Genomic DNA, 57,671 nt, shown 5'->3' with positions numbered 1-57,671 from the left:
AGCTGTATGATTCTGGTTCCAGTCCAAACTGAGGTTTTTCTTTGTGCTGTCATAAGAAACCTCTCCCTTTTTATCCACCCGGTTGATCAGCAGATACAATGCCGTTGCCACATCCATTCCCATCGGAAGCGGAGCGATTTCTGTAAAAAAAGGATGTTCCTTATCATCCCAGTTATCTATACCACCCACAGGAATGGTCGATTGTTTGGAACCTGTTCCACCCGAAAGTGGTTTTACCCAGTTTCTTCCGGTCATGAAATTACCGTTATTTCCCCAGTTTTTTCCAACCTGTTCGTGAATAGGAAAACCATGGACTGCGTTAGAATGTAGCAGCAGTTTTAAAGTTCCCATTGTTCCGGCAGCCAGAATCAACTTTCTGCAATTGAATACTTTATCAGAAATTACAGTTCCTGAAGTATCGGTTTGCAGAACTTCTAAAGTATAGGTTTTATCATCATTAAGCTTAATATTTTCAACACAGTGAAGGTCCAGGATCTCAAGATTTCCGGTTTCCAGGGCTTTTTTAAGATACGTTTTATCCAGACTGTTCTTTCCGTGATTATTTCCGTAGATTACTTCCGTGTTAAAAGCAGAACGGGGAACTTCATTTCTGTACTCTTTTTCCATATACTGAAAGTCATAGACATTCGGAACCCGCACGGTTTTAAAGCCTGCTTTATGGGCTTCTGCTTCACCCACTCTCGTAAATTTATAATAAGGACAATCCTTTAAAAACTGCTCACCGATAACATTTACCTTCAGTTCTTTGTGTACCAAAGGAAAATAGTGATTATAGAACTTTTCAGCATCCAGATCAGGAAATACTTCTTTAAAATAAATTTCCTTCGGAGTTACTGCCATTCCGCCATTGACAAGAGAGCCGCCACCAACGCCTCTGCCAACCCAGATATTGATATTTTCAAAATCCATCCTGTCCAGGATTCCCGTAAAAGGAGTCAGAGAAAAAATATTCATGAATGGGGCGATGGTCTTTTTTTTCAGCCATGCAGCACTTTTCCCCGGTTTCAGCATATTTGAAAAAGGAATCCCTGATTTTTCCCAGTTGAGGCCCATTTCCAGCATAATGACCTTTTTTCCGGCTTCACAGAGCCGAAGGGCAGAAACAGCACCTCCGTACCCGCTGCCAATAATAAGTATGGGGGCGTTTATAGTTTCCTTTTCCAGTTTTCCTGTTCTGGGCTCTACGGCCTGAAACAGATTAGAATTAAGGAAATAAAAACCTGATACCGCGAGAATGCCTGTCTTAATGAATTTCTTTCTGTCCATGTGCTCTGTAGGGGGCAAAAAATATGCTAAAGAAATTGGAGGACGGATTATTTAAAACAGATTGTATGTTTTTATTATAATTTTAACTTTTCATGCCATGGAAAATTCATAGTTTTACTCATAGTTTTTGAAAAAATCATGAAAAAATATATTTTACTGTTCCTGCTGTTTCCGCTTTTTATCTTTTCTCAAAAAATGGTCTCAAAAGAGATCATGGAAATCAGGAAGTTTCAGGAAGATCTCAATGCAGAATACCTTAACCCAAAGGAAACGCCTTTGCGTGGAGATAACTTTACCAATTTTAAAGGGCATCCGTTCTTTCCGGTAGATTTAAAATATATGGTCACCGCTAAATTTAGTAAAACAAAAAATGCCAGACCTTTTGAGCTTCCAACTTCTTCCGGTAAAACGAAATCTTATAAGGAATATGGAAAAGCAACATTTCAGCTGGACGGAAAGTCCTATACACTGACCTTGTATCAAAGCCTTGATCTGATTAAGCAGAAAAAATATAAAGACTATTTATTTCTACCTTTCCGGGACGCTACCAACGAAAAAGAAACCTACGGTGGCGGAAAATATATGGATCTGAAGATTCCAAAGGGAAATACCATTATCCTGGATTTCAATCAATCCTATCAGCCTTACTGTGCGTACAATGCCTACGATTACAACTGTCCGATCGTTCCTGAGGAAAATAAGCTTCCGGTTGAGATCAGAGCCGGTGTAATGTATCAGGATATTTATCATCATTAAGAATATGGTCAGATTAGAGTTTTTTAAAGAATCCGATTTCACGGAACTTGATTATGCTCTGGATGAAAATCAGGAGCAGTATACTTCAACGGTAAAAAAAGCTTTGGATAGGATAAAAGAGAGGAATGATGGTAAAGCATTCGCCGTTACCATTTTTGAAAATGAAAAACCTGCAGGTTTTTTTGTCCTGGATTTCGGGGAAGATAAGCTGGATCTTACAGACAACGAAAAATCTGTTTTACTAAGATCTTTGTCTATAAATCCTGGCTTACAGGGAAAAGGAATCGGGAAAGAAGCCATGCAGAAAGTGGATGGATTTGTCAAAGAAAATTTTCCGGATTGTGATGAAATTGTTCTTGCGGTTAATCAGAAAAATGTTTCAGCATATCATATCTACCTAAAAGCAGGTTATCTGTACGACGGTAAAACCAGAATGGGAAGAAGCGGTCCCCAGTACCTAATGTATAAAAAATTTTAAGAAAATTTTAAATTCAAAAATTCCATCCTGCTGAATTGTTTCCATAACTTTGAGTAACATCAAATTATAAAATATGGAAATATCACTTCGTAATCAGGTAGCTGTCGTTACAGGAGCCTCCAGCGGAATAGGTTCAGGAATTGCAAAATCTCTGGCTTCTGCGGGCGCGACGGTTATTGTCAATCATTCTTCAGAAAGATCAACAGATGAGGCACAGGCTGTCTTAAAAGAAATTACAGATGCAGGCGGAAACGGAATCACTTACCAATGTGATGTCTCCAAAGAAGATCAGGTCATCAAAATGTTTCAGGATACCGTATCACAATTCGGAACGGTAGACATTCTGATCAATAATGCCGGAATTCAAAAAGACTCGAAATTTACTGAAATGACCCTCGACCAGTGGAATGCAGTGATAGGAGTGAATCTTACCGGACAGTTTCTCTGCGCACGCGAAGCCATAAAAGAATTTCTGCGTCGTGGTATAGATCCGTCCCGTTCCATTGCCTGCGGAAAAATCATTCATATAAGTTCGGTACATGAAATTATTCCTTGGGCAGGCCATGCCAATTACGCGGCGAGTAAAGGAGCCATAAGAATGCTGATGCAAACCCTTGCACAGGAATATGGAGCAGATAAGATCCGTGTCAATTCTATCTGTCCCGGTGCTATCCAAACACCGATCAATAAAGATGCTTGGAGTACTCCTCAGGCTTTGAACTCACTCTTGAATCTTATTCCTTACAACAGAATCGGGCAGCCACAGGATATTGGAAACTTAGCTGCCTTTTTAGCAAGTGACCTGGCTGATTATATCACAGGAACCAGCATTTTTGTAGACGGAGCGATGACCACTTTCGAGAGCTTTTCTACAGGAGGGTAGACGCGGTGCGGCTTCGGGGTTTGAGAGCATGAGAGTTTTAGGGTTTGAGAGTGAAATGGTTGCTAGTTTGCTTGTTGTTAGTAATTAAAGTTTTTATTTTAATAGTTTGAAAATCTGACGTCTCACGTCTTAAGTCTTTCCTCTTTATTCTTATCTCTATTCATCAATAAATTTTACAAAAAAACTACACATGTCCGAAAAACAACGACTTTCAGAAATATTATGGAAGAAATGGGGTCCTTATGTCAGCAACCGTGAGTGGGGACTAGTCCGTGAAGACTACAGCGAAACTGGGGATGCATGGAATTATACCACTCATGATACTGCAGAAGCCAAAAACTATCGTTGGGGTGAAGAGGGTATTTGCGGGATCTGTGACGACCTTCAGCAGTTGGTTTTTTCTATAGGATTCTGGAATAAAAAAGATAAAATGGTGAAAGAGCGTTTCTTTGGTCTTACCAACGGACAGGGAAACCATGGGGAAGATGTAAAAGAATATTTTTACTATCTGGATTCCACACCTACTCATTCTTATATGAAGATGCTGTACAAATATCCTCAGAATGCTTTCCCTTATGAAGATCTTTTAAAAGTCAATGCAGAAAGAAATAAGAATGAACCGGAATATGAACTGATTGATACAGGAATCTTTGATCAGAATGAATATTTTGATCTCTTTATTGAATATGCTAAAGAAAGTGAGCATGATATTTTGATCAGGCTTACAATAATCAACAAATCTCAGAATGAAGCTCCCATTGTCATACTGCCAACAATATGGTTCAGGAATACCTGGAAATGGGGTTATGATAGCTATAAGCCACAACTGGGCAGCGAAGATGCGCGGCATATTTCGGTTAACCACAAAAATATTGAAATCAAAAATGTATATGCCAGGCAGTCTCTGAAGACCCTGTTTTGTGATAATGAAACCAATACCGAAAAACTTTATCAGTCGGCCAACGAATCAAAATACTGTAAGGATGGAATCAATGATTTTGTTATTAATGGAAATTCCCAGTCCGTAAATCCCCAGAGTACCGGAACTAAGGCTTCTTTTCTTCTTGATGAAATCCTGCAAGCCAGAGAAACAAGAACTTTTGAATTCAGAATGACGGATAAGGACTTAAAAGATCCATTTGCTGATTTTGAAGATATTTTTGATGTGAGGAAAAAAGAAGCGGATGAGTTTTATGCTGAAATTCAGAAAGGTATAGAATCAGAAGATGAAAAATTGGTCCAACGGCAGGCTTTTGCCGGAATGCTCTGGAACAAAATGTTTTATCACTATAATGTAGAAAAGTGGCTGAAAGGAGATCCTGCAGAAATGCCGCCTCCAAAATCCCGAGAAAAGATCAGAAATTTTGAATGGAAGCACCTTAATAATGAACATATCATTTCTATGCCCGATAAGTGGGAATATCCGTGGTATGCGACATGGGATCTGGCATTTCATACGATCAGTTTTTCGTTAATTGACCCGGATTTTGCAAAGTACCAGTTGAAACTTTTCCTGTTTGAATGGTATATGCATCCTAACGGACAGCTTCCTGCCTATGAATGGAATTTCAGCGATGTGAATCCTCCGGTTCATGCCTGGGCGGTTTTTAGGGTTTTTAAAATTGATGAATATATCAAAGGGAAACCTGATATTGAATTCCTGGAAAGTGCATTTCAGAAGCTGCTCATGAATTTTACATGGTGGGTCAACAAAAAAGATAATAATGGTAATAATATTTTTGAAGGAGGCTTTTTAGGTCTTGATAATATCGGAGTTTTTGACCGAAACACGACGCTGCCGAATGGTGAACAGCTGGAACAATCGGACGGAACAAGCTGGATGGCCATGTTTGCCCTGAATATGATGAGAATTGCCCTTGAGCTGGCACTGTATAACAATGTGTATGAAGAAATGGCGATGAAGTTTTTTGAGCACTTCCTTTCCATTGCCAATTCACTGGATAATATGGGGGATGAGGATTTCAGTCTTTGGGATCAGGAAGATGAATTTTTCTATGATGCTATTTCTTCCAGCGATAGCAATCATATGTATTTAAGATTGAGAACTATCGTGGGACTGATACCTATGTTTGCCGTAGAGGTAATTGATGATGAAATGATCGAAAATCTGCCCAATTTTAAAAAGAGAATGAAATGGGTTCTTGAAAACAAACCGGAACTGGCTTCCCTGGTATCAAGATGGGAAGTGAAGGGACAGGATTCCAAACATCTTCTGTCGCTGTTGCGTGGCCATCGGTTAAAAAGGCTGCTCAAAAGAATGCTGAATCCTGAAGAGTTTTTAAGCGAGTATGGAGTGCGGGCATTGTCGAAAGAATATGAACAGAATCCCTATACCTTGAATTTGAACGGAGCAGATTATTGTGTAAAATATACTCCTGCGGAAAGTGACAGCAGTCTTTTTGGGGGAAACAGCAATTGGCGCGGACCAATCTGGTTTCCAATCAATTTTCTGATTATTGAGAGTCTTCAGCGGTTTTTCTTCTATTACAGCCCCGATTTTCTGGTGGAATATCCTACCGGAAGCGGAAGCTATTCCAACCTGGACCAGATTGCAGATGCTTTAAGTAAAAGGCTATCTAAAATTTTTTTAATGGATGAAAACGGAAAACGTCCGGTCAACGGCCAGTATGAAAGATTTCAGACTGATCCGGATTTTAAAGACTATATTTTATTCTACGAATATTTTCATGGGGATAATGGAAGAGGAGTAGGAGCTTCCCATCAAACAGGATGGACGGGCCTTATTGCAAAGATTCTGCAGCCAAGATTCTCCAAAAAAGAAATAGCAGAATCTGAAACGGAAATGCCTGAAGAGGCAAAGGGATAATGGCTGGGAGTTCAACATTCCTTACCTTCAGACTATTCAAAAATCTGTTGGATAACCTCCAGCGATGTCGGTATTTTAAAGTCTGTAATATGATAATGGTAATAGACCAGAAGACTATCCAAAAAATCTTTTCTTAATGAGGGGTGTATCTTTGTTGCATAAAGATTTTCTGAGCAGATGGCTGTTTTCCAGATGGCTGATATTTCTTCGGTAAACAACTGATGAGAAGGAGTTACAGAGAATGTTCCTGTCTCGGGATCTAAATATTGGCCGTCATTGATCAAAGGAGCTACTCCCTGAATTTTCAATACCGTAATTAAAAAAAGAAGATGGCACTGATAATTTTTGCCGGCCAGTTCATTGACAAATTCATCGATACTGAAAAATAGATTTGGATTTTTATTTTCGTGTCTTAAAACCTGATTCAGAAAGTCTGAGATGAAGAATATGACTGTATTGGCTTTGATATCCATATACATATCATAGTTCTTTACCAACTCAAATCTTGAGACTGAAGGAATTCCGTTACCTCTTGCAGGATTAATGGTAAAGCTGAGCATAGTCAAAGGCTGAAGCAGAGCTTTCTTTTTATTTCTTTTGGAATAAATCCCCTTTACGAAATAGGTCTGAAAGCCTTCGTCTTCTGTAAAACAATGCAGAACTGCATCATTTTCACCGTATTTTATGAATGATAATAAAAATCCGTTTTGTGAATTCATTAATTAACCACAGCTATTTTTGCAGTAGCTTTATCTGAACCGTCTTCATTGGTCATCAATACAAAATAAATACCTGAAGCTACCCTGTTCCCTTTCATGTTGTTAAGATCCCATTCATAATAACCTCCTCTGGCTACTGCAGAATGTATTACATTTCCTGCCGCATCAGCAATTCTGATATTTGTTTTTTCTGCAAGCCCTTTAATAGTAACTTTTCCTTTAAAGTTTGAATAGACTACAGGATTAGGATAGACTACCACATTCCCGAAGTTGGCAGTCACATCTGCTACATCCCCCTGATAAGCTACAATACCGTTAAACGTTACAAAATATACTTTTCCTGTTTTTCTGTCTACCTTTATATCGGTAACGGAATTGGTTGGAAGAGGGGAGTTTTCTTTTGTAAAATGTTTTATAGTCTGCTGTCCGTCGGAAGAAAGGTAATATACACCACCACCGTCTATAGAAATCCATTTATAATCTCCGGCGTCTACTTCTATCTGCTGTATTTGGGCATCTCTGAAAAGTTCTTCTCCAAGTCCGCCCTGTTCTATGATGATAGGTTCCACCTTCGGATCCGGATTTTTTATTCCTGTAGCAGCATTGGGCAATATTCTTAAGCCGCTGTCGGTGCCGATCCAGGCATCCCCTGATTTACTAAAAGCTACTGATAAGCTTCCTCTTGCATTTCCTGCGAATCCGTTGGTATCTTGTAATATGTAATCAGTGTCATCAGAAAGATTGGTCGCGTTTTTATAATCGTAAACTATAAAATTATTGCTTCTCGGGGTTGGGATCCACAGCATATTTTCATAGTAGACAGGAGTTTGTATACCATCACTTGTTATTCCGAATTTTTTTATCACAAAATCATCAGTTCCCCTATCATAGATTCCAATGGACGGACTTCCATCGTTGAAGCCAAAAGAAACAAAAAGATTATTTTGATTATCATGTGCAAATCCTACAGGACGACGGTAATACATACTTGGTGCTCCTAAATCATAATACTTTACTAAATCAAAATCTTTATTGCCAGTATTGTATTTCATTTTATATACACCTTGTGAACCTACTGTATAATTGGTGAAAAAGACTTCACTGTTGTCAGAAGGATTCATTACAGCATCCAGTACATTGATTGGAGCGGAAGTTGTTGAAAAAAAAGATGATCGAAGCCACTCTGATCCGTTAAAATAATAAAATCCGGGTTTTTTAGGATTATCTCCTGGCTGATTGTATCTGTTCAGTCTTGATCCGGAAGACACCAGCATTTGATTATTGTCATACAGATTGATCTTGTATGAAGAATTTGAATATGGTCCTGATGGTTTATAAGTAGTACCACTTTCTTCCTTTATTCCCGAAAGTATTGTTCCGCCGTATACCTTTCCGTTAGCTGTTATGGCTGTGTTGCAATCTTCCCCCATACTTACAGCGCCTAAAGATACTCCGTTTAGTCCGAATGTATATATTCTGCTGTCTGTTACTATAATGTTGCTTGAATTGATAACAATATCCTGGATGTTTCCGAAACTTGCCGGAAGCGGAGTGCCCGTACCGTTATTGTAGATAAATGCTGAGGTGGCGGATGAAAATATAAGAGAGGATTCAGCGTCAATATGTTTATAAGATCCGGGAATTTCTGTCGACCAGGTAGAGAATACCGGAAATGTAGTGTTCATTTCGTGGCTTTTAAGGCCGGTATTGGTTACAGAATATACTTTGTTTCCAAATAGGGTTGCTTCGTTGCTGGCTTCATATACACCACCGGTTACAAAGAATGCAGAATCTCCGAATTCTTTTTTGTTAATGTTAAATATAGAAACTCCATAGCCTACAGATACTACAGCCTGATCCCCTGTAATTGAAATATGATTGATCCTTTTGCTTCCGTTATAGCCGGTTGCGATAGGAATATCAACAATATATTTGATCTCCTGCGGGGTAATCACATCCATAGAACCGTTTGCATATCCTATTACACCTATTTTAGTTTGTGGGTTATAGTCGAAGGCGGATATATTAACGTCATGGAGTCCGTTAGCTTTTGACAGCTTGGTCATCTCTCCGGTTGAAATGGTATAGTAAAATATCCCGTTTTCAGTAGCGGCAATTATTTTCCCATTGTCTTCTTTCATAGCCAAGACATTGTTATAAGAAAAAAGATCCGTCCATTTTTTTGACGAAATCACCTGCGCATTCACGAACTGCAGGGATGCTAAAATACCAAGAGAGATTAAAGAGAGTTTTTTCATATTATACGGTTATGCTGCTGTCTATGATCTGGTTGTTCCAGGAAATATGCTTTACATTTTTATTTGCATCAAAGTAAAAGTCTATTCTGCCAAGAAGAAGACCTGCCCATCCTACCTGATTTACCAGAACATTTTTACCCTGTCTGTTGGTAAACGTCTGCGGTTCAGGTAAAAAAGTATGGGTATGCCCACCCAGGATAATATCAATATTTTCTGTTTTGGCAGCCAGAATTTTGTCGCTTACTTTATTGGGTTCATCTTTATAATCATAGCCGATATGAGAAAGGCAGATCACAAGATCACATTTTTGTTCGTTTTTCAGGAAATTGGAATAATGTTGTGCTACATCTACAGGATCTGAATATACGGTTTCACCATACTGCTTCTTGCCCACAAGGCCGTCCAGCTGAATACCTACTCCGAAAATTCCGACTTTTATTCCATTTTTATTAAAAATCTTATACTGTGAAGTTTTCCCATCCAAAACTGTATTTTTAAAATCATAGTTTGAACAGATAAATGGAAATTTTGCATTAGGAAGAACTTTCAGGAAACCGTCCAGGCTATTGTCAAAATCATGATTTCCCATTGTTGAAGCATCGTACTTCATCATAGACATCAGCTTAAATTCCAGTTCGCCCCCAAAGAAATTAAAATAAGGAGTTCCCTGAAAAATATCACCGGAATCCAGAAGAAGAACATTGCTTTCCTGGCTTCTGATCTGCTGTATCAAGCTTGCCCTTCTTGCAAATCCTCCCTGATTGGGATTTTTGGTATAGCTTGCGTCAAAAGGCTCTATTCTGCTATGTTGATCGTTGGTATGAAGAATGGTGAGTTTATTTTCAGATTGAAAAGGATTGAATTTCAATTCTTCTGCCATCATCATATTGGGAGCTAAAGCTGCTGCTAAAGATCCGCTACCTATTACTTTTAAAAAACTTTTTCTATCCATTATTTCTTACCGATAAAATTTAAACGAACATCTGTATTCGGAACTACCTCAGACGTTTTTCTGAAATATTCAATGAAAAGATCCCTTAATCTGATTCCTGTAGAAATAGATTCCCCTTTGGAAAAGAATTTCATATTGTCTCCGCCAAGCGCCAGATAATCTGAAGTAGCGATATAATAATCTTGATCAGGATTTACTGGCTTCCCATTAATCTGGGATTTGGTAAGCTGCCCGTTATTGGTTTCAATATATAAATGAGAAACAGGATTATTGACCTGAGTTTTTGCATAATAATCAAAAAGTCCCTGCAGATCCGATCCTTTCATTTTTACAATGATCACTTCATTTTCGAAAGGCATTACTTCAAAAACACTTTTCAGAAGAATATCTCCTTTTCCAATTGTAGTACGTATTCCGCCGATATTGATCAGGGCAGCATCTACACTTTTATTAAGATTCTTTTTCGTCCATGCATCGGCACCTTCAAAGGTATAGTCGGCCAAAAGATTGCCCAGATTACTGTTATCACCCTGTTTTGTAAGATCTATACTGGTGTGGGAGATCTTTTGATTCATCTCTTTGTCCAGTTTTTGCTTATAGGGTTCAATAACTTTTACAAACTCCTCATCATTCTTTAGCTCATTATTAATAGAAATGTTTTTCTGAGGCTGAACTTGTGCCAACTGCAGTGTAGATGCTGTTTTGCAGGCAGTAAGTGTGGCCAGAGCAATTCCTAATAACAAGAATTTATTTTTCATATGTTGCAAATTATTTTTTTAAAGATCATATGTAATCACCATTAATTATAGTGTTTTTGTAAACAACTTCGATCATAGCGATGTCATAATATCTTTTAGTATATGCAAATATAATTATATGTATAATAAAACATTATTATTTATTATAAATTCTTATCGTAAATTATTAAATTTGAAAAAAATAATTCTAACAGATGAGCATTTTAAAAGGAGTAGGTGTTGCGTTGGTAACACCCTTTAATGAAGATTTATCCGTTGATTTCGATAGTTTAACAAAACTTGTTGAGTATAATATCGAAAACGGAACCAATTATTTGGTTGTTTTGGGAACTACAGCAGAAGCTGCAACACTTTCTGAAGAGGAGAAGAAACAGGTAATTGAGCATATCATTAAGGTTAATAATAAACGCCTCCCCCTGGTTTTGGGAATTGGCGGAAATAATACTCTTGAAGTAAAGAAACAGATTGAAGGAGCAGATCTTTCTGCATTTGATGCCGTACTTTCGGTATCTCCATATTACAATAAACCTAATCAGGAAGGCCTTTACCAGCACTATAAAATGCTGGCATCTACCGGAAAAGATATTATTATTTACAATGTTCCGTCAAGAACAGGTCAGAATGTTGAGGCTGATACCACTATTCGTTTGGCCAATGAATTCCCGAATCTATTCATGATCAAAGAAGCGGCACCCAATATTCTTCAGTATTTTGATATTTTGAGAAAGAAACCTGAAGGATTTTCATTGGTTTCCGGAGATGATGAATATACCCTTCCTGTGACTTTAGCGGGAGGAGACGGAGTAATCTCTGTAATAGGGCAGGGGTATCCGAAAGAATTTTCTACCATGGTCCAGCTGGCCTTTGATGGAAAAGTGAAGGAAGCTTATGATATTCATAATAAGCTGGTAGAAATTACAAGACTGATTTTTGCAGAAGGAAATCCTTGTGGAATCAAAGTAATCCTTACAGAAAAAGGAATTATTAAAAACTATCTGAGACTTCCTTTAGTTCCTGCTTCAGAAGGTCTTTACGCGAAAATTAAAGCTGAAATGGCGAAAATTTAAAAGATGTGAATAGTGAATAGTCAATGGTGAATTTTTAAATGTAAAAATTGCCCATTCACTTGCGAAGCAAAATTCACCATTGGCTATTAACAATAAAATAACAGGTGAAAAGTTCCGGCTTTTCACTTTTTTTAATCAAAAAATATGAAATTAACAGCAGCAACAGAAAAGGATATTCCGTTGATACGGAATTTGGCCAAAAGATCATGGGAAAGCGCTTATACGGGAATTATTTCTCAGGACCAAATAGATTATATGTTGGAGAAAATGTATTCAGAAGAAGAAATTCTCAGTCAGCTTCAGAATCCGGATTATCATTATTACCTGATTTTTGATGAAGGTAATAGTTCTTTTGAAGGCTTTATCGGTTATGAGAATAATTATGAAGTGGGAACTACAAAACTTCACCGTATTTATCTGGTGCCGGAAAGCAAAGGAAAAGGATTTGGAAAAGAGACATTGAATTTTTTGAAAGATAGAGTTTCTGAAAGCGGAGATGAAAGGATTATTTTAAATGTTAATAAAGAAAATTCTGCTAAAAAATTCTATGAATCTCAAGGGTATAGAGTATATGATGAGGTGGTTTTGGATATAGGCGATAATTATTTTATGGATGATTATTTAATGGAATATGTATTTCACAAATAATTGACTTAAAATTCTGTAACATTTAATTTTAATTCTATAACAAGTGATGTTTTTTTTTATTCCATCTTTGTAACAGAACCAAATCACTTTCAATAATACATTCATATGCTTGGTTTTGAGCTTTTGCAGCTTTTTATCAGTATATTTTTTTCATCCTTAGTGTTTAATTCCTGTATTCAATATGCAGGAGTTTTTCTTTTTTTATATATTATGTTAAAAATTAATAACCTATTTCACTTTTAAATGAAATAAATTATTATATTTACTTCGAAATTTGACACACTTATATCAGGATGAAAATGTATGTAAAATTTGATTTCAATGCTCTCTGCAAGAAAGTGTTGGATGAGAAGCTAAAAGAGCACGGGCTAAAATACCGCCTGCTGAACTTTGGTGAAGTGGAGTTCTATGAACCCATTACCCAGGAGCAGCATAATCTTTTTAAGAAAAATCTTAAAGATTACGGCATAGAGATTATTGAAAGCCAGAAAACGGCTTTAGTACAGAAAATAAAAGATGCGATTGTAGAGCTTGTTTTCTCTGAAAACGCTGTTCCTGTTAAAGCATCTATTTATATTGCTGAAAAGCTGAACCATAGTTATGGATATCTTTCCAATCTTTTTTCTGAGGTTGCCTACACCTCAATAGAAAACTTCATCATCCTTCAGAAAATAGAGTATGCCAAGGAGCTGATTCTGGATAATAAGCAGAGCCTGACAGAGATTGCCCATAAACTGAATTATTCAAGTGTGGCTCATTTAAGCACCCAATTCAAAAATACAACCGGCATCACACCTTCTCAGTTTCATAAAACCATTATAAAAAGAAGGGAAAACCAAAATATTAATATAAATTCAAAAACGCTGTATGAATAAAGAATATCTGAATGTAATCACAGTAGATGATGATAAGGGTAATATTATATTCTTTAAAAATATTTTCAGAGATTTAAAGATAGGGGTGAAATTACAGTGTTTCTCGGACGGAGATGATCTTATGAAATATTTGAGCAGCAATGGTGCAATTATTCCTGAAGTAATATTCATTAAGTATGATATTTCAGGGAAAAGCTGTATGGAATGCCTGAGAGAAATTAAAATAAATCATGGATTCAGCAACATCATAATTGCAGTATACGCCGGCCAGATTTCCGAAAACGAAACAGAAGAAATTTTCGTTAACGGAGGCAATATTTTTATGAGAAAACCTGAGACTTATGATGGTCTTAAAAAATCACTTACAGAAATTATTACTGTAAACTGGCAGTATCATTCTTCAGGCCTGAACAAAGATAATTTTATTATGAAAGTATGATGGATAAAGGTTTTATGATGTTTATTTTTTAAATAAGTGATAATATTCAGCGCATACTATTCACATAAAAGTGAAAATTGTATAATTAATAATTAAAATAATATAATAAGAATTCCACGCAATATCATCAATTTTGTAAATGTAAACTTTGGAACACAAATTAGCTATATAAAAAAGCAATGGATGGTAGAAAATAGATTATTTCATTTAGAAAGTAAGATATAAGTCACAATGTTAGTTTAACAAAATGAATTATGTTTATTTCCAGCTATAAAGCATAGAAGATCTTTAAACAAAACGGTACAATCATGAAAACTTAAGAGAGTTGAAGGGTATTTATTCGTTTCATTCCCACTCCTTCAACTTGAAACAGTTAGTTTTTATAATAAGCAAGTTGGAAAAATAATTCATTTTGTTTTTTTAATTTATTTTAATAGTCAGGGCTGAGAATTTAAATACCTATAAATATTTTCAAACCAAATCAGATATTAGTTCCTACTATTAAAATAAATTTTTTAAGCAGACTAAAAGTAATTTCTTCTAAATAACAGTTTTATAAGGGGGCCGCGGAGAGATTTTCTTTTCGCGGTTTTTTTATGAAATTTTGCTCCACTTATTCTTTCCCCTGTAGTGTTTCAGGTAATAATTTTTGATGATCAGATTGTCTGGATTTATCAGATGTGGATCTGCCTCCAGGATTTTATCAACTGTATTTTTTGTGGTTTTTATAATGGCGGAATCATTCACAAGATCAAGTTTTTTAAAATCTACAACGCCGCTCTGCTGTGTTCCCAGAATATCTCCGGGACCTCTGAGCTGCATATCCACTTCAGAAATCTTGAATCCATCATTAGTTTCCGTCATCGTTTTGATGCGGGTTCTGCTTTCCTTCGATAATTTATCAGAAGTCATAAGTATGCAGTAGCTCTGCTCTGCTCCTCTCCCAACACGCCCCCGAAGCTGGTGAAGCTGCGAAAGCCCGAATCTTTCTGAGCTTTCTATCACCATTACAGAAGCATTAGGAACGTTAACCCCTACCTCAATCACGGTGGTAGCTACCATAATCTCAGCTTTACCCGAGGCAAAATAATTCATGGCGATATCTTTTTCAGCAGGTTTCATTTTACCGTGCAGCATTGTGGTATTGTAATCGGAGAACGCATTCATCACATGATCGAGCCCTTCCATCAGATTTTTATAATCCAAAGTTTCTGATTCCTCAATTAACGGATATACAAAATAAACTTGTCTTCCTTTTTTTATTTCGTCTCTGCAGAAATTATACACATACGTTCTGTCTTTCTCACGTCGGTGGGCAGTAATGATAGGCTTTCTTCCCATAGGCATTTCATCGATCACAGAGACATCCAGGTCAGAGTAAAAGCTCATTGCCAGGGTTCTTGGGATAGGAGTTGCCGTCATCACCAGAATATGCGGAGGAATTCTATTTTTTGCCCATAATTTTGCCCTTTGCGCCACACCAAACCTGTGCTGCTCATCAATGATAGCCAGCCCAAGGTTTTTAAATCTCACTTTATCTTCCAGAACGGCGTGCGTTCCTACCAATATCGATAATGTTCCGTTTTCCAGCTCTTCGTGGATGACCTTTCTCTCTGAAGTTTTGGTGGAACCCGTCAGAAGACGGATATTGATCCCTGTTTCTGTTAAAAGGTCTTTAATTCCATTATAATGCTGCTGTGCAAGGATTTCAGTAGGAGCCATTATGCAACTCTGAAAACCATTATCCATAGCAATCAGCATGGTAAGCAATGCAACCATGGTTTTTCCGGATCCCACATCACCTTGGAGAAGCCTGTTCATCTGAATAGGCCTTTTCATGTCCAGCCGGATTTCCTTTAAAACTCTTTTCTGTGCATTGGTAAGATCAAAAGGGATATGATGATTATAAAAACCATTAAAATGGTCACCCACAACAGGAAATGGATTTCCCGGTGAATGGGTTTTATGATGAAGCTTTTTGAGGGCATAACCTAATTGAAAAAAGAAAGACTCTTCAAACTTCAGTCTGTTATCAGCTTTTTCAAAATGTTTCATATCCTTTGGAAAATGAATATTTAAAAAAGTATGCTGCTTTGATAAAAACTTAAATGCTTTTATCATATAATCAGGGAAATTTTCTTCAATAAGGTTGGGGATCTCTTTGCAGATATTCCTTAAGACAACCTGGAAAAACCTTTGATTCAAACCTCTTTTAGTGAGCTTTTCAGAACTTGGATAAATAGGTTTCAGGCGGGTGTCACTTTCTTTATTTTCCACGGCTTCAATTTCCGGATGAGGCATGGAGAACTGACGATTAAAAACATTGATCTTCCCGAAAATATAAACTTCACGGTTGATCGGAATCTGTTCTTTCAGCCATTTTGAATACTGAAACCATACCAGATCCATCGTTCCGGTATCATCATTGAATTTTGCAGAAAGTCTTTTTACCTTCCCGGTCTGAATTTCCTGTACCTGTGTGATTCTTCCTTTAAGCTGTAACTCAATACTACTTTCCTCGAGTTGAGAAATTTTAAATACTTTACTTTTATCCAGATAACGGATAGGGTAGAAGTTCAGAAGGTCGTCAACGGTTGACAGGCCCAACACATTCTTGATGAGTTTGGCTCTTTCGGGACCTATGCCTTTTACATATTCTATAGAAGTATCTAAAGTCATTTTAAAAATGAGCCCTAATTTCGGGAAAATAGGCTTAAGATTAAAATTTTTTACCGAAAATATTGAGCTTAAAATCAAAAAAAGCGGCTCTCAATTTTTGAAAGCCGCTGTATAGTTTAATCTTTGATTTTGGATTTAAATTTTTTCTGGTAATCTTCCCACTGTTCCCTGGTACGGATCTTTTTGAAGAGATCTTTCGAAATAAATTCCAAATAAGGTTCAAGTTCTTTGGCCGACAATTCTCCCTGAAGGATTGTGATAGGTCCGCCTTTCTCGTCCAGAAATACAGTACTTGGAACAGCGCCGACGTTCATATATTGGGTGAATTCGTGCAAAGAATTCCTTCCTTTTTTATGTTCAGTATTATCATTGGAAAATGTTCTTCCGAAAACATCAATAGATTGTTTTTCTTCAGCATTAAATTTTACCGGATAGTAATTTTCATTTAAGATTTTGGCGATAATTTCGTGACCGTATGTTTTTTTATCCATGATTTTGCATGGCCCGCACCAGTCGGCATAAAAATCAATCAGGATTTTTTTTGGATTTTCTTTCTGAGCCTTTAAAGCTTCTTCAATAGTCATCCATTTTATCTGGGCAAAGCTAAAGCTTACTAAAAATAAGAGTATTATGCTTATAATTTTTTTCATAATTTGATATTTACGTAAAAATAAGCATAATATAGCTTATTCTATTTTACATCCTGCATTAATTTTTTTACGAACGGAGATATCAAAATTAATACCACACCGGCAATTACCGCGTATAATCCCAATTGTTTATATCCATCAGTATAAGTGATCAAAGCATCATAGTTAGTAGATCCCTCTTTTGCTGTAGCAAGTCCGGCACCGATAATCCCGGCAACATACTGTCCGTAAGCTGAGGCCAGGAACCACATTCCCATCATCATTCCCTGAAGGTTTTTGGTGGAAAGTTTAGTCATAATAGACAATCCTATTGGTGACAGGCATAATTCTCCAAGAGTGATGATCAATAATGCCAACGTGAAAAAATTCAGCGATGTTATTCCCTGAAGGTCCGCAAAAAGTCTTGTTGCAAATAAAACATAATACCCGATTCCCAGAAAAATAAATCCTAATCCAAATTTAACGATAGTATTGGGTTCAATTTTTCTTTTATTCAGCCATATCCATAGAAGCCCGATAAGCGGCGCAAGGAAAATAATAAAAAAGGCTCCTCCTGAGTTATTTACACCGTTCGGATCTAATCCAAGAAGGTCTTTATTCAGATTTTTAGCTGCAAAAATACTTAATGACCCACCACTTTGCTCGTAGATTCCCCAGAATAGGATCGAGAAAATAATGAAAACTAAAGCTGCCCAAAGTTTTTTACGCTCTGATGCGGTTACTTTTGACATTTCATAGAATAGGTAGATCAGTGTCAAAGGCCCTATGGTCCACATAAAATAATCTGTATATTCCGTTTTGGCAACCATCTTCATGATAATTGGTACGAAAATAAGAGATAAAATATAAACTCCATATTCTTTCCATTTTGGGATTGGAGCAGCTTTTACTTCTGCCAAAGGATGCCCTGGCTGAAGACCTATTGTTCCCATTCTTTTCTGAGTGAAAATGAAATTGATAAGGCTTATTACCATTACCACGGAGGCCAGACCGAAAGCGACGTTCCATCTCATGACTTCTGAAATAATACCGCTTAGAATTTCTCCTTTACCGATAGCGATGCATAAATAACCGCCCAATAAAGCTCCCAGATTGATTCCCGCGTAAAAAAGAGAAAAACCTGCATCTGCTCTTGAATCATTAGGTTTGTAAAGCTGTCCAACCATAGATGAAATATTCGGTTTGAAGAAACCTGTTCCTACCACAGTGAATGCAATTCCTAAGAAAAAGAATTTATGTGGATCAGTTGCCAGAATCAAGCTTCCAACGATCATCAGTAGCCCGCCCCAAAAGAGAGATTTCCTGAATCCGAGGATTTTATCTGCAAAAAGGCCGCCCACGAAAGTAAAGGCATATACGAATGCCTGGGTAGCGCCGTATTGAAGGTTAGCTTCTTTTTCATGGAAATTAAGCTGGGAGATCATAAAGAAAACCAGCATTCCGCGCATTCCGTAAAAACAGAAACGCTCCCACATTTCAGAGAAAAACAGGCTCCAGATCTGTCTGGGGTATTTTCCTTTGAAATTTTGTATTTCATCTAGAGTTAAGCTCATAATTGTATATGATTGTTTTAATTAGGGTTGTTTATTGTTGTTTTGGTCCAGTTCAAAACGGATTCTGTCCTGGTCTATGATTTCTTTTAATTCTTCTTCTTTTGGAAGGTAGAGGAGGTATTTGCTCGCAAAGAGATTGTTTTTGTCATTCAGAACGGAATATTTTACAATGGTTTCGTCTTTTTCTGAACACAGTAAAATTCCTATCGTCGGATTATCACCTTCTCCGCGTTTCAGATCATCATACATTCGTACATACATATCAATCTGTCCGATGTCCTGATGGGAGAGTTCTCCGGTTTTAAGGTCAATAATGACAAAGCATTTCAGAATATAATTGTAAAAAACAAGGTCGATATAAAAATCGGATGTATCTGTAGAAATATGCTGTTGTCTTGCTACAAAAGCAAATCCTTTCCCGAATTCCAGAAGAAACTTCTGAATATGATCAATGATGGCGGTTTCAATTTCTTTTTCAGAAAATTTTTGATCCGGTGTTAAACCTAAGAATTCAAAAATGTAAGGGTCTTTTAAAACACTGTGGATATTTTCTGTCGGGGATTTTTTATGTTCCAGAACTCTTTCGTAGGCAAGTGAATTGATTTGTCTTTTCAAATCCCGTACGTTCCAGTTATTTTGTACAGCTTCATTAAGATAATAGCTTCTTTTTGATTTATCATCCTGTCCGAAAAGTAATCTGTAATGAGACCAGCTCAATTGTAGAGACAATGTGTCAACAATTGGGAAAGCTGTGTAAAATTTGCGCATATTGGAAAGGTTTGTATAGTCGAAACCCTTTCCAAACTCCAGAGAAAGTTTTTTAGAAAGATTTTTTAAGGTTTTCTTTCCGTATTCGGCGCGTTCTTTTCCCTGCTGTTCATTTTCTACGATCAGTTTTCCGATCTGCCAGTAAGTGAGCAGTAAAGTAGAATTCGCGATCCGAAACACTTTTTCGCGCGACTGCCTAATAATTTCCTTTACGGATTGAAATAAAGAATCTTCGGAAATTTCCATCATACGAAAATAAAAAAAACCTCTGACTTTGCAGAGGTTTTGTTGTATTTTATTGATGCGGTTATTTTACACCGTGCATCATTTTCTTTAAGATTGGAGAGATCAAACCCAAAATAACAGCTGCGATACCACAAAGTACTACGAATACCATAAAGAATTCGAATAGGTTGTGGATCTCAAATCCTGCAAATGTAGGATTGTGCAATGGTAACTGAGCTTTCTCAAATGCTGCTGTCTGTTCAGCAGTCAACGTTACTTTTTTATCTAAAACGTCCTGAAGGTTTACGCCTATTTCCTGTGCTTTTGTGAATTTATCACCTGTAGCAGGGATAAGAGCTCCCAATGAACCTGCCAATGCATACCCTGCAGCATTGGAAATAAAGAATACTCCATATAATAATGATGCAAATCTTTTTGGAGCTAGTTTTCCTACCAATGAAAGACCGATTGGAGATAAGCAAAGCTCACCACAAGTCTGGATGAAATAAAGAAGCATTAGCCATTTGATTGCTAATAATCCTGAATTTCCAAGATCTTTTACGTTGTGTGCAATAATGAAGTAAGAAAGAGCAATTAATGCAAGACCCATTGCCTGCTTGAACGGAGATACGGGTTCTCTTCCTTTTGTTCTTAATTTATCCCATGTCAAACTGAATGGAACGGCTAACAGAACTACGAAGATACCGTTGAAGATCTGAACCATTGAAGGAGGCATATTCCATCCAAAAATGTTTCTGTCTGTCTGGTTGTCAGCAATAAATGTTAATGAAGATCCTGCCTGCTCGAAAGCTGCCCAGAAGAAAATGATAAAGAAGGATACAATATAAATTACCCAGATTCTCTGTCTTTCAATCTTGTTTTCTGCAGAACTCATGATCAGGAAAGCCAGGGAAATACCGGCCGCATAGATGAAAGGATAAATAATTCCTTTGATCAATTGCCCCATCTCTACGGCTTTAAATCCGAATTCTCCTACCAGTAAATATCGGAAAGCGAAGAATAAAACCACAAATATAACTCCGGTGATCCCTAAAGATAAACCTGAGAATTTAGCGGTCTGAGTTTCACCTTCTTCAAAGTCTGCACTTGTATTGTTCTTTGGCAATCCACCGATAGGTCTCCCTTCCGGATTTACCACATATTTATTTTTAAGGATAAAGAATGTTACGGTTCCAATAATCATTGCAATTGAAGCGGCTAAGAATCCCCATTTGAAAGCAAAAATATCTCTTACTCCTGTAGCTGCATCTTTCACATCTCCTACGTATGGGCAGATAAATTGTCCCAGGAATGCTCCGATGTTAATCCCCATATAGAAAATGGTAAATGCAGAGTCCAATTTGGATTTCTCCTGCTTAGGGTAAAGACTTCCCACCATTGAGGAAATATTCGGCTTGAAGAATCCATTACCGAAAATGATAATGAATAACGCCAGCCACATAATCATTTTGGAACTGCCCAGATCGGCAGAGAAAGTAGAGGCACTGATAAATAATAGAAACTGACCGATAGCCATTAGAGATCCACCGATTAAGATGGCATTTCTGTTTCCTATATATTTATCTGCAATAAATCCTCCCAAAAGAGGTGTTAAATAACATAAAGCTAAAAATCCACCGTAGATAATTGCTGCATCTGCTTCTTTTATTAATAAGGAATTTACCATGAAGAGCGTCAAAAGGGCTCTCATCCCATAAAAGTTGAAACGCTCCCACATTTCTGTTCCGAAAAGAACCCACAATCCTTTTGGATGCCTTGAATTCTTATTCTCTACAAACTCATCCGGTTTCGGACTTAATGCTTCAATATTATCCATTCTATTGTTAATTTTTGTTAAGACTGACAAATATAGTTTTTTTTGAGTTTTTGGCAAGGTTTTAATTTTATATTTAAATAAAAAAGCTGCAGAACGATGCTGCAGCTTGATATTCTTTATGATAAATGAGGATTAATGTCCTTTTTCCCTCATGATCTTATTCAATCTTTTTAACATTGACAGACCTAAAAGTGTCGCAAATATTAGCAAAGCAAAGTTAACCAGGAAATAATTCATCTTATTGTCGTAGCTGTACCACGTACTTGCCAGGATTCCTGAAAGCTTATTACCAACTGAGTTGGCTAAGAAGAAACCTCCCATCATTAATGCAGTAATTCTTGCCGGTGAAAGTTTTGAAACGAATGAGAGTCCCATTGGAGAAAGGCAGAGCTCCCCAACAGTAATTACTCCATAACCGGCAACCAGCCATAACGGTGAAACTTTTTCAGCCCCATTATCTCCTGTCATAACAGCGAGAACCATTACCAGGCATGATAATCCTGAGATAAATAATCCTAAAACAATTTTTGTAGGAGTAAGCGGTTCTTTTCCTTTTCTTCTTAATAAAGCCCAGAACCCTACAATGACAGGCGTTAAAGCAATTACCCAGAATGGATTGATAGACTGGAATAATTCCGTATTGTATAGATAGACTTTCGATTCCGGATTTCTTTCCAAGGCGGCACGCTGTTCAGCAGAGATATTTTTAAAATAGATATCCTTCCCGGTTTCTTTAATGGCTTTTCCGTCCTTGTCCTTTTGAGACTGGAATTGATTGTCATAAACCGGAACCTCTTTGTCTTCATAGCTTTTCCCCTCCACCATATAAATATCCTCGAGAGGTTTTTCCAGTGACGCAGGAACACTTCTGTCCGTATAATAATTGGCCCATCTTGTTAAAGCCGTACCATTCTGCTTAAAAACTGCCCAGAAGAACATACTGATTAGAAACACTGAAAGTAGAGCTCCGATTGATGGTTTCTCCTCTGGCTTAGCTTTAAAGTATAGTGAAGCATAAAAGTAGATCACAGGAATGCAGGCAAAAATAAAGGCGTCTGTACTGTCGCTTCCGAAGATATTTCCGGGAATGAACCATCCAATAGCTCCCACTGCAATGGCAGGGACAAAAACCTTAATTAAAATTTCAGAAAGCTTGGTATCTCCTTCTTCTACAGGCTTCATCTGTGCAGCATGGATATAGTGTTTTCTACCGATGGTAAAGATCACAAGACCAACAAGCATTCCTACTCCCGCAGTGATGAAAGCTTCGCCCCATCCGAATTTATTACGCATAAAAGCTGCAATAATATTACAGATAAATGCCCCGATATTGATCCCCATATAGAAAATATTATATCCGGAGTCTTTATTGGCTTTATAAGGTTCCTCAGAATAAAGGTTTCCTAACAGTGTGGAAATAGTGGGTTTAAAGAAGCCATTCCCAATGATGATTAATGCCAGAGAGCCATAAAAAAGAGGCAGCTCTTTGAAGACCCCCATTCCTATATATCCTGCAGCCATCAAAATTCCGCCCAGATAAATAGATTTAATATATCCTAAAACCCTGTCAGCCAAAAAACCTCCAAGGAACGGTGTTAAATAGGTCAAGGCGATGTATGTTCCGAAAATATCATCAGCCGTTTTGTCCGGAAGTCCAAGTCCTCCTGTTAGCCCGGTTGGCTCAATGACATAAAGAACAAAGATTCCAAGAATCAAATAATACCCGAAACGTTCCCACATTTCTGTGAAAAAGAGGAAGGGTAAGCCTTTAGGATGTTTAGTCTTCATATAATCAATTTTCAAATTTCCCAAAAATAAGTTTTTAATTTCAATTGATAAAATAAATAATCCAGGCAAAAATGATTAATGAAATAAATATAAAAACCTCTCAAAATACATTGAGAGGTTTGAAAAGTTTTATTTAAAAGGAATTATAAATTATTCAAAATAAAATCCGTCATTTTCTGATACAGCTGCGGTCTTGTCTGGCCCCCGTAAATTCCGTGGTTTTTATCAGGGTAAGCCATAAATTCAAACTGTTTTTTATTTTGAATTAAAGCTTCAGAGAATTCCATAGAGTTCTGGAAATGTACGTTATCATCAGCAGTTCCGTGGATCAGTAAGAATTTACCCTTTAATAGATTGGCATACTCTGTTGGAGAATTTTTGTCGTATCCGTCAGCGTTTTCCTGAGGGGTTCTCATGAATCTTTCCGTGTATACGGAATCATAATACCTCCAGTTGGTTACCGGTGCTACAGCGATTCCGGCTTTGAAAACATCTGCTCCTTTCGTCATTGCCAGACTGGTCATATAACCTCCGTAGCTCCATCCGAACATTCCGATTCTTGTCTTGTCAATATAAGACTGATTTCCGAACCATTTTGCCGCAGTAATCTGATCTTCAATTTCATATTTACCCATATTCATGTAGGTAACCTTCTTGAACTTAGCTCCTTTATAACCCGTTCCACGTCCGTCTACACAGGCAACGATATAACCTTTCTGCACCAAATGATTAAACCATAAAGCATTGCCATTGTCCCATGAATTCGCAACCTGCTGAGATCCGGGTCCGGAATACTGATACATAAACAGTGGATATTTTTTATTAGGATCAAAGTTTTTAGGTTTCATGATCCATGCATTCATCTGGTCGCCGGCGCCATTTGGAATGGTGATGAATTCTTTATCTGCAAAATTATCGGCCTTTAATTTCTGTAGCTGGTCGTTATTGTTCTGAAGTTCTTTTACCGTTTTACCGTTTCCGTCTTTTAAAACAAAAGTGTAAGGTCTTGCAGCAGTAGAAGATGTTTCAATGAAATAACTGTAGTTCTTACTGAAATTGGCAGAATTGTTTCCTTCCGCATTAGAAATAAGCTGGGATTTTCCGTTTTCAATATTTACTTTGGAAACGACTTTGTTGATGCTTCCTTTTTCAGTCGTCTGAACATAAATTTCCTTAGACTTCGGATTGAATCCATAATAATCGGTTACTTCCCAATTTCCCTTTGTTATTTGCTTTTTAAGCTTTCCATCCTTGTCATACCAGTATAAATGACGGTTACCGTCTCTTTCGGATGCCCAAAGGAAAGAATCATCGTCCAGGAATTCCAGAGTAGGGCTATCTGTATCGATCCATTTCTCATCCGTTTCTGTGAATAGTTTCTGAACGACTCCGGTTTTGGTATTCACCTTTAAAATATCGGACGCATTCTGAATTCTTTCAGAAGTCACCAGAACCATTTCGTCAGGCTTTGCCGTCTGAATGACATTGGGGATATAATAGTTTTTAAAAGAACTTAGGTTGATTGGCGTTGTTTTTCCCGTATCAAGACGGTACAGCTGGGCAGAAACTATAGAGTTTTTTTCTCCTGCTTTAGGATATTTGTAACGCATTTCCTCAGGATAAAGTTTTTTTCCATAGATCGGAATATAGATCTCCGGAACCTGGCTTTCATCAGATTTTACAAATACAATGGCATCCGAGTTCTTTGTCCATTCATATTGTCTTGCATGCCCGAATTCCTCTTCATATACCCAGTCTGCTAACCCGTTGATAATGGAATTTTTCTTACCGTCATTTGTAACCTGGGTAATTTTTCCTGAACTCAGGTCCTGATAGAATAAATTATTTTCAGCAATGAATGCTACTTTAGAGGCATCAGGAGAAAATCTGGGCTCCTGAACTGTTTTACCGTCATTCAGGCTGATTGTCTTACCTGATTTCAGATCTTTTACCTCAAACTTTCCAAGAAATGAATGTCTGTAGATGGGCTGGCTTTCTGTTAAAAGAAGAATTTTTGATTCATCATCAGAAAATTCATAGCTTTCAAATTTACCATCAACAATATTTCCTTCTTTTTGTGAAGTTTTGTAAGAGTATTTGGCAATTCCTGTCGGCTCAATGACCAGATAATTTTCTCCGTTCTTCATAGATGCTATACCGGCAATGCCTTTTCCGCGGTAATATCCTGAATATATTTTATCTAAAGTGATTTCCTGGGCAGACACATTATGGAATGCTACAGCCACGGTAAGAGTTAAGAGTAATTTTTTCATTTCTAATTTTAATGGATCTCAAAGATAATAATTTTATTAAATGCATAAAAAAGCTTTTTTAATACGGCTTTTGGCAAAAAAATTGAATGTATTATTATAACAATCAAATTAAATAATAATTATGGAAACGAATGCATACAACCAAAAACTGAACCGTTATGTTTTAGCCGATCAGATTGTTTATACAGGCTTTTCAAGCTTCAAAGATGCGGAAGACTGTGCCAACAAAAAAGGCGGGACTTTGGTAGAAGTTGGGTTTAAAGATGGGAATGATAATCCACAGATTACTAATGAAGCCGGCCTTATTGAGAAAAAACTTCACTATTATGTTTATGCTGGTGATGAATATAAATTTATTCATTCATCTGATCCCGGGTTCAGGAAATACGCAGATGAATTACAGAAAATAAAAGCAAAGATTCGCCAGGATGCACCGGACGAAAGATATCTGGCTAATTTTGAAATTGAAAATGCAGAAGATCCAATTATTGTGATTAAAAATGATCACTTTGAATCGGTAACCTCCAGAGAACGCTCAAAATATTTGAAGCACGCCGAAGTTTATGAACTAGGGGTATCCCTGCCAAAACCTTAAAAAATTTTTATCATGAGCAAAACCAAATATTCAGAAAAAGCTCAGGACAAAGTGGGAAAAGTCATGCACGAATTTAAAGAAGGAAAACTGAAGTCCTCTTCAGGAGAAAAGGTGACCAGCAAAAAACAGGCTGTGGCCATAGGAATTTCAGAAGCCAGAGAAAAAGGCTTGAAGGTGCCAAAGAAGAAAAAAGAATAACATCAATAAAAATTCCGTGAAAGTATTTTCACGGAATTTTATTATAAATCAGTTGATTGAACCTTTTTTACCTTTTATCTATTTGTAAAGTACTTTGTAATATTCATCTGCCATTCTATCACTGTTAAATTGGTGCTGAACATCATTCATAGCCTTATACTGAATTTTTCTCCATTGGTCCGGATTATCGTAATAAGCAGGCAGGATTTCGTTTTCAAGAATTTCGTACAGCTTATTCAGATCATAAGTATCCTGTTCGTAAATGCTCATATTTAAATAATCAGCTTTCGGAACAACAAACGAATTTTCTCCCGGTTCGGCAAATTCAGGGATCCATCCGTCATCGGTAGAAAGATTTACAGATCCGTTCATAGCAGCGGTCATTCCTGAAGTTCCAGAAGCTTCTCTCGGTACCCTCGGATTGTTGAGCCACAGATCTGAGCCCTGTTTCAGGGATTTACTTAAAGAAAGCTCATAGCCTGTAAGTACAGCCATATTTTTATGATTTTTACTTTCCTCTACCAAAGTATTAAAAGTAGAAATAGCGGAATAATCCATAGGATAAGGTTTCCCTGACCAGATAATCTGTACCGGATATTTTTGATTATTCAATAATCTGTAGAATCTTTCCTTATCATGAAGCAGTAAATCTGCACGTTTATACCCTGCAAATCTTCTTGCCCAGACAATAGTGAAAATGTTAGGATCAAATAGATTTCCGGTCTGATCTGCGACAATGGTGAACAGTCTTTTCTTTAAATGTTTTTTGCGGTAATCAAAAACAGTTGCATCGTTTTCATCTTTGGCATTATAAAGAGGCTTATCCGCCCAGTACTTAAATTCCTGTGCGTTGGTAATGGAAGTAATTTCGCAGATTCCAGGATATTTACTCCACATAGCTCTGGAAACCTCACCATGCAGCTTAGATACGCCGTTCGCCATTCTTGCCATTTTCAGAGCACATAGCGAGTGGTTGAAACGATCATCGTTTGCTCCTTCGATACTTTTTACCTCTTCCATGCTGAAACCGGAAAAGTAAGACATATCATAACATAGTTTCAGATTATGTTTTTCATTTCCCGCTTCTTCAGGAGTGTGGGTGGTAAAAACCAGTTTTTCTTTCACCCGGTTCAGATCTCCATTGTACTTTTTCAGCAGGTAAAATGCGGCTGGAAGTCCATGAGCCTCATTCAGATGATACACTTCTCTTTCAGCGTTCATCTCGTCCAGTAATTTAGCCCCTCCTTTTCCCAGCAAAATATACTGAGCCAGTTTTGTAGATTCGTTGGCATCGTATAATTTGTGGCAGATGGTTTTAGAAACGTGATCGTTTTCCGGCACATCTGTAGAAAGAAAAAACATGGGTGCCGTATTGAAAATTTCAGGATCAAGGTACCATACTTTTACCCAAACCGGGGCACTATGGATCTCGATCTGAAATTTGATTCCGGTATCCTCAAGAAAGCTGTACATCTTCCTTGTCCAGACCGGCTGAAGGGTCTGGTCATGATTTCTGGCCTGATCATAATAACCAAATTTCCAGAGAATTCCGATCCCGATAAGATCCTGTTTCAGGTTGTATGCACTTCTCATATGAGATCCTGCAAGGAATCCCAAACCACCCGAATATATTTTTAAAACCTGTTCAATGGCGAATTCCATCGAAAAATAGACGGCTTTTTTAGAATATTGTGGATTGATGCTGTAAGGTATTTTAAAATTTTTAAAATCCATATAAATCACAGTTTTATAATTTGAACGCTAAAGGTATTGATTATGAAAATAAACTTTACATTAATTATTTGATAAATTAATTTAAAAGTATCCTGTGAATAGTTTTTTTACTTACCTTTATTATGTAAATTTTTGAAAATCAAAAACTTCTAACGGTGAAACCAATATGGCATGTGTTCTTTGGTCACATAAAAAAATCACCTATGAAAAAGACATTTTCTGATGAAGATTTAATAAAGAATCTAAGCCTATACTATATGAACCGGCATTTGAAAAAAAAGCCGATGGAAAAGTATCACCGTAAAATAGACGAATCTCTTCTTCATGACCGAGAAAAATACAGAAAGAAATCTGAGATTCTATTGCTTAATTCGTTTATGCATCACTTTCCCGATGTCAAATTTGAAGACCTTACCTGCGAAAGTCCGGACTTTATCGCTAAACTCAACGACAAGAAGATTGGAATAGAACTGACCGAAGTGATCAATCATCTGGAAATGAAAAAAGTGGAAAGTACTTTAAATAAGATGTTCCGCCAGGCAGAAATATTATTAGAACAGGAAGACACCGCGAAATATCGTGGTGTTTATTTTTTAGAATTTTACCCGAATATTAAATTTGACAATATAGAACAGCAGGAGGAAAATATTCTCAGTATTTACAGAAGCATTAAAAAGAACAAACCTTTAGGCTGTGTGAAAGGGATGAGGAAATCTTTTCACCGCAGAAATGTTTTTATTACTCATGAATACAGCATGAACCTTTTTGATGAGCTTTGCTCAGAAAAGATCCTTGAGCTTATCGATAAGAAAAATGAAAAATTTCCCTATTACGATACGTCCGTAGATGAATGCTGGCTGGTAATTGTTTCGGACATGAACTCCATTGCCTCAAGATATACATTTATTCAGGACAAAGAGCATTTGAAGGAAGTGAAGAGTCCGTTTCATAAAATTTTCCATCTTGAAAATCTATGTGGAAATATTACAAGCATAAAATAGTTGGTATTTATTGTATGATATCATAATTATTATGTGTTTTTATTTGAAATAATTCAATATTTTTAAAAATCCATTGTTTGTGATTAAAATATAGGTATATTTGATCTATGTGTTGTCAATCAACATATGCGTGTGGTTTTCAAATCATTCACTAAAAACTATATATCTATGAAAAAACTTTTATTCCTTATTTTTTTAGGTATTTCTCAGGTATTTTTTGCGCAGGCAGACTGTTCAACCGCGCTTGCCGTCTGCGGAAATTCCAACATTACTTATAGTCCCACCGGATATGGCAATATTAAAGAATTGGTTAATTCAGGAAGTTGTATAGACGGAACTGGTGAACACAATTCAATCTGGTATAAAATAACGATTGCTACAGGAGGAACACTTACCTTCGATCTGGTTCCGAATAACCCGGATGCTGATTATGACTGGGCCATTTTCGGTCCTAATGTAAACTGTGGAGCTTTAGGGGCACCCATACGATGCAATGCTGCAACGGTTATAGGACCCGGACCGGCTACCGGCTTAAATATGACAAGTACCCTTATCAGTGCTGTCGGAGGCTCACTCACACCTTATTGTAAATATCTGGATGTTTTGCCGGGCCAGACTTATTATTTGTTTATTGACAACTGGGTGAGCAGTACCAGTACTACAACAGCACCGTTTTCTTTAACATGGGGTGGAACTGCAACATTGGCTTCCCCATTTACAGATCCGGCTTTACAGCCTTATCCTTTCATTCCTCCGGGAATTCCGGCTGCTAATCCGGCCGATCCAAAAGAAGTAATCATATGTGTAAATCCTGCTGTATTTGATTTTTCTACACTTTCTGCAGGAATTTTAAATGGAAATCCGAACTTTAGCGTAAGCTATCACACAAGTCAGAATGATGCGTTAACCGGAAATAATGGCATTACAGTTCCTACTACTGTAAATACAACATCTATTTATTATTACAGTATAGGCTATACAGATCCAACTAATCCAAACAGTCCGCTCAATAAATGTAAACAGATTGGAACATTTAAATTTAAGGACGGTAAAATCACGGCAAAAAATGCAACACTCACACAATGTAACAATAATAATGCGGGAACAGCAGTATTTGATCTTACAACAGCAGATGTTATTACAGATCCAACCGTGACCAAGAAATATTACAATACGCTTTCAGATCTGAATGCAGGTATCAATGAAATTACAAATCCGTCAGCATTTACTTCTGCGGAAGGAATCATTTTTGTCAAAGTGATTTCATCCTTCGGATGTACTGCTGTTGCACAGATAACATTGAAATTCTATCCGGTTGTTGTGGTAAATGATACTACATTAAGATCCTGTGCTATTGAAGGTAATCCGTCTACGGCATCTTTTAACCTTACAGTTGCATCGGTAACCTCTCAGACTGGGGCAGGTAAAAAATATTACCCCTCTGCAACGGACGCCGTGAATCAGACCAATGAAATTTTAACGCCTGCAGCATACATTGCTCCCAGCGGCGTGGTTTATGTGCGGGTTTTCAATGCACAGGGTTGCTATAACATAGCTAAAATCACACTAGTGGTTATTCCGCCGGTTTATTCCACTATTCTTAAAGATAAAGTTATTTGTGTAGAAGACAGAACAACTTTGGATGCAGGCCCGGGATTTAATGGTTATGAATGGAGCACAGGAGCAACTACGCAGACGATCACAAACGTTGGAGTAGGTACCTATTGGGTAAAACTTAAAACAGGAGATTGTACCGTGGTGCAGAACGTAAAAGTATATCCTTCTGAACAACCGGTTGTTTCAAGTATAGAAATTTCAAATACTACCGTTACGGTATTTGTGATAGGAGGAACGGCACCTTACAAATATTCCATGGATAATATAAACTGGCAGGATTCTAATGAATTCAGCAATGTTAAAAGAGGAGATGCTACCATATTTGTAAAAGATTCTTACGACTGTGATCCGATAGATATCAGTATTGTTGTCCCTAATCTTGTTAACGTGATTACACCAAATGGTGACGGTTACAATGATGTTATTGATTATTCTACCTTAGCCAATAAGAAAAATTTGGTAATGAATATTTTCGACCGCTATGGAAATATGATCTATCAGATCGATAAATCTACCGGCTATAAATGGGACGGAAGCAGTAGGGGCGGAGTGAAGGTACCTACCGGAAACTATTGGTATTCTGTAGGCTGGAATGAAAATGATAAAATGAACACTCCAATTAAATATTCAGGATGGATCGTAGTTAAAAACAGAGATTAAGCTTTTTAATAATAAACTATATAGATAAAACCATTTCGAAAGAGATGGTTTTGTCGTTAAAATAATTTTAAATTAGTCTGATCAATAACAGAAAAAATGAAGGATATTTTTGTAAAACGTTTTCAATATTATAAATCTCTCGGAGATAAATCATTCGGTCAGCTTTCTGATGAGCAGATGTTCTGGCAGTACAATGATGAAAGTAATTCCATTGCAGTCATTGTTAAACATATTGCCGGCAATATGCTTTCAAGGTGGACCAACTTTCTAACGGAAGACGGAGAAAAAGCCTGGCGCAATCGCGATGGAGAATTTATCAATACCTTTAAAACCAAACAGGAGGTTATTGATTTCTGGGAAAAGGGCTGGGAATGTTTTTTTGATGCTTTGAGCCAGATCAATGATGAAAATTTATATTCTACTATTTATATCAGGGGAGAAGGACATTTGGTCTTAGATGCAGTTTTGCGTCAGCTCGCCCATTATCCTTATCATATCGGGCAGATCGTTTCCATTGCGAAAATGATAAAAAATAATGACTGGAAAACGCTTTCTATTGAAAGAAATAAGTCTCAGGAGTTTAATGCCGGAATGAAAGATAAGTTTTCTCAACAAAAAGATGTTTCCAATTCATCTCCGGTATGCTTTCAAAACAGCCCTGAAGTAAGGGACGAATATAAATAATAGACTGAATCGATTTAGAATTATTATTAAAATTACTATCTTTGCACCCAGAAAATTCAGGAGTAAATAAATGTCTACTTTTCACGGAACTGCCGCATTTCATACACTCGGCTGCAAATTAAATTTTGCGGAAACATCTACTATTGCCCGTCAATTGACAGATGCTGGTTATGATAAAGTAAGTTTTGATGATAAAGCTGATGTCTATGTCATCAATACCTGTTCGGTAACTGAAAACGCAGACCGTGAATGCAAATTGCATGTAAAACGGGCAATGAAAGCCAATCCGGAAGGGCTGGTCGTTATTGTAGGATGCTATGCGCAGTTAAAGCCTGAAGAAATTTCACAGATCGATGGAGTAGATCTTGTTTTGGGAGCCAAAGAGAAATTCAATATCTTAAGCTACCTGGATGATTTGGAAAAATCGGAAAATGAAGGCATTGTACATTCTTGCGAAATTGAGGAAACTGATTTCTTTATCGGAAGCTACTCAATAGGGGACAGGACAAGAGCCTTTCTGAAAGTGCAGGACGGATGCGACTACAAATGTACGTACTGTACCATTCCACTGGCAAGAGGGATCTCACGATCAGATACTATTGAAAATGTTCTCAAAAACGCCAAAGAAATTGCCGAAAGAGACATCAAAGAAATCGTTCTTACAGGAGTTAATATCGGTGATTACGGTAAAGGTGAGTTCGGAAATAAAAGACACGAACATACTTTCCTGGACCTGATATCAGAGCTCGATAAAGTAGAAGGAATTGAAAGAATCCGTATTTCTTCCATAGAACCGAACCTTTTGAAAGACGAAAGTATTGATCTGGTTTCAAAAAGCAAAAGCTTTGTTCCCCACTTTCACATCCCGTTACAGTCCGGATGTGATGATCTACTGAAAAAAATGAAGCGCCGCTATCTTACCAAGCTGTATAATGACAGAGTCAATAAGATCCGCGAGGTAATGCCTGATGCAGCTATCGGTGTAGACGTTATTGTGGGATTTCCTGGTGAAACAGAGGAGAAATTCATGGAAACTTATAACTTCCTGAACGAACTTCCTATTACCTACCTTCACGTATTCACTTATTCCGAAAGAGAAAATACGGAAGCAGTCGGTATGGATGGAGTAGTGCCTATTCCTGAAAGAAAAAAACGTAATAAAATGCTGAGAATACTTTCTGAAAAGAAAAAAATGGCATTTTATCAGACTCAACTTGGAAAAACGCTTCCCGTTCTTTGGGAGCACGAAAATAAAGACGGTAAAATGTATGGCTTCACTGAAAACTATGTGAGAGTCCAGAAAGATTTTGATCCCGCATTCGTTAATCAGATTGAATTTCTAAATTTAGAAAAAATCCTGTCAGATGGCACGGTTTCTGTGCAGTCATCCTTCGAAAGTTTTTTAGCAAAAGCGTAGTCTCTTTGCAAAATTTCTACTAAATTTATTTTAACTTTAAATACTACATTCATGAGAGATAAGTTTTTATCTTGGGGAATTGTATTAGTAATTGCTACATGGGTCGTCGCATTACTGATCAGAGCGCATTACTGGATACCCATCCTGTTATCTGCCATTTATGCATTGGGTGTTTACAATGCTTACCAGTCGAAACACGCTATTTTGAGGAACTTCCCGGTACTGGGATACTTCAGATACTTTTTTGAAAGTATTTCACCCGAAATGCAGCAGTATTTCATAGAAAGGGAGACAGACGGAAAACCATTTCCCCGAAACCAGCGTTCTGCAGTATACAGACGAGCTAAAAACCTGAGTGATACAGTAGCTTTCGGAACACAGCTGGAAGTTAATCACCGAAAATATGAAGGAATCAAGCATTCTATTTATGCAAAATCGCCTGTGGAAGAGCTCCCAAGAGTATGGGTAGGAGGAGAGCAGTGTACGCAGCCTTACCATGCTTCCCTGTTCAATATTTCAGCAATGAGTTTTGGGGCATTAAGCGACAGGGCACAGATTTCTTTAAACAGAGGTGCAAAAAAAGGGAATTTTTATCATAACACCGGAGAAGGAGGTATTTCTCCCTATCATTTGGAAGGAGGAGATCTTTGCTGGCAAATTGGAACCGGATATTTTGGTTGCCGTGACGAGGAAGGAAAATTTAATCCTGAACTGTTTGAAAAGTACGCCACTCTCCCAAATGTAAAGATGGTTGAAATTAAGCTGTCCCAAGGGGCAAAGCCAGGACACGGAGGTGTACTTCCGGGTGTGAAAAACACACCGGAGATCGCAAAGATCCGTCACGTCACCCCAGGAATGACCGTTATTTCACCACCATCCCACAGCTCATTTTCTGATGCTGCAGGCCTGTTGAGGTTTGTACAGCAGCTGAGAGAACTTTCAGGAGGGAAACCAACTGGCTTTAAACTTTGTATTGGTGATACTAAAGAATTTGAGGACATCTGTGTACAGATGAATGTTTTAAAAATCTATCCTGATTTTATTACCATAGATGGGGCAGAAGGAGGAACAGGAGCTGCACCTCCGGAATTTTCAGATGGCGTGGGAATGCCTCTGGAACCAGCCCTGATTTTCGTTAACAGAACCCTTAATAATTATAATTTAAGAAGTAAGTTAAGAGTGATAGCCAGTGGAAAAGTACTGACAAGCTTGGATATCCTCAGAGCAATAGCTATGGGTGCGGATATGTGTAATAATGCAAGAGGATTTATGTTCTCGTTAGGATGCATACAGGCCTTAAGATGTAACAATAATAATTGCCCTACGGGAGTTGCCACTCAGGATAAAATGTTAGTTAAGGGACTTGATGTTACTGATAAAAGTGAAAGAGTATACCATTTCCATAAAAATACTCTGCATACCTGTAATGAGCTGATTGCGGCGGCAGGAAGAAGCTCTTATGAAGAAGTAGATGCCACTATGTTCATGAGAGGAGACGAGTTTGATCATCTGGCTGATTTATATTTCCCGGATATCTTAGGAAATGTGAAACAAAAAGCGAGATCTTAGTAAATATATAAAAAATAAAAACCGCCTTCATCTGAGGGCGGTTTTTTTATGTAAAATATATTGATCTTAATATTATTGTCCTGCAGGTCTGTCAGCTCTTCCATAAACCTGGAAATTAAATATCATAGAATAATTTCTTAAAGAGTATTGCGTGCTGTAAGGATAATGTGGATCTCTTGCGAAGGCAGCTCTTGACGGTACTAATATAACACCTTGAAGATTATATGGATTTCCGCTTGGGAGGTTTTTAAAAGCTTTGAATTTCTGAATAGCTTCACGGAAGCCTTCAATTTCATAATAACTTCTTTGCTGTGCTACCCCCGTTGTTGCATTTTCTAGGATACTCTTTTTAGCATAGTAGAACAACGGATCAATCATTGGAAGTCCATTACCATTAATTGTATTTACCAATGTTAAACTGGAGATGAAAGAAACATTTCCATCAGTATTTCCTGCTAAATAAGCATTGGCTCTTACCATAAGCGTAAGAATATCAGATTCTCCGATAGTTTGTGGCTCAACTGTTGGTTGCGCCCCTTCTCTCACAATGTATATGGTCCCGGAAGGAAGTGTTTGATACGGCAGATCTATTAATTTTTTTTCATTGTCATCACTAGTATCTGTTGTGCTGAAAGCTTTTATATTTCCCTGGGCGTCCAGATAATTTTCGCTCATAAACTTCTTAATAGCCTGATCGTCATAACTGTTCTGAACGGAGATGTCTTCCGGTTCTTTATAAGTTTCAACTTCATCATCTTTCTTACATGCAGAAAAACATAAAGATCCCGTAAGGATATATAAAAATATTTTTTTCATTTCAAAAAACTTTAATTACTTTACAAATAATATAACGGCAAAAGTATAAAAAATTATGAGAATAGATAAATTTTTATGGTGCATTCGTTTTTATAAGACGAGAAGTATTGCAACAGAGGAAATTAAAAAGAACAGAGTTTCTATTGGAACATCTGCCGTAAAGTCGTCTAAAGAGGTAAAAGAGGGAGATGTTATCAAGATCCGCAAAAATCAAATCGATTATAAAATAAAAGTTACCCAGATCCCCAAAAGCAGGATGGGAGCAAAGCTTGTCCCTCTTCATATCCAGGATGTGACGGACAAAGAGCAGTATGAACTATTAAAGCTCCGCAAAATGTCGCAGGATTATTATAGAAATAAGGGCGAAGGAAGACCTACTAAAAAAGACAGACGCGAGATGGATGAATATGTAGGAAATGATATAGCCTCAGACTTTACAGATTGGGATGATTTCTTTGGAGAAACAGCAGATGGCCCCGAAGGAAATGAAGATTAAAATAAAAAAGCTCTAGAGATAGAGCTTTTCTACTATTTCCTGGACAATATCTTCAGGATCCCTAGAATCCGTATTAATGCTAAACTGTGCCTTGCTGTAAAAAGCATTTCTTTCAAATAAATGCTTGGCAATGAACTCAGGCAGATCTTCATCAGCAATGTTAGCTATTAAAGGCCTTTTTTCTTTCTGTTTGGAAAGTCTTTCGTATAAAGTACCTACAGAAGCTCTTAAAAAAATGCTTTTAGAGTTGAGGTTGATAATTTCCATATTATTATAATAAACCGGCGTTCCCCCTCCCAGACTTAAAACCAGGTTTTCTTCCGAAGCAAGAATTTCTTCCAATGCCTCTCTTTCCAGCTTTCTAAACTGAATTTCTCCCTTTTTTTCAAAAATCTCAGGAATGGTTAATTTATTTCTTCTGGAAATCTCTTTATCAAGGTCAATGAGTTTAAAATTTATTTTATCGCTTAAAATTTTGGAAATGTGAGATTTGCCACATCCCATGTATCCGATCAGTGAAATAACCATGAATTTTTTTTTAACAAATTTGCAAAAAAGTTTTGAGATAATGAAAAAACTCCTATCTTTGCACCACTGAAAACGAGGGACATTATTCAAATGTAAAATCGTTGCAAAGTGACCGACTCGGTAGCTCAGCTGGTAGAGCAATACACTTTTAATGTATGGGTCCTGGGTTCGAATCCCAGCCGGGTCACAAGCGAAAAAAATTACTAGATTTTTGTAATTTTATAGCCTGCGTGGTGAAATTGGTAGACACGCCATCTTGAGGGGGTGGTTTCCTAAGGATGTGCTGGTTCGAGTCCAGTCGCAGGCACTGCAAAGAAAACTTTATAATTAATGGTGAATAATTAAAAATTAATTTTATATTTATCATTATTAATTATGGCCGACTCGGTAGCTCAGCTGGTAGAGCAATACACTTTTAATGTATGGGTCCTGGGTTCGAATCCCAGCCGGGTCACAAGTTTACTGAAAAGTAAATTTTTTTCATATTAATATTTTGTGATTTGGTGTTTCAAAGGTCTCCGCAAGAGACCTTTGATTTTTTTATATAATCGTTTGCAGAAATTAAAAAAAATCATATCTTTGCACCTCTTAAAAACGATGGCATTTAATGCAGGTTGTTAGCAAGTGACCGACTCGGTAGCTCAGCTGGTAGAGCAATACACTTTTAATGTATGGGTCCTGGGTTCGAATCCCAGCCGGGTCACAAGTTTACTGAAAAGTAAATTTTTTTCATATTAATATTTTGTGATTTGGTGTTCAAAGGTCTCCGCAAGAGGCCTTTGATTTTTTTATATTCCATGATAAAAAGAAAAACTCTGATAAAGTAATCAGAGTTTGTGTTTTATAAATGAAATATGTTGAGTATTTTGTTGAACAAATGTTTAATATTAATCCATATGCATATTGTCAATTAATCTCACGCCATCTACTACAACTACGATAAATGCTCTGTAATTTCTGTCTTTATAGAAAAAATCAGTTTCTTTCAAGGTGTTTTCATCAGCGATCAAAAAATACTCTAACTTCATGCCCTGCTGATGGTCAAAGATATCTGTTACTCTTTCTTTTATTTCGGGAATAGTAATCACTCTGAACCAGTCATTTACTTTAACTAATGTCTGGTAAATAATTTTTGCCGCTTCTTTCCGGTCTTCGTGAAGTCTTTGGTTTCTCGAACTTAATGCTAATCCATTTTCTGCTCTGAAAATAGAAACGCCTGTAATTTTCACGGGAAGATGTTTCTTTTCAACCATTTTTTTGATAATGGCGAGCTGCTGGAAATCTTTTTCCCCGAAATAAGCATTGTCCGGCTGAATCTGTCTGAAAAGCTCTTCCACTACAGTTCCCACTCCATCAAAATGTCCGGGTCTGGATTTTCCCTCCATTTCATTTTCCAGTCCATCAAAATCATAATGCTGGCTTTCTGTTTTCTCTGGGTAAATATCAGCTACTTCAGGAATATAAACTGCATCTACTAATCCCGAATTTTCCAGGATAAGAATATCTCTGTTAATATCTCTTGGATATTTTTCCAGATCTTCCGGATTATTAAATTGGGTAGGATTTACAAAAACTGAAGAAATTACCAAATCATTATCTTTTCTGGCTTCCTCATAGAGTGAAAGATGACCTTTGTGAAGTGCTCCCATCGTAGGAGCAAACCCAATCTTCTTCCCCATTTCTTTCTGTCTTTCAATGAAATCCTGAAGGGTTTTCTTATTCTTTATAACTTCCATAGTTTATTTTAATGCTAATTCAAAAATACTAAAAATATCATATAATTATATGAGTTTTTAATAATTTGAAAATGGGAATTATCGTAAAAAAATGTTAATTAAAATAATGTTGAATGTTTTTTTGTAATTTTGCACATTAAAGCATTTTTACAAAAATATAGATAGAAATTTATGCCGAATCAAAAAATACTGTACATTACTACAGAGATGTATCCATATCAGGAAGACACGAATATGGCTGCATTGGTAAACAAAATGGCACTTAAGATGCACAATGAAGGCAATGATGTAAGAGTTTTTATGCCAAGATTTGGACAAATAAGTGAAAGAAAATTCCAACTTCATGAGGTAATCCGTCTTTCGGGAATGAATATTATCATCAATGACCTGGACCAGCCTTTAATTATTAAAGTAGCGTCTCTTCCGGGGGAAAGACTTCAGGTTTACTTTATTGATAACGAAGAATACTTCAAAAGAAAGCAATACTACGTAGATGACGAAGGAAATCCTTTTGATGATAACGATGAAAGAGCGATTTTCTTTGCAAGAGGTGTTATAGAAACCATCAAAAAACTAAACTGGGTACCGGACGTCATCCATTTGAACGGATGGATGTCTTCTTTTGTTCCAATTTATCTGAAAACTTATTACGAATCTGATACTTACTTCAAAGACGCCAAAATCGTTCTTTCTTTATACAATGAGAAAGACGCTGACCTGGATAAGAATATTGCTGAAAAATTGACATTCGATAATATTTCCGGATTAAAAGCGTTAGATAATCCGACAATCAAAAACTTTGTTATTGAAAGTATGAACTATGTTGACATGGTGGTAAAAGGAGATGAGTTTCTGGATGCAGACCTTGATAAAGGTTTCAACGAAACAGCAACTCCGAAATCCGAATATGTGGACGTAGATTCTATAAACCAACTTTATTAAAACACATTTTTAATGATTCATACTGTTAAAAGGACCTTTGCCATACTTCTTATGGCGGTTTTCGGGAGTGCCCTTCTTTATAATTGCGAACCGGAGGCGGATTCACTGGGTGAGCAGCTTTTTATAGACGGTGCTGCAGAAGGTAATGTAACTTCTTACGACCTTATTGCTTATAATATTAATAATCATGATACAATCCGAAGTGATGCCGGCAGACTGGTAAGTCTGGTCAACACAAGTACATCTTATTCCGCAGCTGTTTTGGGGGCATTCTCTGAAGGACAGTTTGGTATGCAGAAAGCATCATTTCTTACTCAGTTGAGAATGAGTACAGATAATTTTAATTTTGGTACCACTCCAAAAGTAGATTCTGTAGTTTTGGTCTTAAAGCCGACCCCAGTGGCCGATTCTTTAGTTACACGACCTGTTAAAGATGAAAGTTTATTGGTAGGAAATGAAACAGTACCTGTTTCTACAACAATCAAATCTTATCCAACTGATTATTCTTTCAAATATGGTAAAATGAAATTAGGTCCAGGTGGAACACATACTTTATTACATATTAATGTAGATGAAGTTACAACATTTTTGGATGGTAATGATCCAGCTTTCAAGCGTTCTAACATAGTTGTGAACACCGGTACAGCACTTGGCTCTACTGTATTTGATGGAACTGTAACTGCTAAGACTATTACTAAAAAATCGGACAACTCAACTTTGTTTACTTCTGATGCTGGAATTAGAATTCCTTTAAATAAGAATTTTTTCCAGACCATGATTCTTGATAAAAACGGTAAACCAGAATTGATGGACGCTGCTAATTTTACAAGACACTTTAAGGGAATAAAGTTATCTGTGGCTGAGACGGACGGCTATCTTTTGCAATTTAGCCCTAATGACATGGAATTGATAATGTATTACACCAACGAAGTAAATAATAATGGTGTTGTTACAAGACCTCAGTCCAACTTCAAATTTCTTCTTACAGGAAATGTTGGTAACGCTCGTTTTGGACAATATGAATATAATAGAGCCGGTTCTGCATGGGCTACTGCTTCGTCAAATATCAATGAAATAGAAGGTGATACCAAACTTTATATGCAGGGAATGGGAGGACCTTCTGTAGGTGTAAAGATACCTGATGCAACCATTGCAAATCTTAAAACGCTATATCAGAATGATAAAGCAGCAATTATTAGTGCTAAAATCAGAATTTTCACAGATGCTGCAACCTGGAGTAATAATTATAGAAGAACAAATAATAACTTCTCTATTTTGCCTATTGATAAGAAAGATCCAGCTACAGAAGTACTTACTTCTTCAGGATTTATTGCAGATATAGATGCTGGATTTACATGGTTAAAGTCTTATAATTTAGATAAAAATCCTTCTTATTATGATTTTACTATAACAAAAACAGTAAAAGAAATTGTTGAAGGTACTGCTGAAAATAAGACATTGCTTGTTAATATTGGGCAGTTTATAAGTACAGGGACTTCATTCCTTGGCTATAAATATACATCCAGAGCATTTGCAACAGAAAGAGGAGTTTATGTAGGATCAGATAAAACGAATCCTAACAGAATTCAATTAAAAATCACTTACGGTACTAAAAAATAAATAAACACTAGACAAAATATGTGCGGAATTGTAGGATATACAGGGTTTCAAGATGCGTATGACATTGTAATCAACGGTCTTAGAAGATTAGAATATAGAGGATATGACAGTGCAGGGATTGTCTTGGAAGGCTCAAACAATAAGTTTGAAGTAGAAAAGACAAAAGGTAAAGTAGATGACTTAGTCAATATTTCATCACAGTTAAAAGGGACCGCTAAAATAGGGATGGGACATACCAGATGGGCTACCCATGGAGTTCCAAGTGATAGAAACTCACACCCTCACTTATCAAACAACGGAAAAATCGCTCTTGTACATAACGGTATTATAGAAAACTATGATACTATTAAAACAATGCTTAGCGAAAAAGGATTTACTTTCAAATCCGAAACAGATACAGAAGTATTGGTGAATCTTATCCAATATTTCATGGATTTGAAGCCTGAAACAGATTTCCCGACAGCTGTAAGATATGCTTTGAATGAAGTATATGGAGCGTATGCTATTACTGTGCTTCATGAAGATTATCCGGGAGTACTGGTAGTTGCAAGACTTGGTTCTCCACTGGCAATCGGACTGGGAGATAAAGAATACTTTATTGCTTCTGATGCATCACCTTTCGTAGAATTTACCAAAGAAGCGATCTATCTTGAAGAAGGACATATGGCTACAATTTCATTGGAAAATGGAGTAGACATCAGAACGATTAATGATAACTCAAGAATTGAACCTGAAGTTCAGGAGCTTAAATTAAGCTTAGAACAGATTGAGAAAGGCGGATACGAGCATTTTATGCTTAAAGAGATTTTTGAACAGCCTAAATCTATTCATGATACAATGAGGGGGAGACTTCTTGTGGATGAAGGGATTATAAAAATGGCCGGTATCTGGGATCATTTGGAAAGATTTAAAAATGCGAACAGAATTATTATTATTGCCTGTGGTACTTCTTGGCATGCAGGTCTTATCGGGGAATATCTTATTGAAGAATATGCAAGGATTCCGGTAGAGGTAGAATATGCATCAGAATTCAGATACAGAAACCCGATTATTACGGATAAAGATGTGGTTATTGCAATCTCTCAATCTGGAGAAACAGCAGATACAATGGCTGCATTGAAGCTGGCAAAAGAAAAAGGTGCATTTATATACGGTATTTGTAATGTAGTGGATTCTTCAATTGCAAGAATTACAGATGCAGGTTCATACACACATGCAGGTCCTGAAATTGGAGTAGCTTCTACAAAAGCATTTACTGCACAGCTTACCATCCTTAGCTTAATTGCATTAAAATTAGGAAAACATAACGGTAATTTAGGAAACGCTGAATTCATGAGCTTAATCGCTGAATTGGATGCTATCCCTAAAAAAATAGAAGAAGTTTTAAGTACAACCCACGAGTTGACTCAAAATATTGCAAAAGACTTTATAAACACAACAAATTTCCTTTATCTGGGAAGAGGATATAATTATCCTGCGGCATTGGAAGGCGCTTTAAAACTGAAAGAAATCTCCTATATCCATGCAGAAGGATATCCGGCAGCAGAAATGAAGCACGGACCTATCGCCCTTATCGATGAGAACATGCCAATCGTTATTATTGCCCCTAAAAAAGGACATTACGATAAGATTGTAAGCAACGTTCAGGAAATTAAGGCCAGAAAAGGAAAAGTGATTGCTGTAGTTAACAAAGGAGATAAGCAGGTAAGTGAAATGGCAGATTATGTTATTGAAATCCCTGAGACTTCAGAATGTTTCTCACCAATCGTAGCATCTGTGCCTTTGCAGCTATTGGCTTACTACATTGCTGTATACCGAGGAGCCAATGTAGATCAGCCGAGAAACCTGGCAAAATCTGTAACCGTGGAATAAAAAACAGTTGTAAATAAAATAAATTTAGATTTCTTCCGTTATTTCAAAAAAAATCTTAAAAGTTTCTTAAAAAAATTATATATTTACGGCTTAATTATAAAAATTAACATGAAAAGGATATTTCTTTTATTATTGTCTGCGTCGGTAGCATCAGTATCTTGTTCAGGTGGTGGCAGTTCTTCTGTAGGGAAGCCTGGAACAAAAGGAGAATTGATACCAAGAGAAAAAACGAAATCATTTGTTGCGGAAAGACCATTTGGAATGGTTGGTATTCCTGCAGGTTCATTTGTTGCTGGTCTTGCAGATCAGGACCCAACAAATACTCCTGAAAAAGCTTCGTTGAAAACTGTTACTGTTTCCTCTTTCTTCATGGATGAAGCGGAAACTACCAATGCAGAGTACAGAGTATTTATCAATTATGTAAGAGATTCCATTGCGAGAACTCTACTAGCTGAAGCTGCTGGGGAAGGCGGTGAAGAAGGCGGACGTAGAGGAGCAAGCATCGGTGACTATGCATACCTTGCTAAAAAAGAAGAAAATTTAACACCTTATCAAGAATATTTAGAAGGCCAGGGAGGAAGAGAAGATGGAGGCTATGATGCAACTAAAAGACTAGACTGGAAAATCCCTTTACATTGGAGTACCGGAAAGTATCCTGATGTAGAATATGCAGAAGTTCTGGAATCTATGTACCTGCCTGCTTCTTCTAGAATCGGAAACGAAAGAATTTTAGACGTTAGTAAACTAAAATACAATTATCAGTGGGAAGATATGGATGCCGCACTTGCTGAGAACGAAAGAGGAGCTAACTTCCTTAAAAGTTCAAGCATTGCGATCTATCCGGATACTACAGTTTGGGTAAAAGATTTCCACTTTGCTTACAACGAGCCATTGTTCGAGCAATATTTCTGGCACAAAGCCTATAAAGATTATCCTGTAGTTGGGGTAACCTGGGATCAGGCAAGAGCTTACTGTAACTTCAGATCTAAACTGAAAACAGATTATAACGAAAGCTTAAAAAGAAAAAAACAAAGACCAATGAAGTTCCGTCTTCCTACAGAAATCGAGTGGGAATATGCTGCCAGAGGCGGAATGCAAAATGCTACTTATCCTTGGGGAGGTCCATATTTAATGGATGACAGAGGTTGCTATCTTGCCAACTTCAAACCTAAGAGAGGTAACTATATGGAAGACGATAAAAAAGGTACTTATACATATACAGCTCCAGTAAAGAAATTTAAGAAAAATGGATTTGGGTTATTTGATATGGCTGGAAACGTTTCTGAATGGACAGAATCTGCGTATAACAACTCTTCTTATGGATTCTCTTCTACGTTAAATCCTTCTACGAAGAATAAAATAGATACGAAGAAGTCTGTAAGAGGTGGATCTTGGAAAGATATAGGATATGCTCTTATGACAGGTGCTAGAGATTGGGAAAGAAAAGATTCTGCAAGAAGCTATATCGGATTCAGAACTGTACAGGATATTCCTGAAGCAGCTGTTAAACCAAGAAGAGTTAACAGATAATTAACCAGACAATTTTTCAATAACAATTTTATTTAACATTAAAAAAACTAACTTAATATGTTTAAGACTAAAGATGCTTGGATGAATTTCTTTTATTCATTCGGTGCTGCAATTGTAATTCTTGGAGCTTGGCTTAAAATTACTCACATTACCTTGGGACCAATTAATGGTAATATGGCTCTTACAGTGGGTCTTATCACGGAGGCTATTATCTTTATTATTTTCGCATTTGACCCTCCGAAATCTGAAGAGTCTTATGCATGGGAAAATGTATATCCTGAACTATTGGATAAGCATGCCAACCCAAACCCTTTACACTCTAATGTGTCATCCAAAAACAATGCACAGCAGTTTGCAGAATTAGAAAATTCTCTTTCAAATAAATTAGACAAAATGCTTCAGGAAGCAAAACTGGATGTTCAGTTATTTGACAGACTTAGAACAGGTATCGATAAGTTCTCCAGCTCTGTTGATCAGATCAACCAGACTGTGGACGTATCTGCTTCCACTCATAAATATAATGATCAGCTTAACAAAGCAGCTCAACATATGGAAAGCATGAATGCCTTATATGCAATGCAGCTTGAAAACGGTAAAAAACAATCTGAATTTGCTAACAAATATGTTGCTGATATGCAGAAATCTGCAGAGCAGTCTGAAAAATTCAATCAAGAGTTACAAGGTTTAACAACTAATCTTAACAGCTTAAACAGAGTTTATGGTGGTATGCTTACTGCTATGAAGTCTTAATTCCTAACCATTTCTAAATTTAACTACTTAATCAAAAACTAAAAGAAAAGAGAATGGCACAAGGAAAACAGACCCCTCGTCAGAAGATGATCAACCTGATGTATTTGGTGTTCATCGCGATGATGGCCCTAAATATTGATGCAGAAATCATCAGATCATACTATGACTCTACCAGAGCTTTGAATGAAACAAGAACTTTAACGGAAAAAAAGAATGAAAAAATCTTTGAAAAAACGTTAGAGGCTAAAGCTCAGCAGGTTCCGGATACCTATGCACAGCCTTGGGAACAGTATAAAGTTTTAAAAGGTAAAATCGATTTATTGGTATCATCTGCTCAGGGTATTAAAGATGCCTTGAAAAAACAGTCCGATTTCCATGATAGAGATCCAAAAACAGGAAAAGAGATTGATGTAAGTGAGAATTTTGCAGCATTGAACAACAATGAGGCGACTACAGAATACTTCTTCAAAGAAGGAGATGAGAATGCACCTTCAAAAGGAGCTTTAGAATTGAAAGCTAAAATTGATGATGTAAGAAATTATATCAATGCAACTTTTGGCAGCAATGCGCAATTAAAAGATTTGGTGGACAGAGCTAATAAATCTCTGATTGCCGAATATCCTAAAGGAAAATCTCCAAATGATAAGACCTGGTTTCAGAATAAATTCTATCACCAGCCGTTAATCGCTGCGATTTCAAACCTTGAGATCATCCAGAATGATGCTAGAAACGTACAGTCCGATGCATTGGCATTATTACTTCAGGAGAAAGTGGATGCGAATATCAAATTCTCAAGCTATGAGCCTATTGTTTCAGGTCCGGTAGACATCCAGGCAGGAAAACAGGCAGAAGTAAAAGTAATGTTAGGTACTTATTCCAATAGCAACAAGATCAGTATTTCTGGTGTAGGCAGAGTAGAAAATGGTAAAGGTATCACTTCAATATCAGGTTCTGGTATCGGAGAACATAAATTAGGAGGAACAATTACCTTAACGGATGCTTCAGGAAAACCTCAGAGTTTCCCATGGACGCACACGTATAATGTAATCGCAGGTCCAAGAGAAGTAAAACTTGAAAAAGGATTATTACTTTCTGCTGATAAAATGAACGTAATGTATAGAGGACTTGAGAATCCTGTTTCAGGATCTATCTTAGGTGCTGATAATTCTAAACTTTCATTATCTGCTCCGGGAGCATCTGTAAGAAATACAGGCCCAGGAAAATGGATCGTGAAGCCTACAACAGGTAACGTAGTTAGATTGACATTATCCGGAATTGATCCTTATGGAAAATCCGTATCTCAGGTATTTGAATATAGAATTAAAAATGTGCCGCCACCACAAGGTCAGATGAGAGGACAGAATGTATTGTCGATGCCGGCAACTTCTATTCCTAACCAGTCTGTACAGGCAGCGATTCCAGACTTCGACTTCCCGGTTTCATTCAATGTTACCCAGTTCATGGTTAGAGTTCCTGGAAGAGCAGCATTACTGATCCATGGAAATTCATTAAGTGATGCCGCAGGATTAGTTAAAAATCTTAGATCTGGAGATGTAGTTTCAATTTTCGAAATTAAAGCTACAGCACAAGGATTAGAAGGACAGCAGATTAAAAACATTACTCCTATAATTATTAATGTTCAATAGGACTAAAATTGTAATTTATTATGAAAAAATATATTAGCAGCCTTTTAGTATTAGTTTCGGGATTTGCTTTATCCCAGACTATTCTGAATGCTTCTTCTCCAGAAGAGTTCAGACAGATGAGAGAGGAAAACAAACAAAAAGTTGGTGATACTATTATTGATAACACAGTAAAGCCTCTTGAATATGGTTTTGTAGAAGATAAAGATATCCTTAAGAGTATGTTTGTTTGGGAGATCATTGATATGAATGATAAGATCAACCAGCCATTCTATTATGACAATCCGGATGGGCTTCTTTCTACGCCTACCAGATCTTTATACCAGTTACTATTAGATGGTGCATTGACAGGGAAGATTGAGCAGGTTTATGATGATGAAAACTTTACCGTGAAACTTTCACCGGAAGGCATTCAGAAAAGACTTGAAAAAGTAGTAATCAACGATGCTGCCATTGATATTCTTAACTCCGGAAGACAGTTAACTGAACAGGAGAAAAAAGAATATACCGACGTCTTCAAGACTACTACTGAAAAGGTAAAAGTCCTTAAGATCATGGGTATGTGGTTTATCGATAAGAGAGACGGACAGATGAAATACAGACCTCTGGGGATTGCAGCAATGGGACCAGATCCTGCTGTACAGGGAGTTATTGGACCAGATGGTAAGCCGATTGCCAGTAATGATGAGCTGATCGATTTATTCTGGATCTACTATCCGAATGCAAGAGATATTCTGGCAAACAACTATGTTTACAACAGAAAGAATTCTTCTGCTGACCTGTCTTTCGATGATATCATCAATGCAAGAAGATTCTCTTCAGTTATTTACAAATCATCAAGCGGTTTAGGTGATGGTACTATCAAGGACTATATTCCTAAAGATGCTGAAGATCAGTTGGAAGAAAGCGAAAGAATCAAGGCGCAGATCCTGAATATGGAAAATGATATGTGGAATTACTAGATTTCACTTGATATTTATACAAAACCTGAGTACTTTTACTCAGGTTTTTTTATTATGAAACATGTAGACTATATTATTGTTGGAGATGGATATGCGGGATTGTTTTTTGCTCATCAGTTGATTAAGCATAACAAATCTTTTGTACTCTTTTCAGAGGGGAGAAAGAGTGCTTCCCAGGTGTCAGCCGGAATTATCAATCCGGTGGTCCTCAAAAAATTTACAACCTTCTGGAAAGCACAGGAACAAATTAACTTTCTGAAAGACACTTTGAATGAAATAGAATCTTATACCGGGAAAAATTATCTTATCAATTCACCGATTCACCGGGTTTTTCATGACGGGAATGAACAGAACCTTTGGCTCAAAAAATCAGATAACGAAGAACTTTCTAGTTTCCTTGATAAAAAATTCGATCATTTAGAGGTGGTAAAAAACGACTTTAACACGGGAAAGGTCAATCAGTCTGCCAGACTTCAGGTAAGTGGATTTTTCGGGGATCTATTTGATTTTTTAGAAAAAAAAGAACTCCTGATTAAAGAAAAATTTGATTATGAAAAATTAGATGCTTCTTCAGCTACTTATAAAGATTTTCAGTGTAAGCATATTATATTTTGTGAAGGAATGGGGGTGAAAGAAAATCCTTTTTTCTCAGATATAGCTGTTATTCCCAACAAAGGACATCACATCAAAGTAAAACTCTCCGAAGAAATTCCAAAAGATATTACGATCAAAAAGAAACATTTCTTGTTCCCAACAGATAACGGACTCCATTTCTATGGCGGAACCTACGATCGAGAACAGCTTCATCATCATGTTGACGAATCTGCAGTTACACAGCTTGTGAATGGACTGTCGGAAATTTATCCGTATGATTTTGAAGTTAAAGAAGTGAATTTTGGTTTCAGGCCGACAGTAAAAGACAGGAGACCTATTATCGGAAGACATGCATCACACAAAAACCTGTATGTATTCAATGGCCTTGGGGCAAGAGGAATTCTGAATGGCTGTTATTTTTCAAAAAGCCTGTATCAGTTTATTGAAGACAATATTCCGCTTCACGAAGAAGTCTCCGGTGAAAGATTCAAATAGGTAAGGTGGAAGTAATACTATTGGCCTTTCAATTTATTACTGTTGCTGTGAAATTTGATGAAATACATTTTAAAAGAATTGAAACTATGAATGAAAATATCCTGGGAATAATAGCTGGAGTCCTTACTTCCATCTCCATGATCCCCCAACTGATCAAAGTTATTAAAGAGAAAAATGTGGATGATATCTCCCTGGTCATGCTCATAGTGCTTATTACAGGCCTTTCGCTCTGGGTTTGGTACGGCTTTATAAAAGATGAGCTGCCCATTATTTTATCAAATGCTTTTGCTGTTCTGGTCAATATAAGCCTTCTGATCTGCTATATGATCTATAAAAAATCTTAAGAGAATTTATAATAAAAAAAGACGTTTCGCAAATTGTAAAACGTCTTTTTTATATCGTAAAATTTTAATTTAATTATGGTTGAAGAACAAATTTAGCCAAAGGAGCCATTCTTGCCTTATTCAATGTCAGCGTATTGCCGTTTACAGAATAATTATCTGCGGCAAGTACTGCTTTTGTAAATAATTGTTCAGTTTCAAGATCCTCACAGGCCATCATCGTAGACATTCCCTGGTTGAATTTAATTCTCATCATATCAGGCTTAATCTCAAAAGTGCCTCCAAATCCATTGCATCCGGCATGACCTTCATACCTCATACCTTCCGTATTAAGCTTAAAGTAAGGATTGTTCTTTGGGTTTTTAAGCTGGATCGGTTGCCCGTTCAGTTCCGTCAGCTTCCAAGTTTTTCCTGTAATATCTGTTGGCTTTTGCTCAGTAGCTGGTGTTGTTTTGCATGCCGTAAGAAATACAAATAAGAAAAGAGCAGACAAATAATAATATAAGTTTTTCATAATATATTTTGTGTAAGGTTGGTGATTAAATTAATAAGAAGCCATTTTTGTAGAGCCGGATCCTTTTGTTTCACGTTTTGCATGGAACAGGACCATATCTACATTTTTTTTCAGTAAAGTGATATTTCCTTTGATATTTGAATACTGATATTCCTCGTTGCTAGCAGTATACTCAGGAAGCGCATCACTTTTTTTCAGATCATAGGTTTTGCCCTCCAGATGTACTGTTGCCGTACCTTTTGTATGATTGATGATAACCTCAATTTTTTCCCCATAACTGTCGGTGAAAACATCTTTTGAAGTTTCATCTTTGCTTTCCGGTACTGTCTCTGTAAGTACCTCTGCTTCTTTGCCCGGATGCTTACACGCTGTTGAGGAAAGGACTGCCAGCCCGATAAGGACCGATGTAAATAATTTTTTCATAGTGATAAGTGATTGGTAAGTGTATCATGAAATAGTGATATTAATACTATATAAATTTACAAATATTTTTAATAAATATATGTTAATTTTACATAAATTAATCTGATATTTTTATCTGTTATGCATTACAGTTCTTTACAGGCGTTTTTATAAATCATAAAAAGACCGGATTTTTAAAGATTTGTAAAGAATAAATTACCGCAAGAATGCTCTTTGAGCTGTCGGCTTTAAGAATGAAATAGTACAGTTTTTTTCATAGGTACATTTGTTGTTTTAATTGATTGCAAAAGTATTAAAATTATATGATGCTGATACCCAGTAAAAAATGATTTAAATCATGCCGTTTAGAATTCCTTCTTTTTCATATTCAGTTAAAAATAACAAATTACTCAATTCTAGATTTCTCTGTAAATAGTTATTTTGAAACTCTTTATTTAGATTCAACAAGAACTTCAGTATTTCTAATGGCTAAATTTTTTCTTCAGCTAATTTAAAGGAGAGTTAAATTTTGTTAATCTGCTATGAGGATATACATATCTAAATGTACATTTGCCACTTCAAAATGAGAAACTTTCTAATATACTTTTTGACTGGCCTTTTTCTGCTCTTCGTAGTAGAAAGCAGGCTTAGCGTTAAAACACTTCGAAATGACTATGCAGGTCATGTTTCTCACCATATGCCTAAAAAAGCCAATAAGCTGAACCAGACTTTCGAAAAACTCTCCGTACAGCAGATGGCAGACAATGTAGAAAATGCCAGCTTAGAGCTTACTGAAGAAGATTTTCAGCTTTCTGACACCATACAGATTATTGCTGTATTTGCAGGAGTATTCAGTCTTGTTTATATTTTTGGCCTTCGTTCCTTTAAAAGCAGAAAACCTGGTTTTCATGGTTTTCTTTCGCTCTATTCCAATGTTAAAACATTCATTCTGATCCGTTCTATCAGAATTTAAAATTCATTTTTCCCAATTTATTTTCTGTCCTCAGTCCGGATAGGAAATATCCTGCGTTGCATATGCCAATAATCTTATGGTGCAGGATCTCTATTACCAAACATTCTTATTTTCAAACATTAACGATTTATATTAAACTCTAGAATTATGATCAAAAGAGTTGCCTCAGGCATTGCGATAAGCACCCTTTTATTGACTGTTGGCTGCAGTCAGAAGAAAGAAGAAAAAGAAGAAGCCACAGTATATCCCGTCACAAGTCCTGTAAAAATGGATACCGTGATTAATAAAGAATACGTAGCCCAGATCCAGTCTGTGAAAAACATCGAAGTCCGTGCGCAGGAGAAAGGATTCCTTGAAAAAATTTATGTAGATGAAGGACAGTATGTACACGCAGGACAGACCCTGTTCAGAATTATGCCTCAGCTGTACCAGGCTGAATTATTAAAAGCGAAAGCAGAAGTAGAGCAGGCTACCATCGAATTAAAAAATGCAAGCACCCTGGCCAGTAACAACATTGTTTCTAAAAATGAAAGAGCAATGGCCAAAGCTAAGTTGGATGCTGCCAATGCTGAAATGAAACTGGCACAGATCCATTTATCTTTTACAGATATCAAAGCGCCATTCTCAGGGGTAATCAACAGAATTCCTTTAAAACTGGGAAGCCTTGTAGACGAAGGTGATCTGTTAACTTCTTTATCAGACAACACCAACGTTTACAGCTATTTCAATGTTTCAGAACCTGAATATTTAACTTATCAGACACACGCTGCCGACAGAGGGAGCAATCAGGTATCTCTGATTATGGCTAATGGCGAAATGCTTTCTCAGAAAGGAGAAATTCAGACCATAGAAGGAGAATTCGACAATGAAACAGGAAATATTGCCTTCAGAGCAAAATTCCCGAACCCTGACAAACTGCTTAGAAATGGCGAAACCGGAAAAGTACAGATGACTCTTCCTGTGCATAATGCGCTTATCATTCCGCAGAAAGCGACTTATGAAATTCAGGATCAGAAATATGTATTCATCATCGATAAAAATGGAATGGCAAAATCCAGAAATATAAAAATAGCTTACGAGTTGCCGGATCTTTATGTGGTAGCTTCAGGGCTTGAACAAGGAGATAAAATCCTTTTAGAAGGGGTACAAAAAGTAAAAGACGACCAAAAAATACAGACCAAATTCCAGGATCCTAAAAAAGTTCTTCAGTCATTGAAACTAAAAGCAGAGTAGTCTACTCGTAAAACGAAGCAGTATGTTTAAGAAATTCATCCGCAGACCTGTTCTGTCTATTGTGATCTCGCTGATCATTGTATTTATGGGGATTCTGTCGCTGGTAAAACTTCCAGTGACCCAGTTTCCCTCCATTTCACCACCTAAAGTAAATATCACCGCAGAATATCCGGGAGCCAACAACGAACTATTGATTAAATCAGTAGTTATTCCCCTCGAAAGAGGTCTGAATGGTGTTCCGGGTATGAAATATATGACCTCCGATGCCGGTAACGATGGCGAAGCTTCCATTCAGATCGTATTTGATCTCGGAACAGATCCCAATGTTGCTGCGGTAAACGTTCAAAACCGTGTATCTTCCGTTGTTAACAAGCTGCCGCCTCTGGTAGTGCGTGAAGGGGTAAAAATTACCCGTGAAGAACCCAACATGTTGATGTACATTAACCTGTACAGTGATGATCCGAAAGCTGACCAGAAATTCCTTTTCAACTATGCCGATATCAACGTGATGTCAGAATTGAGAAGGGTAAGTGGAGTAGGGTTCGCAGATATCCTCGGAACCCGTGAATATGCTATGCGTATCTGGCTTAAACCGGACAGGCTGACCGCTTACAATATTTCCGCAGACGAAGTGATGGAATCCCTGAACCAGCAGAGTTTGGAAGCTTCCCCCGGAAAAACAGGAGAAAGTTCAGGAAAACGCTCCCAGTCCTTTGAATATATTCTGAAATATTCCGGACGTTTCAATAATGAAAAAGATTACGGAAATATTATCTTAAAAGCAAAACCGGGCGGAGAATTTGTAAGATTAAAAGATGTGGCTGATATAGAATTCGGTTCCTCAATGTATGATATCTATTCTACATTGAACGGAAAGCCTTCTGCAGCGATCACTGTAAAACAGTCTTACGGTTCCAATGCAAGTGACGTTATCAAAAATGTAAAAACTTTGATGAAAGATCTTGAGAAAAACAACTTCCCGAAAGGAATGCATTACGACATCAGTTATGATGTTTCCAGATTCCTGGATGCATCCATGGAAAAGGTTATTCATACCTTATTTGAAGCCTTTATCCTGGTAGCAATCGTGGTATTCCTGTTCCTTGGAGACTGGCGTTCAACCTTAATTCCTGCGCTGGCGGTTCCGGTTTCACTGGTTGGTACATTTGCCGTCATGTCCGCATTTGGAATTACGCTAAACATGATCTCGCTCTTTGCATTGGTAATGGCCATCGGGGTCGTTGTCGATGATGCAATCGTAGTGATTGAAGCCGTCCATGCCAAGATGGAAGAAAAAGGACTTTCCCCATTAAAGGCGACGGAAGAGGCCATGCATGAAATCAGTGGGGCGATTATCGCAATCACTTTGGTTATGGCATCCGTATTCATCCCGATTGCATTCATGTCCGGTCCGGTGGGAGTATTTTACCGTCAGTTTTCCATTACCATGGCTTCAGCGATTATTCTTTCAGGGGTTGTAGCCTTGACACTGAATCCGGCTTTATGTGCTTTGATTTTAAGAAACACTCACGGAAAAGCCAAAAAGAAAACCCCAATTACCATTTTCCTGGATAAATTCAACAATTTATTTACAAAAGGTGCCGGGAAGTATGAGAAAATGCTGAATAAAACGGTTAAGAAAAAATCCATCACGCTTCCTTTACTTCTGGCATTTTGTGCCTGTACATATTTCTTAAGCAACTCACTTCCTTCAGGATTTATTCCGGCGGAAGACCAGGGAATGATCTATGCCATTATTCAGACCCCTCCGGGATCTACTTTGGAAAGAACCAACCAGATTGCCAAAGAATTATTAAGGGAATCTGAAGATATCGATGGTGTACAGTCCGTTTCTTCACTGGCAGGATACGAAATCCTGACGGAAGGTACCGGATCCAACTCAGGAACCTGTCTGATCAACCTTAAAAGCTGGGAAGAGCGAAAAGAATCTGCTGCTGAGATTATTGAAAAGCTTGAAGAAAAAGCCAAAAATATTCCCGGTGCCAATATAGAATTCTTCCAGCCGCCTTCCATTCCGGGCTATGGTGCCGCAGGAGGTTTTGAGCTCCGTTTGCTTGATAAAGCAGGAAGTGGGGATTACCATAAAATGGAACAGGTAAGTAATGATTTTGTAAGAGAACTGAAAAAACGTCCTGAGCTTGGATCTGCATTTACATTCTATTCTGCAAGTTTCCCTCAGTATATGTTGAAGGTAGATAATGACCTTGCGGAACAGAAAGGAGTAACGATAGAAAATGCAATGGATAACCTGTCTACCTTAATAGGGTCTAACTATGAGACCAGTTTTATCCGTTTCGACAGACCTTATAAAGTGATCGTGCAGGCAGGTCCTCAATACCGGGCTTTGCCTACAGATCTCCTGAAACTATATGTGAAAAATGATAAAGACCAGATGGTTCCGTATTCAGACTTTATGAGAATGGAAAAGGTATATGGATTGTCAGAAATTACAAGACATAATATGTATAATTCTGCAGAAGTAAGTGGAACTCCGGCACCGGGATACAGTAGCGGTCAGGCTATTAAAGCAATCCAGGAGGTGGCGGATAAGACCCTTCCTAGAGGTTTTGGTATCGACTGGGCAGGTATTTCCAAAGATGAAGTGAGCAGAGGGAACGAGGCTGTGTTTATCTTCCTGGTCTGTCTCGGATTTGTATATCTGATCCTTGCAGCGCAGTACGAAAGCTTTATTCTGCCGTTGCCGGTGATCTTATCGCTTCCGACAGGTATTTTTGGAGCATTCTTATGCTTGAAATTACTAGGTCTGGAAAATAACATCTATGCTCAGGTAGCCATGGTCATGTTGATTGGTCTGTTAGGTAAAAATGCGGTACTGATCGTAGAATTTGCCGTTCAGAAGAAAGCAGAAGAAGGAATTCCTGTAGCGAAAGCGGCTATCGAAGGGGCGGCGATCCGTTTCCGTCCAATCTTGATGACTTCATTTGCCTTTATTGCAGGCCTTATTCCATTGGTAATCGCAACCGGACCGGGAGCTGTAGGAAACAGGACAATTGGTACTGCAGCTGCAGGAGGAATGCTGATAGGAACTATTTTCGGACTTATGATTATTCCGGGGCTGTATTATATTTTCGGAACCATCGCAGAGAAATCGAGACTGGCAAGATATGAAGAGGAAAATCCTTTAACAGAACAAACTGAACCTTATCAACACGATAACAAACATGAAGATTTATAATAAATATATAGCAGCCATTGCTCTATCGCTTATCCTCGTAGGCTGTAGAGCTCCTATGGCCACTGTTATAAAAGATGAAGTAAAAGAAAACCTGCCTCAGAATTTTAATCATGAAGAGCAGCAGGATGTCAGCGTAAACAGTGGGACAACTCCCTGGAGACAGTTTTTTACAGATCCAAATCTGGTGAGCTTAATCGAAACCGCTTTAAAAAACAATCAGGAATTACTGATCACACTTCAGGAAATTGAAATTGCGAAAAGTGGGGTATTAGCTAAAAAAGGAAAACTGACACCAACGGTATCAGCCGGAATAGGAGCTGGAATAAAAAAAGCTGGCCGCTATACCAGTGAAGGAGCCGGTGATGCCACTACAGAAATAGAACCCGGAAAAGAAATGCCCGATCCTTTGGGCAATTTTGAAGGCGGATTAATGGCCAACTGGGAGATTGATATCTGGAAAAAGCTCAGAACTGAAAAAGAAGCGGCTGTTGCTCATTATCTTTCTACCGTTGAGGGGAAAAACTTTGTATTATCCAATCTTATTGAAGAAGTAGCGGACAATTATTATGAATTGTTGGCGCTGGATAATCAATTAGATATTATTCAGCAATATATTAAGCTGCAGGAACGAGCGCTGGAAATTTCCAAAATTCAGAAAGAAGCTGCAGCGGCTACGGAACTGGCTGTTAAGAAATTTGAGGCGGAACTGGCAAAATCCAAAGCTGCAGAATATACGATTCGTCAGGATATCACAGAGAAAGAAAACCAGATTAATGCGCTTTTGGGAAGATATCCTCAGCCTATCGTGAGAACGAAAGAAAGCTTTATGTCTACAATGCCACAGACTGTTTACACAGGAATACCGTCTCAGTTATTAGCTAACCGTCCGGATATCAAACAGGCAGAACTGGAATTAAAAGCTGCAAAACTGGATGTACAGGCTGCAAGAAAGGAATTTTATCCGTCACTGGAAATTTCTGCAACATTAGGATTGGAAGCCTTCAAACCTTCTTATCTGGTTAAGTTACCGGAATCTATTGCTTCCAGTCTGGCTGGAGAGCTGGCCGGGCCATTAATTAATAAAAGTGCGATCAAAGCAAACTTTCAGACTGCTGATGCAAGACAAATACAGTCGCTGTACGAATATGACAAAACAATTTTACATGCTTATTTGGATGTAGCAAATCTTATGTCAAAGGTTAAGAATATAGATCAGTACTATCAGTTGAAGTCGCAGGAGACCAAAGCGCTTGATCAGTCTATTGATATAGCGAATCAGTTATTCAAAAATTCAAGAGCGGATTATCTTGAGGTTCTTCTGAATCAGAGAGATGCTCTGGATGCCAAAATGGAGCTGATTGAAGCTAAGCAGAAACAGCTGAGCACCGTTGTAGACATCTACAAAAGTTTAGGGGGTGGCTGGAAATAAGACATCATAATTCTATCAATAAAACAGTTAATGTTTTGAGCTGATCCCTTCGGGGATTGGCTCTTTTTGTTTTTTATGAATGAGATTTTATTGCATTTAGGATTAATTTTATTCACTGGTTGTTTGAAATAGACAGAAAATATTCTTGTATATAAAAATTTAGATTAAATCTCAAGGGTGGGACTTGAAATGCGTTAAAAAATGTTAAATTTGCAAAAAAATATAAAAACTAAATACACAAGCAGATGAAGAAAATTTACTCTGGTGCATGTATTCTATGCACGGTTCTTGGACTTTCTGCCCAGGAAGTATTATGGCAGAAAGACATCAAATCCTCTACACAGGATTTTCTAAGCCAGGTG

47 protein-coding genes and 4 tRNA genes (1 of these 51 running past the window's edge) are annotated in these 57,671 nt (G+C 37.3%); 33 read left to right on the top strand and 18 right to left on the bottom strand.

Annotated features, from left to right (window positions below; translation table 11 throughout):
• Nucleotides 1–1,287: the 5' portion of a GMC oxidoreductase gene (locus ACTJIV_RS19100; protein ID WP_440629153.1), read on the bottom strand. It extends 297 nt beyond the left edge of the window; the window shows 1,287 of its 1,584 coding nt (coding positions 1–1,287); its start codon is at nucleotides 1,285–1,287; its stop codon lies beyond the left edge, outside the window.
• A 138-nt stretch (nucleotides 1,288–1,425) separates the two neighbouring features.
• Here ACTJIV_RS19100 and ACTJIV_RS19095 point away from each other — a divergent pair, with 138 nt between their 5' ends.
• From ACTJIV_RS19095 to ACTJIV_RS19080, 4 genes are all read left to right on the top strand, one after another.
• Nucleotides 1,426–2,043 carry a DUF1684 domain-containing protein gene (locus tag ACTJIV_RS19095; RefSeq protein ID WP_111959135.1) on the top strand — a complete coding sequence of 206 codons (618 nt, stop codon included), beginning with the start codon at nucleotides 1,426–1,428 and terminating at the stop codon, nucleotides 2,041–2,043.
• Nucleotides 2,044–2,047: 4 nt separating this feature from the next.
• Nucleotides 2,048–2,521: a GNAT family N-acetyltransferase gene (locus tag ACTJIV_RS19090; protein WP_440629152.1), complete on the top strand. Its 474-nt coding sequence runs from the start codon at nucleotides 2,048–2,050 to the stop codon at nucleotides 2,519–2,521.
• Nucleotides 2,522–2,594: 73 nt separating this feature from the next.
• Entirely contained in the window at nucleotides 2,595–3,404 is an 810-nt protein-coding gene (locus ACTJIV_RS19085; protein ID WP_440629151.1) for a glucose 1-dehydrogenase, read from the top strand.
• 190 nt (nucleotides 3,405–3,594) lie between these two features.
• Complete coding sequence (locus ACTJIV_RS19080; RefSeq protein WP_440629150.1) at nucleotides 3,595–6,252, top strand: MGH1-like glycoside hydrolase domain-containing protein; 2,658 nt, start codon at nucleotides 3,595–3,597, stop codon at nucleotides 6,250–6,252.
• A 32-nt stretch (nucleotides 6,253–6,284) separates the two neighbouring features.
• Here ACTJIV_RS19080 and recO read toward each other — a convergent pair whose 3' ends face one another.
• Genes recO through ACTJIV_RS19060 form a run of 4 tightly spaced genes read right to left on the bottom strand, consistent with a single transcriptional unit; the run spans nucleotide 6,285 to nucleotide 10,939 of the window.
• On the bottom strand, nucleotides 6,285–6,971 hold the full coding sequence (gene recO / locus ACTJIV_RS19075; protein WP_440629149.1) for a DNA repair protein RecO: 687 nt from the start codon (nucleotides 6,969–6,971) through the stop codon (nucleotides 6,285–6,287).
• Entirely contained in the window at nucleotides 6,971–9,229 is a 2,259-nt protein-coding gene (gene porZ / locus ACTJIV_RS19070) for a type IX secretion system anionic LPS delivery protein PorZ (protein WP_440629148.1), read from the bottom strand. Before porZ ends, recO begins: the two co-directional genes overlap by 1 nt.
• A 1-nt stretch (nucleotide 9,230) precedes the next feature.
• Nucleotides 9,231–10,181, bottom strand: a complete 951-nt coding sequence (locus ACTJIV_RS19065; RefSeq protein WP_223558406.1) for a bifunctional metallophosphatase/5'-nucleotidase — start codon at nucleotides 10,179–10,181, stop codon at nucleotides 9,231–9,233.
• Complete coding sequence (locus ACTJIV_RS19060; RefSeq protein ID WP_336379744.1) at nucleotides 10,181–10,939, bottom strand: 5'-nucleotidase; 759 nt, start codon at nucleotides 10,937–10,939, stop codon at nucleotides 10,181–10,183. Before ACTJIV_RS19060 ends, ACTJIV_RS19065 begins: the two co-directional genes overlap by 1 nt.
• A gap of 194 nt (nucleotides 10,940–11,133) precedes the next feature.
• On the opposite strand from ACTJIV_RS19060, the gene dapA reads away from it, so the two are divergent.
• From dapA to ACTJIV_RS19040, 4 genes are all read left to right on the top strand, one after another.
• Nucleotides 11,134–12,006 carry a 4-hydroxy-tetrahydrodipicolinate synthase gene (dapA, locus tag ACTJIV_RS19055; protein WP_440629147.1) on the top strand — a complete coding sequence of 291 codons (873 nt, stop codon included), beginning with the start codon at nucleotides 11,134–11,136 and terminating at the stop codon, nucleotides 12,004–12,006.
• A 144-nt stretch (nucleotides 12,007–12,150) separates the two neighbouring features.
• Nucleotides 12,151–12,654: a GNAT family N-acetyltransferase gene (locus ACTJIV_RS19050; RefSeq protein ID WP_440629146.1), complete on the top strand. Its 504-nt coding sequence runs from the start codon at nucleotides 12,151–12,153 to the stop codon at nucleotides 12,652–12,654.
• A gap of 293 nt (nucleotides 12,655–12,947) precedes the next feature.
• Complete coding sequence (locus ACTJIV_RS19045; protein WP_440629145.1) at nucleotides 12,948–13,529, top strand: helix-turn-helix domain-containing protein; 582 nt, start codon at nucleotides 12,948–12,950, stop codon at nucleotides 13,527–13,529.
• Nucleotides 13,522–13,968 carry a response regulator gene (locus ACTJIV_RS19040; RefSeq protein WP_440629144.1) on the top strand — a complete coding sequence of 149 codons (447 nt, stop codon included), beginning with the start codon at nucleotides 13,522–13,524 and terminating at the stop codon, nucleotides 13,966–13,968. The genes ACTJIV_RS19045 and ACTJIV_RS19040 overlap by 8 nt, the downstream gene beginning before the upstream one ends.
• 594 nt (nucleotides 13,969–14,562) lie before the next feature.
• On the opposite strand, the gene recG is transcribed toward ACTJIV_RS19040, so the two are convergent.
• The 7 genes from recG to ACTJIV_RS19005 all read right to left on the bottom strand — a co-directional run bounded on the left by recG (nucleotide 14,563) and on the right by ACTJIV_RS19005 (nucleotide 25,741).
• A complete protein-coding gene (gene recG / locus ACTJIV_RS19035; protein WP_440629143.1) occupies nucleotides 14,563–16,647 on the bottom strand; it encodes an ATP-dependent DNA helicase RecG in 2,085 nt (694 codons plus the stop codon).
• A 116-nt stretch (nucleotides 16,648–16,763) separates the two neighbouring features.
• Nucleotides 16,764–17,297 (bottom strand): thioredoxin family protein, encoded by a 534-nt coding sequence (locus ACTJIV_RS19030; RefSeq protein WP_223558409.1) that lies wholly within the window; start codon nucleotides 17,295–17,297, stop codon nucleotides 16,764–16,766.
• 41 nt (nucleotides 17,298–17,338) lie between these two features.
• Entirely contained in the window at nucleotides 17,339–18,850 is a 1,512-nt protein-coding gene (locus ACTJIV_RS19025; RefSeq protein WP_440629142.1) for a peptide MFS transporter, read from the bottom strand.
• A 21-nt stretch (nucleotides 18,851–18,871) separates the two neighbouring features.
• The gene (locus ACTJIV_RS19020; RefSeq protein WP_440629141.1) at nucleotides 18,872–19,867 is read right to left on the bottom strand and encodes a PDDEXK nuclease domain-containing protein; all 996 of its coding nucleotides are present in this window, start codon (nucleotides 19,865–19,867) and stop codon (nucleotides 18,872–18,874) included.
• Between the two features lie 58 nt (nucleotides 19,868–19,925).
• Nucleotides 19,926–21,680: a peptide MFS transporter gene (locus ACTJIV_RS19015; RefSeq protein WP_440629140.1), complete on the bottom strand. Its 1,755-nt coding sequence runs from the start codon at nucleotides 21,678–21,680 to the stop codon at nucleotides 19,926–19,928.
• A gap of 132 nt (nucleotides 21,681–21,812) precedes the next feature.
• A complete protein-coding gene (locus ACTJIV_RS19010) occupies nucleotides 21,813–23,468 on the bottom strand; it encodes a peptide MFS transporter (protein ID WP_440629139.1) in 1,656 nt (551 codons plus the stop codon).
• Between the two features lie 143 nt (nucleotides 23,469–23,611).
• The gene (locus tag ACTJIV_RS19005; RefSeq protein ID WP_440629138.1) at nucleotides 23,612–25,741 is read right to left on the bottom strand and encodes a S9 family peptidase; all 2,130 of its coding nucleotides are present in this window, start codon (nucleotides 25,739–25,741) and stop codon (nucleotides 23,612–23,614) included.
• Nucleotides 25,742–25,862: 121 nt separating this feature from the next.
• Between ACTJIV_RS19005 and ACTJIV_RS19000 the strand changes: the two genes are divergently transcribed.
• The gene (locus ACTJIV_RS19000) at nucleotides 25,863–26,336 is read left to right on the top strand and encodes a hypothetical protein (protein ID WP_111959174.1); all 474 of its coding nucleotides are present in this window, start codon (nucleotides 25,863–25,865) and stop codon (nucleotides 26,334–26,336) included.
• 12 nt (nucleotides 26,337–26,348) lie between these two features.
• Entirely contained in the window at nucleotides 26,349–26,534 is a 186-nt protein-coding gene (locus ACTJIV_RS18995; RefSeq protein ID WP_111959176.1) for a DUF6496 domain-containing protein, read from the top strand.
• A 78-nt stretch (nucleotides 26,535–26,612) separates the two neighbouring features.
• Here the strand turns inward: ACTJIV_RS18995 and glgP are convergent, their stop codons facing one another.
• Complete coding sequence (gene glgP, locus ACTJIV_RS18990; protein ID WP_440629137.1) at nucleotides 26,613–28,268, bottom strand: alpha-glucan family phosphorylase; 1,656 nt, start codon at nucleotides 28,266–28,268, stop codon at nucleotides 26,613–26,615.
• Nucleotides 28,269–28,471: 203 nt separating this feature from the next.
• Here glgP and ACTJIV_RS18985 point away from each other — a divergent pair, with 203 nt between their 5' ends.
• The 5 genes from ACTJIV_RS18985 to ACTJIV_RS18965 all read left to right on the top strand — a co-directional run bounded on the left by ACTJIV_RS18985 (nucleotide 28,472) and on the right by ACTJIV_RS18965 (nucleotide 35,216).
• Complete coding sequence (locus ACTJIV_RS18985; RefSeq protein ID WP_111959311.1) at nucleotides 28,472–29,269, top strand: hypothetical protein; 798 nt, start codon at nucleotides 28,472–28,474, stop codon at nucleotides 29,267–29,269.
• 168 nt (nucleotides 29,270–29,437) lie between these two features.
• Nucleotides 29,438–31,546, top strand: coding sequence for a T9SS type B sorting domain-containing protein (locus ACTJIV_RS18980; protein WP_440629136.1), 2,109 nt, complete (start codon nucleotides 29,438–29,440; stop codon nucleotides 31,544–31,546).
• 96 nt (nucleotides 31,547–31,642) lie between these two features.
• Complete coding sequence (locus tag ACTJIV_RS18975; protein ID WP_440629135.1) at nucleotides 31,643–32,230, top strand: DUF1572 family protein; 588 nt, start codon at nucleotides 31,643–31,645, stop codon at nucleotides 32,228–32,230.
• A 70-nt stretch (nucleotides 32,231–32,300) separates the two neighbouring features.
• Nucleotides 32,301–33,647, top strand: a complete 1,347-nt coding sequence (gene mtaB, locus ACTJIV_RS18970) for a tRNA (N(6)-L-threonylcarbamoyladenosine(37)-C(2))-methylthiotransferase MtaB (protein ID WP_223558421.1) — start codon at nucleotides 32,301–32,303, stop codon at nucleotides 33,645–33,647.
• 51 nt (nucleotides 33,648–33,698) lie between these two features.
• Nucleotides 33,699–35,216, top strand: coding sequence for an FMN-binding glutamate synthase family protein (locus ACTJIV_RS18965; RefSeq protein WP_111959186.1), 1,518 nt, complete (start codon nucleotides 33,699–33,701; stop codon nucleotides 35,214–35,216).
• Nucleotides 35,217–35,288: 72 nt separating this feature from the next.
• Here the strand turns inward: ACTJIV_RS18965 and ACTJIV_RS18960 are convergent, their stop codons facing one another.
• Complete coding sequence (locus ACTJIV_RS18960) at nucleotides 35,289–36,032, bottom strand: hypothetical protein (RefSeq protein ID WP_440629134.1); 744 nt, start codon at nucleotides 36,030–36,032, stop codon at nucleotides 35,289–35,291.
• A 55-nt stretch (nucleotides 36,033–36,087) separates the two neighbouring features.
• On the opposite strand from ACTJIV_RS18960, the gene ACTJIV_RS18955 reads away from it, so the two are divergent.
• On the top strand, nucleotides 36,088–36,528 hold the full coding sequence (locus ACTJIV_RS18955; protein WP_111959190.1) for an RNA-binding S4 domain-containing protein: 441 nt from the start codon (nucleotides 36,088–36,090) through the stop codon (nucleotides 36,526–36,528).
• Between the two features lie 12 nt (nucleotides 36,529–36,540).
• On the opposite strand, the gene ACTJIV_RS18950 is transcribed toward ACTJIV_RS18955, so the two are convergent.
• Complete coding sequence (locus tag ACTJIV_RS18950) at nucleotides 36,541–37,056, bottom strand: shikimate kinase (RefSeq protein WP_111959192.1); 516 nt, start codon at nucleotides 37,054–37,056, stop codon at nucleotides 36,541–36,543.
• Between the two features lie 114 nt (nucleotides 37,057–37,170).
• Here ACTJIV_RS18950 and ACTJIV_RS18945 point away from each other — a divergent pair.
• From ACTJIV_RS18945 to ACTJIV_RS18930, 4 genes are all read left to right on the top strand, one after another.
• Nucleotides 37,171–37,243, top strand: a tRNA-Lys gene (locus ACTJIV_RS18945).
• A 37-nt stretch (nucleotides 37,244–37,280) separates the two neighbouring features.
• Nucleotides 37,281–37,363 (top strand) — tRNA-Leu (locus tag ACTJIV_RS18940).
• Between the two features lie 74 nt (nucleotides 37,364–37,437).
• Nucleotides 37,438–37,510 (top strand) — tRNA-Lys (locus ACTJIV_RS18935).
• A gap of 176 nt (nucleotides 37,511–37,686) precedes the next feature.
• A tRNA-Lys gene (locus ACTJIV_RS18930) sits at nucleotides 37,687–37,759 on the top strand.
• A 184-nt stretch (nucleotides 37,760–37,943) separates the two neighbouring features.
• Here the strand turns inward: ACTJIV_RS18930 and panC are convergent.
• Nucleotides 37,944–38,792: a pantoate--beta-alanine ligase gene (gene panC, locus ACTJIV_RS18925; RefSeq protein ID WP_336379731.1), complete on the bottom strand. Its 849-nt coding sequence runs from the start codon at nucleotides 38,790–38,792 to the stop codon at nucleotides 37,944–37,946.
• Between the two features lie 171 nt (nucleotides 38,793–38,963).
• On the opposite strand from panC, the gene ACTJIV_RS18920 reads away from it, so the two are divergent.
• The 9 genes from ACTJIV_RS18920 to ACTJIV_RS18880 all read left to right on the top strand — a co-directional run bounded on the left by ACTJIV_RS18920 (nucleotide 38,964) and on the right by ACTJIV_RS18880 (nucleotide 49,544).
• Entirely contained in the window at nucleotides 38,964–39,734 is a 771-nt protein-coding gene (locus ACTJIV_RS18920) for a glycogen/starch synthase (protein WP_111959196.1), read from the top strand.
• Nucleotides 39,735–39,746: 12 nt separating this feature from the next.
• Complete coding sequence (locus ACTJIV_RS18915) at nucleotides 39,747–41,354, top strand: DUF4270 family protein (protein ID WP_440629133.1); 1,608 nt, start codon at nucleotides 39,747–39,749, stop codon at nucleotides 41,352–41,354.
• A gap of 18 nt (nucleotides 41,355–41,372) precedes the next feature.
• Entirely contained in the window at nucleotides 41,373–43,226 is a 1,854-nt protein-coding gene (gene glmS / locus ACTJIV_RS18910) for a glutamine--fructose-6-phosphate transaminase (isomerizing) (protein ID WP_111959200.1), read from the top strand.
• 108 nt (nucleotides 43,227–43,334) lie between these two features.
• Nucleotides 43,335–44,756 (top strand): gliding motility lipoprotein GldK, encoded by a 1,422-nt coding sequence (gldK, locus tag ACTJIV_RS18905; RefSeq protein WP_111959202.1) that lies wholly within the window; start codon nucleotides 43,335–43,337, stop codon nucleotides 44,754–44,756.
• 57 nt (nucleotides 44,757–44,813) lie between these two features.
• Entirely contained in the window at nucleotides 44,814–45,506 is a 693-nt protein-coding gene (gene gldL / locus ACTJIV_RS18900; RefSeq protein WP_048503046.1) for a gliding motility protein GldL, read from the top strand.
• 53 nt (nucleotides 45,507–45,559) lie between these two features.
• Nucleotides 45,560–47,152 (top strand): GldM family protein, encoded by a 1,593-nt coding sequence (locus ACTJIV_RS18895; RefSeq protein ID WP_111959206.1) that lies wholly within the window; start codon nucleotides 45,560–45,562, stop codon nucleotides 47,150–47,152.
• Between the two features lie 20 nt (nucleotides 47,153–47,172).
• Nucleotides 47,173–48,111, top strand: a complete 939-nt coding sequence (gene gldN, locus ACTJIV_RS18890) for a gliding motility protein GldN (protein WP_111959208.1) — start codon at nucleotides 47,173–47,175, stop codon at nucleotides 48,109–48,111.
• Between the two features lie 54 nt (nucleotides 48,112–48,165).
• Complete coding sequence (locus tag ACTJIV_RS18885) at nucleotides 48,166–49,200, top strand: NAD(P)/FAD-dependent oxidoreductase (protein ID WP_440629132.1); 1,035 nt, start codon at nucleotides 48,166–48,168, stop codon at nucleotides 49,198–49,200.
• A gap of 86 nt (nucleotides 49,201–49,286) precedes the next feature.
• Entirely contained in the window at nucleotides 49,287–49,544 is a 258-nt protein-coding gene (locus ACTJIV_RS18880; protein WP_111959212.1) for a SemiSWEET transporter, read from the top strand.
• Between the two features lie 73 nt (nucleotides 49,545–49,617).
• On the opposite strand, the gene ACTJIV_RS18875 is transcribed toward ACTJIV_RS18880, so the two are convergent.
• Together ACTJIV_RS18875 and ACTJIV_RS18870 are read right to left on the bottom strand one after the other, a co-directional pair.
• Nucleotides 49,618–50,055 (bottom strand): META domain-containing protein, encoded by a 438-nt coding sequence (locus tag ACTJIV_RS18875; protein ID WP_116013147.1) that lies wholly within the window; start codon nucleotides 50,053–50,055, stop codon nucleotides 49,618–49,620.
• A gap of 30 nt (nucleotides 50,056–50,085) precedes the next feature.
• Complete coding sequence (locus ACTJIV_RS18870) at nucleotides 50,086–50,478, bottom strand: hypothetical protein (protein WP_440629131.1); 393 nt, start codon at nucleotides 50,476–50,478, stop codon at nucleotides 50,086–50,088.
• A gap of 562 nt (nucleotides 50,479–51,040) precedes the next feature.
• Here ACTJIV_RS18870 and ACTJIV_RS18865 point away from each other — a divergent pair.
• From ACTJIV_RS18865 to ACTJIV_RS18850, 4 genes are all read left to right on the top strand, one after another.
• The gene (locus ACTJIV_RS18865) at nucleotides 51,041–51,430 is read left to right on the top strand and encodes a hypothetical protein (RefSeq protein WP_440629130.1); all 390 of its coding nucleotides are present in this window, start codon (nucleotides 51,041–51,043) and stop codon (nucleotides 51,428–51,430) included.
• A 147-nt stretch (nucleotides 51,431–51,577) separates the two neighbouring features.
• Entirely contained in the window at nucleotides 51,578–52,663 is a 1,086-nt protein-coding gene (locus ACTJIV_RS18860; RefSeq protein WP_223558428.1) for an efflux RND transporter periplasmic adaptor subunit, read from the top strand.
• A 22-nt stretch (nucleotides 52,664–52,685) separates the two neighbouring features.
• Entirely contained in the window at nucleotides 52,686–55,880 is a 3,195-nt protein-coding gene (locus ACTJIV_RS18855) for an efflux RND transporter permease subunit (protein ID WP_440629129.1), read from the top strand.
• Nucleotides 55,867–57,309 carry a TolC family protein gene (locus tag ACTJIV_RS18850; RefSeq protein WP_440629128.1) on the top strand — a complete coding sequence of 481 codons (1,443 nt, stop codon included), beginning with the start codon at nucleotides 55,867–55,869 and terminating at the stop codon, nucleotides 57,307–57,309. The genes ACTJIV_RS18855 and ACTJIV_RS18850 overlap by 14 nt, the downstream gene beginning before the upstream one ends.
• Nucleotides 57,310–57,671: the final 362 nt, after the last annotated feature.

Origin of the sequence: Chryseobacterium sp. 22532 (assembly GCF_052044665.1) — a bacterium.
Lineage (GTDB): Bacteria > Bacteroidota > Bacteroidia > Flavobacteriales > Weeksellaceae > Chryseobacterium > Chryseobacterium lathyri.
Note: the sequence above shows the minus strand (reverse complement) of the source record. Positions and strands in the feature narration are given on the sequence as shown.

What these genes read in the sequence shown, in the direction of transcription:
- dapA (WP_440629147.1), top strand. Translation starts at nt 11,134, where the DNA reads ATGAGCATTTTAAAAGGAGTAGGTGTTGCGTTGGTAACACCCTTTAAT.
- ACTJIV_RS18995 (WP_111959176.1), top strand. Translation starts at nt 26,349, where the DNA reads ATGAGCAAAACCAAATATTCAGAAAAAGCTCAGGACAAAGTGGGAAAA.
- ACTJIV_RS19050 (WP_440629146.1), top strand. Translation starts at nt 12,151, where the DNA reads ATGAAATTAACAGCAGCAACAGAAAAGGATATTCCGTTGATACGGAAT.
- ACTJIV_RS18855 (WP_440629129.1), top strand. Translation starts at nt 52,686, where the DNA reads ATGTTTAAGAAATTCATCCGCAGACCTGTTCTGTCTATTGTGATCTCG.
- ACTJIV_RS18875 (WP_116013147.1), bottom strand. Translation starts at nt 50,055, where the DNA reads ATGAAAAACTTATATTATTATTTGTCTGCTCTTTTCTTATTTGTATTT.
- porZ (WP_440629148.1), bottom strand. Translation starts at nt 9,229, where the DNA reads ATGAAAAAACTCTCTTTAATCTCTCTTGGTATTTTAGCATCCCTGCAG.
- glgP (WP_440629137.1), bottom strand. Translation starts at nt 28,268, where the DNA reads ATGGATTTTAAAAATTTTAAAATACCTTACAGCATCAATCCACAATAT.
- ACTJIV_RS18985 (WP_111959311.1), top strand. Translation starts at nt 28,472, where the DNA reads ATGAAAAAGACATTTTCTGATGAAGATTTAATAAAGAATCTAAGCCTA.
- ACTJIV_RS18895 (WP_111959206.1), top strand. Translation starts at nt 45,560, where the DNA reads ATGGCACAAGGAAAACAGACCCCTCGTCAGAAGATGATCAACCTGATG.
- ACTJIV_RS18920 (WP_111959196.1), top strand. Translation starts at nt 38,964, where the DNA reads ATGCCGAATCAAAAAATACTGTACATTACTACAGAGATGTATCCATAT.
- ACTJIV_RS18915 (WP_440629133.1), top strand. Translation starts at nt 39,747, where the DNA reads ATGATTCATACTGTTAAAAGGACCTTTGCCATACTTCTTATGGCGGTT.
- ACTJIV_RS18960 (WP_440629134.1), bottom strand. Translation starts at nt 36,032, where the DNA reads ATGAAAAAAATATTTTTATATATCCTTACGGGATCTTTATGTTTTTCT.
- gldN (WP_111959208.1), top strand. Translation starts at nt 47,173, where the DNA reads ATGAAAAAATATATTAGCAGCCTTTTAGTATTAGTTTCGGGATTTGCT.
- mtaB (WP_223558421.1), top strand. Translation starts at nt 32,301, where the DNA reads ATGTCTACTTTTCACGGAACTGCCGCATTTCATACACTCGGCTGCAAA.
- ACTJIV_RS19080 (WP_440629150.1), top strand. Translation starts at nt 3,595, where the DNA reads ATGTCCGAAAAACAACGACTTTCAGAAATATTATGGAAGAAATGGGGT.
- ACTJIV_RS19010 (WP_440629139.1), bottom strand. Translation starts at nt 23,468, where the DNA reads ATGAAGACTAAACATCCTAAAGGCTTACCCTTCCTCTTTTTCACAGAA.
- ACTJIV_RS18980 (WP_440629136.1), top strand. Translation starts at nt 29,438, where the DNA reads ATGAAAAAACTTTTATTCCTTATTTTTTTAGGTATTTCTCAGGTATTT.
- ACTJIV_RS18860 (WP_223558428.1), top strand. Translation starts at nt 51,578, where the DNA reads ATGATCAAAAGAGTTGCCTCAGGCATTGCGATAAGCACCCTTTTATTG.
- recG (WP_440629143.1), bottom strand. Translation starts at nt 16,647, where the DNA reads ATGACTTTAGATACTTCTATAGAATATGTAAAAGGCATAGGTCCCGAA.
- ACTJIV_RS18950 (WP_111959192.1), bottom strand. Translation starts at nt 37,056, where the DNA reads ATGGTTATTTCACTGATCGGATACATGGGATGTGGCAAATCTCACATT.
- ACTJIV_RS19065 (WP_223558406.1), bottom strand. Translation starts at nt 10,181, where the DNA reads ATGGATAGAAAAAGTTTTTTAAAAGTAATAGGTAGCGGATCTTTAGCA.
- ACTJIV_RS18885 (WP_440629132.1), top strand. Translation starts at nt 48,166, where the DNA reads ATGAAACATGTAGACTATATTATTGTTGGAGATGGATATGCGGGATTG.
- ACTJIV_RS19020 (WP_440629141.1), bottom strand. Translation starts at nt 19,867, where the DNA reads ATGATGGAAATTTCCGAAGATTCTTTATTTCAATCCGTAAAGGAAATT.
- panC (WP_336379731.1), bottom strand. Translation starts at nt 38,792, where the DNA reads ATGGAAGTTATAAAGAATAAGAAAACCCTTCAGGATTTCATTGAAAGA.
- ACTJIV_RS19090 (WP_440629152.1), top strand. Translation starts at nt 2,048, where the DNA reads ATGGTCAGATTAGAGTTTTTTAAAGAATCCGATTTCACGGAACTTGAT.
- ACTJIV_RS19040 (WP_440629144.1), top strand. Translation starts at nt 13,522, where the DNA reads ATGAATAAAGAATATCTGAATGTAATCACAGTAGATGATGATAAGGGT.
- glmS (WP_111959200.1), top strand. Translation starts at nt 41,373, where the DNA reads ATGTGCGGAATTGTAGGATATACAGGGTTTCAAGATGCGTATGACATT.
- ACTJIV_RS18955 (WP_111959190.1), top strand. Translation starts at nt 36,088, where the DNA reads ATGAGAATAGATAAATTTTTATGGTGCATTCGTTTTTATAAGACGAGA.
- ACTJIV_RS18850 (WP_440629128.1), top strand. Translation starts at nt 55,867, where the DNA reads ATGAAGATTTATAATAAATATATAGCAGCCATTGCTCTATCGCTTATC.
- ACTJIV_RS18965 (WP_111959186.1), top strand. Translation starts at nt 33,699, where the DNA reads ATGAGAGATAAGTTTTTATCTTGGGGAATTGTATTAGTAATTGCTACA.
- ACTJIV_RS19005 (WP_440629138.1), bottom strand. Translation starts at nt 25,741, where the DNA reads ATGAAAAAATTACTCTTAACTCTTACCGTGGCTGTAGCATTCCATAAT.
- ACTJIV_RS18870 (WP_440629131.1), bottom strand. Translation starts at nt 50,478, where the DNA reads ATGAAAAAATTATTTACATCGGTCCTTATCGGGCTGGCAGTCCTTTCC.
- ACTJIV_RS19025 (WP_440629142.1), bottom strand. Translation starts at nt 18,850, where the DNA reads ATGAGCTTAACTCTAGATGAAATACAAAATTTCAAAGGAAAATACCCC.
- ACTJIV_RS18975 (WP_440629135.1), top strand. Translation starts at nt 31,643, where the DNA reads ATGAAGGATATTTTTGTAAAACGTTTTCAATATTATAAATCTCTCGGA.
- ACTJIV_RS19030 (WP_223558409.1), bottom strand. Translation starts at nt 17,297, where the DNA reads ATGAAAAAAATTATAAGCATAATACTCTTATTTTTAGTAAGCTTTAGC.
- ACTJIV_RS19085 (WP_440629151.1), top strand. Translation starts at nt 2,595, where the DNA reads ATGGAAATATCACTTCGTAATCAGGTAGCTGTCGTTACAGGAGCCTCC.
- ACTJIV_RS18880 (WP_111959212.1), top strand. Translation starts at nt 49,287, where the DNA reads ATGAATGAAAATATCCTGGGAATAATAGCTGGAGTCCTTACTTCCATC.
- ACTJIV_RS18865 (WP_440629130.1), top strand. Translation starts at nt 51,041, where the DNA reads ATGAGAAACTTTCTAATATACTTTTTGACTGGCCTTTTTCTGCTCTTC.
- recO (WP_440629149.1), bottom strand. Translation starts at nt 6,971, where the DNA reads ATGAATTCACAAAACGGATTTTTATTATCATTCATAAAATACGGTGAA.
- ACTJIV_RS19000 (WP_111959174.1), top strand. Translation starts at nt 25,863, where the DNA reads ATGGAAACGAATGCATACAACCAAAAACTGAACCGTTATGTTTTAGCC.
- ACTJIV_RS19060 (WP_336379744.1), bottom strand. Translation starts at nt 10,939, where the DNA reads ATGAAAAATAAATTCTTGTTATTAGGAATTGCTCTGGCCACACTTACT.
- gldK (WP_111959202.1), top strand. Translation starts at nt 43,335, where the DNA reads ATGAAAAGGATATTTCTTTTATTATTGTCTGCGTCGGTAGCATCAGTA.
- gldL (WP_048503046.1), top strand. Translation starts at nt 44,814, where the DNA reads ATGTTTAAGACTAAAGATGCTTGGATGAATTTCTTTTATTCATTCGGT.
- ACTJIV_RS19015 (WP_440629140.1), bottom strand. Translation starts at nt 21,680, where the DNA reads ATGGATAATATTGAAGCATTAAGTCCGAAACCGGATGAGTTTGTAGAG.
- ACTJIV_RS19045 (WP_440629145.1), top strand. Translation starts at nt 12,948, where the DNA reads ATGAAAATGTATGTAAAATTTGATTTCAATGCTCTCTGCAAGAAAGTG.
- ACTJIV_RS19095 (WP_111959135.1), top strand. Translation starts at nt 1,426, where the DNA reads ATGAAAAAATATATTTTACTGTTCCTGCTGTTTCCGCTTTTTATCTTT.